The following is a 57671-nucleotide window of genomic DNA, read 5'->3' on the forward strand; positions in this document are numbered from 1 at the left end:
TGGGGATGGGCACCGGCCGGGTGGCGGCGGCACCGGGCTCCAGGAAGTCCACCTCGTAGGCGGTGGCCGATTCCAGGCCGGGCTCCACCATCCGCTCCTTGGGCGCTGGTGGGGGCGTGAGCGAGTTGTCGCGGTAGGCCACGAAGCTGCCCCGTGGGGTGCTCGTGGCACATGCGAACTGGAAGAGGATGAGGAGGGACCAGGCGCCAATACAGGGGACCCGTCTCTCGCCCGTGGGGCGCACGCCGGGAAAACGGTTGGACACGGCGCACCTCCAGAAACGATACACCCCAAAAACCGTTACCCTGGAATTAGACGGAAATGCGGGTGTGCTCGTCAAGCCACCGAGTCGGCCACGGGCGGGAGGACATAACAGGTGGGCTGCCGGGGAAGCAGTGACTCCACGCGGGGCGACCTGGCCTCACGGGCTGGATGGACGTGCCAGCCCGCCTCGGTTCAACACGCTCTGCGCGCTCTGGACGAGCCGCCGCTTTTGAATCACCTCGGCACTTCTACTGAGCCAGGTCATCCAGGACATCGGAGAGGGAGGTGGCGCGCAGGGCCCGATCGAACCAGCGGTCGAGGGTGTCCAGGTCCGAGCAGGAGAGGATGCGCCGCCGGGCCTCGTCGTCGACGTGCACGCCGCGCGCGGTGAGAATCCGGACAACGCCCTCGGCGTAAGCGCTCGGCGGACCACACCTTCCGAGAGAAGGGAGAGCCGAGCAGCGTCGCGTGCCAGGAGGAATGGACATGGGACGCAACACGGCAGAAGTGGAAGCAACGCTGGCGAGGGCAGCGGCGAGCAGCTACTGGTCGGAGTCCGAAGCGCGAGCGGTGCTCGAGGCGTATGAGACGAGCGGGTTGTCGGTGGCGGAGTTCGCCCGCCGGTATGGGCTTGGGCCGCAGCGGCTGAGGTGGTGGAAGAAGCGGAGGAGAGAGGAGGAGAGCTCGAAGCTCTCGTTCATCCCGGTGCACGTTGCCGCGCCGCCGCCGAGTGTTGCTGGAAGGGATTGATTTGAAGGCCAGCGTCCGTCGGCCGCGCTGGCAGCCCCCACCTCTGGAGTCACCTGTGTGAGAAAACCTCTTGCGTTGAGGGGCCGGGCCGTGGCTCATGTCGCGCGTCATGAGCGGCGAGGCCCCCGGCAAGAAGAGGACGGACGTGCACGGCGTGGCGGCGCTGCTGCGGGGGCTGCTGGCCGAGGGCCAGGAGGAGCAGGCCATTGAGCTGGTGGTGGGGCTGCTGACGCAACTGGTGGAGAAGAACGCCGAGTTGGAGCTACGCCTGCTCAAGGCGATGCGCCAGCGGTTTGGCCGCACCAGCGAGAAGCTGTCGGCCGAGCAACTCTCGCTGTTTCTGACACAGCTGGGGCAGGAGGACGCCAGTGCCCAGCAGGCGCAGGCGGCGACGCTTGGTGTCGGGGACGCTGGCATCGCGCAGGGCGCCCTACCCCCGTCCGAGCCGCCCAACAAGGAGTCACGAAAGAAGGAGCGCAAGGGACACGGGCGCCGCCCGCTGCCCTCCCACCTGCCGTGCGAGCAGCGCGTCCACCAGCCTCCGCCCGAGGCGCTGCGGTGCGAGGCGTGCGGGCGGGACAAGACGCGCTGTGGCGAGGAGAAGAGCGAGACGCTGGAGTGGGTGCCCGGCCACTTCAAGGTGATTGAGGAGGTGCGTCCCAAGTACGCCTGCCGGCCGTGTGGCGACGGGCTGGTGGTGGCACCTCCCGCCGACAGGGTGATTGAGGGGGGATTGCCAGGGCCGGGCCTGGTGGCGCACGTGCTGGTGTCCAAATACAAGGACCACCTGCCGCTGCACCGGCTGAGCGGCCTCTACGCGCGCCACGGCGTGCAGCTGCGCACCTCCACGCTCTCGGATTGGGTGGCCGCGGGAGCCGACCTCCTCCAGCCGCTGGCGCGGGAGGTGGGCCGCAGGGCGCTGGCCTCGCACGTGCTGCAGAGCGACGACACGCACCTCAAGGTGCTCGACAGGGAGCACCCCAACGGACTCAAGCGCGGGCACATGTGGGTATACCTGGGGGACAGCACCTGGGCGGCCTTCGTCTACACGCCGGACTGGAAGCAGGAGGGGCCGCTGTCCTTTCTGGAGGGGCGTGAGGGCTGGTTGCTGGTGGACGGGTACAAGGGCTACGACAAACTGTTTGCTCGTGAGGGTGCCACCGCGGTGGAGGTGGGGTGCTGGAGTCATGCCCGGCGCTACTTCGTGGAGGCCTTGGAAGCCGGGGACACACGCGCGGCGCTGCCGCTCTCGCTCATCGGCCGGCTCTTCGAGGTGGAGCGCGAAGCCGACGCGCGGCAAGTGGACGAGGCCGAGCGGCTGCGCAGGCGCGACACGCTCTCACGCGCTGTGACGGAGCAACTGGGGCGCTGGGTAGCCGAAACCTACGACCGGGAGCCGCCCAAGAGTCCGCTGGCCCAGGCGTGTCGCTACACCATCAATCAGTGGCAGGCGCTGACGCGCTTCATGCAGGACGCGCGCCTGCCGCTGCACAACAACGCCTCGGAACTGCGGCTACGGGAAATCGCCGTCGGCAGGAAGAACTATCTGTTCGCCGGCAGCGACGCGGGAGCCGAGCGCGCCGCGTGCGTGTACACGCTGGTGGCCACGTGCGTGCTGGCCGGAGTCGAGCCGTGGGCGGACCTGGCCGACGTGCTGGAGAAGCTCGCCCGCGGCTGGCCCCAGCGTCGGCTCGAGGAACCGCTCCCGCGGCGACCTGAGCGCGGCCCCTCCCGGTCAGGGTGGGTGGAGCGCCCGTTATCACATCCTCGCCGTCCCTCTGCACCGCTCCGCCGAGCGGATACTGCGCGGTGTTGAGGATGGACGCCGGTGAGGCGCTGGGCCTCGAATCCACGGGGACGGCGGCTTGGCTGAAGGAGTCCGCTCCCGCGGCCACAGAATCACCGCGAATGCTCCGACTGATGCGCACCCTGCGCCAGATGGACGACAAGAAACTGGCGGCCATGAGCGTGGTGGCGCGCACCCTGGCGTCGGCCGGGGACGAGTAGGCGCTCGGGTCGAAAAAGCTCCCGGAGCGCGGGCGTTCACTTGGAGAAGTGGGAGTGGGCCGTCTCCAGCAATTTGCGAGCGAGGAGCAGTCGTTCTGGGGGCCAGTCACGCAGGAGGTGGATGATGCGGCTCAGCTCCGGAGGCTCAGCCGCCTCGTAGGAGCGTTTGGCGGCCGACCCCTTCTCACCCCGAGGCGCCAGTGACAGGAGCAGGTCCGAAGAGAGGTCCAGGACCGTGCAGATGCGGCGCAAGGAGGGCACGCTGGGCGTCATCTTCCCGCGCTCAATCCGACCATAAACGGCGGGCTTGAGGCGGACCTGCTTGGCGACCTCGGCCTGCGTGAGTCCCAGCCGCAGGCGGGCAGCCCGGGCCGCCTCTCCCAGGTGGCGTTGCATCTTCTCATCCATGAACTGCGTCTACCGCAAAGAGATGGGGGACGTCCGACGCTTCTTTCTGGCGGTGGCTGCGCCTACCGGCTCCAGGGCCTCTTGCGGCTCTTGTCAGACCCAATGGGTATCAAACTGGGCTTGCTACCCATCAGGGGGGAGTACGCTCGGAAGGATTCCCATGAAGCAGTGCTGCATGGTGGTGATGCTGGTTCTCCTCGTCGGCTGTGGCACGTCCTCTCGCGTCGTGCGCCTGGAGACGGGTCCTACCGACTCCCTCGTCTTCACTCCTCGTTCCGGGGCCAAGCCCGTGGCGATCGGCCACGGCGAGTTCGCGCAGGCGGTGTCGGCGCTGGCTCGGGAGGTGAGGCCCCCCACTCGGCCTCAGGAAGCCGCCCGGCGGCTGTTCGACGTCGAGAAGCGGAGCGGCTCGTACGCGTACGAGCCACGCAGCCGCCGCCTCACGCCGCTCCAGTCGGGCGAGCACCTGGAGGGGCCGTCCACCACACCAGAGGTGGAGTTGACGCGCGATTACCTGCGCTGGTGCGAGCGCACGGGCCGGCCCGGGGACTGCCTGCGCCTGCTGATGGACAGCCCCACCATTGACGGGGATGGCCGTTTCGCCCTCGCCCTGGCCCTGGCAAAGGGGGTCGTGCTGGACGAGATGCTGGAGGCGTTCAAGGACATGGCCGACCCCCACGCCTTGGTGGCGGCGGCACTTTGAACCTGGACCACGTACCTGCTTCTCGTCTCTATTCCCGACGTGACCATCTCCAAGGGCCTCGCGGCGGTGATGACCGCCACGCTCATTTCCTACGTGGGCGTGGAGACCTTCTGGGGCCTCGTCGTCGGCTTCAAGCGCCTAATGAACGAGGCGGACCGGGCCCCCACGTTCAACGCGCTGCGCGCAGCGGGCGAGCGGTACGGCAAGCTCATGGGTCGTAACGCGGCCCAAGCATTCGGCATGCTGGCCCTGGCGGCCATTGGCAACACGGCGACGGGGCTGGCCGCGAAGGTGCCGAAGCTGCCCGGCTCCGCGCAGGCGGCATTACAAGCCGAGACGCAGGTGGGCTTCAGGCTCGCGGCGGTGGGAGAAGTGGAGACGGTCGCCGTAAGCGCCGAGACCGTCACCATCGCCCTCGCTCCAGGTGCGGTGGCCATGACCGCAAGAGGCACGAGCGGTGACGGTGCTCAGAAGACGGATGACCTCCCGGAGCTTGAACAATGGCATGAAGGGAGTTACGAATCTCCATTGGACTCACTCCAAGAACACTTCGCCAAGCATGGAGCAGAGGTTGGTGCCAAGGATGTCGCACAGTATTTACGGAAGGCCAGAGCCTTCGCACAGAACCTCAGGGGCGCACAAAAGTTTCCAGTTGAAGGTGCCACTGAGGGTGTGGCTCGCTATGTCAAAAAAGGCCAGTACATTGATCGCGCGCCGGACGGACGAATTGTATCTTTTGGTGCTCGCTAAGAAGGCTGATGACTAATGGACTGGAGAACAGTCAATCTGCGTGGAGCCGCAAGCATTTCGCGAGTAGTGGGCCTCTTCGAGGTCTGCGACATGCGAGGCATTCCATGGACTAAATACAAGATCAAGGTTCTTGAGCAAGGCTCCCAGGATTTCCTCGCGGTTCCCAATGTATGCGTGAAAGACGCCAATGGAACCCCTGATTGGATAGCAGGGCTCGGACGGACAGAAACCGAAGCCCTCCAAGATCTCATCACTCGACTGGGCGAAACATTGAGTTCTCGCACGGACTGGCAAGTGGAGGACTTTGAATGGAGCGACCCGCAGGATTTCTGAGAAACGGAGCAATAGCGAACCCCGTGCCCGAACATGGATGCTTAATCGGCTCCGGGTTCACCCCTTGAGGGTCCAGCTTTCCGACCTACGACGGGCGACAGATGCCCTGTTCGAGCATCTGGAGCGCACAGGCCGCACGGAGATCGACCTGACCGAGGACTTCTACTGGAGCATCCCGGAGAAGCGGTTGTACTCGGTGTACTCCCCCCTCCTCCCGAGGCAGAGCTGACCATGGGACAATTGTTGCGTGCACCGGACCATGTGGAACACCGATTCCGGGGCAAGTGGAACACTGATTCCGGCCATGTGGAACACCGCTTCCACGCCCAGGGGCACGCGCGGATTGACGAGGTGCGGCGGCAGCGGTGCTTGGTTCAGCACGGCCTCCATGTCCACGCCTGCGCGCTCGCCGAGCAGGAAGGGGTCTCTCCCCATCAGCAGTCGGTAGAAGACGACTCCCAGCGCGTACAGGTCATCGCCCACCCCGGCCCGGTAGTGCGCGCCCGGCACGTCCTTGTTCTCCCGGCCGAAGCGCCACGCCTCGGGGCTGCGGTACAGGAGCGTGCCCGGGGGAAACAGTCCCTCGGTGAGGGTGGGTGCCCCGGCGTAGTAACCCACCCCGAAGTCCACCAGCATCGCCTGCCCGTCACTGCGGCGCACCAGGATGTTGGCTTCCTTCACGTCGCGGTGCACCACCTTGGCCTCGTGCACCACTGCCAGGGCCCGGGCCACCTCCAGCACCCTGTCCACCACCTGGTGCGTGTCCACGGCGTGCTCTCGTGCCCAGACGTCCAGCGTCACCCCGTCCACCAGCTCCTGCTTCAGGTAGACAAAGCGGGGGTCCTCGGCGGGCCAGCTGCCCACGCCCAGCACCCGTGCCAGGTTGGGGTGCTGCAGGCTCAGGCGCGAGCCGATGAGGGCCTCGCGCCAGGCTCTGTCCTCGCCTCTCTCCACCGGCACCATCTTGAGGGCGGAGCGGCGTCCTTCGGGGCCACGCACCTGGTACACGATGCCGAAGCCGCCCGCGCCCAGCACGGCCTCCACCACGTCACCCGCGATGAGCGTGCCGGGCGGCAGTGGCGGCATGTCGAGTGCATTCATGGCGCCCTCGCGCCAGAGGTGTCTGGAACAGGGGAATGCAGATGTGAGGTCATGGGACTACCTCCCAGGACCTCCACTTAGAGCTCGTTTCAAAAATGGACCTGAGAGGTCAGGTAACATGCCCTGCCTATTCAGGGCCATTTCGTAAATGGCGCTCAAGCACGCGATAGAGAAGGAGGCAGTGGCCAAGGCGAAGGAGTGCCAGGTGCATCTGTGGGTTCCGCTCTTCGCGAATCCGCAGGCGTTTCATCTGGTGGAACCAGTCCAGGGAGCGCTCCACCACCCAGCGATGGCGTCCCAAACGCTCCTTCGACTCCACGCCTCGGCGGGCGATGCGGGGAACGATGTGGCGCTTCCGTAATCCCCGGCGGGTATCGGCATAATCGTACCCCTTGTCGCCGTGCCCTTTCGCCGGACGCCTGCGTGGCCTGCCTCGTGGCCCCTTGATGGGGAGGATGGCGTCGAGGAGCGGCAGCGCCTCGCGCTTGTCGTGCACGTTGGCGGCCGACAGCAAGGTGGCCAGCGGCAGGCCCCGGCGGTCTACGACCAGGTGGTGCTTGCTGCCCGCCTTTCCTCTGTCCGTTGGATTCGGGCCTGTTTGGGCCCCCCTTTTATCGCCCGTAGGCTGCTGGAGTCGAACGAGGCCCGGCTCCAGTCAATGAGCCCCTTGTGCCCCAACTCGTTCAGCAACACCCGCTGGAGCTTCTCGAAGACTCCTGCTCGGCTCCACTTTCGCAGCCTCCTCCAGCACGTCGCCCCGCTGCACCCGAACACCTCGGCTGGCAGGTCTCTCCAGGCGATGCCCGTCCTGAGCACGAAGATAATGCCCCGCAGGCACGCCCTATCGTCGCGCAATGGACGACCTCTTCTCCCTTTGCGGCGATGTCGTGGCAGCAGCGGCTCCACCCTCGCCCACAGCTCGTCCGGGACCAGTTCGCGCCTCATGCTTGCGAGGATGAGCACCAGGTACGTAGAGGGAAGTCTGGATACCTCTGCGGTTCATTTATGAAACAATCCCAGGGAGGCAGGTCAGATGACCTAGGCTCCCTGGTCCATTTTTGAAACGAGCTCTTAGCAGGTTCTGCGTCAGGAGTACCCCTCCTGAATCCGGGCATGCGGAACGCACCCTGGAGGTAGGCAACGGGATGAGCGACACAGTGGAGCGTTGACGGTGCTGGAAGTGACCCGGAGGCACATTCTCTTTCGAGTCACCTCGGCACTTCTACTGAGCCAGGTCATCCAGGACGTCGGAGAGGGAGGTGGCGCGCAGGGCGCGGTCGAACCAGCGGTCGAGGGTGTCCAGGTCCGAGCAGGTGAGAATGCGCCGCCGGGCCTCGTCGTCGACGTGCACGCCGCGCGCGGCGAGAATCCGGACAACATCCTCGGCTCGTCCCTCGGCTCGTCCCCGGGCCAGCCCTTGCTGGAGGCCCTGCTCGATGAGTTCCTCTCCAGAACTGCGCATCAATTCCTCCGCGCGTTGCGTACCCAAGACCGAATGTAGCACCTGCCCCGTGGAGCCACGCAGTGACGTCAGTCGAGGAAACGCCGGGCCCAACTCATGGCTTCTTCTCGAGTAAAACCTTCGATGCGAAACCTGGGAGCATTGAAGGGCTTGTCGAGCCAGGGCTCCAGCACGCGGCCCAGCTCCCGATAGGAGGAGAGCGCGTCGCCTCTGGTGAGATCGCCCGCTTCGGGCCAATCCCCTAGCGTGACGATGGCCCGTGCTCCGTCGATGGCTTGCACGGTTGTCTCAGGTGAGTGCAGGCGGGAACGAAGTGTGGACACGCCGCCCAACTCCTGAAGGGCGGGAGGGCCCAGGAAGTTGAGCCAGTGCACACCGTCCACGCGCGTGCTCATCCATGCCGGAGGGGAGCCGTGGTGGAGACTGATCCCCGGGTAGCGAAGGAGCTCAGTGCGGATCCTGCGCGTGAAGAACACGTCCCCGACGACGGAATCGAAGCTCAGCCCCGCGTGACCACTGGCGAAGTGAAGGCCCGACGCCAGGTCGAGCATCAGCTCCTTCACCGCGGCAGGTCCGCGTTCCTCGAGGTACTCGGTCGGCAACATGCCTTCGAGGTAGCTCACGTCGTAGTCGGAGGGACTCCGCTCTCGTGACGGGATACGGGCCGAGTAGGTGAGTTTGAAGCCCGTGAGCCTGTCGTGCTCGTTGCCCAGATGAATCCACGTCTCGTTGCCGCTCTTCTCCATCTCCCTGAGCCGGTACGGGTCAGTGCAATCCTCGGCGTAGCGGTAGGGCCGGTCGGCTTGCAGCAATTGGCGGATGCGTTTCCAACGCTCGTCGGAGAGAGGGCCGTGCGTGGAGGAGCCAAAGGCACAGGAGTTGATGGTATCGGGTCCTTCGCCAACGGCTTTCATGTAACAATCGAAGGCGTGGGACACTCCTGCTGCGATGTCTGGGTGATCATGCGGTATGTAGAAGGCGAAATGAATCACCTCTCTCGCGAGGAGGCGCTCGCCGGCCTCTTTCTCGGGAGGGTAGAGCCCATGGGGGCGAATCCGGGGGTAGTGCTGGGTCATGGGGAGGAGAGCCTGCTGATTCCGAGGGTGGGGGTAACGACGGCTGGCAGGCAGTCCTCGTTGCCGAGGTCCTTGTATTTGCGGAGCTGAGCCTCGGTACGCGAGTCGGCGAGGGGATTGCGACGGTCAGCGGTGTCGCAGGGAAACTTGAAATCGTAGATGCACTGAATCCGGGTCGCGTTCCGGGTGAAGTGGAGGACTACGTCCGGTCGTTGTGAGCCGAGCCACCTGTCGGTCAGTAGGAGCTCTTTCGTTATCTCATCCACGCGATAGCGCGGCTCGATAGCGAAATTGTTGGGAAACTCCGCGGCCAGGCGCTCCTGCACACAGATGAAGGCAGCTGCGTGCTTGAGATTGCCAAGGTGTTGCCTCCAGGTGTCGGCGGTCTTGTTCTTGACGTCGGGCTCTTTGTCACACTCGGATTCGGGCAGGGACTTCCCTTGGCCGAACAGTTCCTCGTTCACCTTGAAGTTGGCCTCGCTGGCGCACGAGCTGAGGATATCCTCGACCTTCGCCTTCTGGGCCTCGTCGAGGAACCGCGAGACGGTGAGGAGCCCGTGGAGGGTCTCGGCGGCTTGGACGACTTTTTCGAGCACCTGACCGGCCCGAGAGGCCGCTGGCGCGAGAATCTCCCCGGTGCTTGGAACGACGGGGGCTGCGCAGGCGGCTCCACACGACTGGTTGAAATGAGAGGGGATGCCGCCGTGGGGTCCGGCGAAGCCGGCGCCCGTGGTGGGTGAACCGGAATGCACACGGAGGACGGTGGAGCAGGACAGGCAAGAGAATGCGGCCACCAGGACGGCAAGGAGGCGCCGGGAAGGTGTCAAAGGTCCCAAGCGCGCCTGGGATTTGAGCGGATTCATGGGCGGGGGGTGTTGGGCTTATCGAGCAGGCCGATGGGAAGCAGCCCACCGTGCGCGAGGTTCGAGTCACCTCGGTACTTCTACTGTGCCAGGTCGTCCAGGACGTCGGAGAGGGAGGTGGAGCGCAGGGCCCGGTCGAACCAACGGTCGAGGGTGTCCAGGTCCGAGCAGGTGAGAATGCGCCGCCGCGCCTCGTCGTCGACGTGCACGCCGCGTGCGGCGAGAATCCGGACAACATCCTCCGCCCGTCCCTCCGCCCGTCCCTCCGCTCGTCCCTTCGCTAGTCCCCGGGCCAGCCCCTGCTGGAGGCCCTGCTCGATGAGTTCCTCGCCATAACTGCGCATCAGTTCCTCCGCGCGTTGCGTACCCAAGACCGAATGTAGCACCTGGCCCGTGGCGCCACGCACCGTCCTGTCTCCAACCAGGAGCAGATAGCGCACGACCATGAGCAATTCCTCCTGCCCGTTGGGGCTGGCCTGCACCTGGGCGAAGAGCGCCGTCCAGTCCGGCAATCTCTGGGCCAGCTCCTCGGTGCGCCCGTAGCGCAGCACGAGCAGGGCCAGCCGGGCCAGAGGCGGACCTGGACGCGCCATCAACGCCTCCGCTCGCTGGGTCGTCAGATCATCGAGCAGGTATTCGAAGCGCGGCACCAGCGAGCGCCACTGCTCCCGCCGTGTCGTGTCCTCTGGCAGCTCGAAGAGGTCCTCCACCCGGCGCGGCGCCGTCCAGACTCCCTCTGGCCCGTGGTACATGACGAGCGGGATGATGATGGGGAGCAGAGCGTTTTCCGGGTGCTCCTGGCGCCAGCGTTCCACCTGGCGCACCACGTAGCGCAGCATTCTGAGCGCCATCCACCTGTCCACCGACGATTGGTGCTCGAGCAGCACATAGAGGAGCAGGGGTTGACCTGTGCGAAGGCGGGCCGAGAAGAGCAGGTCGCTCTCGGTCTCCCGCAGCTCCGGGTCCACCACGCTGCCGGGCTCTCGCCTCAGGGACGTCCAGTCCACTTCGGAGACGACAGGCGGGGGCAGGACGGCACGCAATTCGGCCGCGGCCCGCTCGGGATGGCCGAAAGTATAGCGGGCGAAGAGGTCATGGGGTCCGGACATGCGGAGTGGCCCCAAGCACGTGGCGAGCCAATCCACCCGCCGGTCCGGCGCGCCCTTCGGGAGGGCTCTCTACGTGCGCTCCTGCCTGACGAGGAGGCTGGCCTCCGCGCCGGGATCATGCGGCACCGAGCGTCGCATCCAGCGTTTCCGGACTCATACCTTCCAGGGTGGACCGCTGTTCGAACGACGTGGCGGCGGCGTTGCTGGGAGAGCGGATGAGCATGCGCGAGGACGGCACGTGGGAGGAGGCACACGGGAGGGCGGCCTCCTCGGGTGCCTCGGACTTCGAGGACTCCTTCCTGAGGGCGCTGCGCGAGTCCGAGCCGTTGCACGGGCTCCCGCTCGCGGGGGCGCGGCTCGGGGGAGCGGATGGCCGCCGGTATCTCATCCTCGCCTGGATGGGCGGCGGGGGAATGGGCCAGGTCTTCCGCGCCCGGGATGAGACCCTGCAGCGGGAGGTGGCGCTCAAGTTCCTCCTGCCGCGCCCGGGCTTCGAGGCCGAGGCGCTCGCGGAAGCGCGGGCGGTGGCCCGGCTGGACCACGAGAACATCGTCCGCATCTTCGACGTGTCCGAGTGGCGGGGCAGTTCGGACGAGCCGGGCCTGCCCTTCCTGGTGATGGAGTGCCTGGAAGGGGAGTCGCTCGCCACGCTGCTGAAGCGGGGACGGCTGGAGCCGCGGCGCGCGCTGGAGGTGCTGGACGGCATCGCCGCGGGGCTGGCGCACGCGCACGGGCGCGGCATCGTCCACCGGGACCTCAAGCCGGGCAATGTCTTCCTCACCCCGCCAGGGACGGTGAAGCTGCTGGACTTCGGCCTGTCGCACCTGATGGCGTCCAGCGACCCGCGGGTGCCGCACCATGCGGGAGCGGGGACGCCGGCGTACATGGCGCCGGAGCAGTGGGGCGGCGGGCTCCAGGACGCACGCACGGATGTGTGGGCGGCCGGAGTCGTGCTCTACGAGATGCTCACCGGGGAGTTGCCCTTCCCACGCCTCCTACTCCCGGAGCTGCGCGAGCGGGTGGTGTCGGGGGCGCCGATGCCCCCGGTGCGCGCGCGCAACCCGGAGGTGCCACCGGAGGTGGAGTCGCTCCTGGCCACGGCGCTGGCCAGGGAGCCGGCCCGGCGTTTCCCCTCGGCGCGGGAGCTGCGGCACGAGCTGCGCGAGCTGCGGGCGCGCCTCGCCAGTCCCGGCTTCGAGGAGCCGGAGCCGGTGAGCAGTCAGCGCCGGCAACTGGTCCTGCTCTGCTGCCGGCTCACGGGTCTCTCCGGGCTCGTGGGGCGGCTGGATGCGGAAGACCTGGGAGAGCTGGAGGTGGCCTTCCAGCAGGGCTGTGCGGAGGTCATCCGGCAGCGCGGCGGCGGGAACCTGTCCATGGGGGGCGAGGTGTTCGCCTGTTTCGGTTGCCCGCGGGTGCGGGAGGACGACTCGGAACAGGCCGTGCGCGCGGCGCTGCACCTGGCCCACGCCGTGCCGGAGCTGCTCCAGCGGAGGCTGCCACACCTGCCCCTCTCGGGGCTGGGGGCGAAGGTAGGCCTGCACACGGGCCGGATGGTCCTGGACCTGCGCGCCATGCAGGGCGAGGCCCCCAGGGTGGTGTCCTGGCTCGCGGAGCAGGCCGGGCCCGGGGAGGTGCTCGCCAGCGAGGCGACGTGGAGGCAGGTGCGCGGGGCCTTCGAGACGGAGAGCCTCGGGGCTCGTGACTTCATGGGCCTGGCGGGGCCGGCACCCATGGAGGTCCACCGCGTGCTGCGTGAGCGGGAGGTGCGGGTCCGTTTCGACCGGACGCTGATGGCCGGTGGCCTCACGCCACTGGTGGGGAGGGAGCCCGAGCTGCGGCGGCTTTTAGAGCTCTGGGACGGGGCGAGGGACGGGCGGGGCGCCTTCGTCCTGGTGCGCGGCGAAGCGGGCATCGGCAAGTCCCGCCTCCTCCAGGAGCTGCGCGAGCGCGTGCCCCCGGAGACCGCCACGCGCTGGCGGTTCCAGTGCTGGTCGCGGCTCGGCGCCAGCGCTCTCCCTCCGGTCGCCGAGATACTCCAGCGCCTCCTGCGCTTCTCCCCGGAGAGCACTCCCCAGCGGCACCTGGAGGAGCTGGAGGCGCAGCTGGGCGAGAGGGGCCTGCCGGAGGAGGACATCCAATTGCTGGGACTGCTCCTCTCGCTGCCCGTGCCCGAGGGCTCTCCGGTCTACCGCTTCACCCCCGCACGGCGGCAGGAGAAGACGTACGAGGCCCTGGTGAACGTGCTGCTGTGCATGGCGCGCCAGCGCCCGGTGCTCCTCGCCGTCGAGGATCTGCACTGGGCGGACTCCTCCTGGCTCGAGTTCCTCGCAACCCTGCTCGAGCGCATCGAGAGTGCGCACCTGCTCGTCGTGCTCAGTGCCCGCCCCGAGTTCCAGCCCGCGTGGCCCTCCCGCGGCGGGTTCCATCGGCTCTTCCTGGAGCGCCTGCCGGCCGGGCTCGCGACGGAGCTGGTGAGGCAAGCGGCCGGGGAGCGTGAGCTGCCAGAGGAAACGGTGCGGGAGCTGGTGGGGAAGACGGATGGCATTCCGCTCTTCATCGAGGAGGTAACGCGCAGGGTGCTGGAGGGAGGGGAGGTGGCATCCATCCCGGTCACCCTGCACGAGCTGCTGCTGGCGCGGTTGGATCTGCTCCCCTCACGACAGAAGACGCTGGTCCAGCTCGGGGCGGTGGTGGGGAGGGACTTCTCACTGACCCTGCTGGCGGCCGTCACGGGGCGCGAGGACTCCGACCTGCGGCGTGAGCTCGGGGGGCTGGTGGAGGCGGGATTGCTGCGGGAGGAGCGGGAGGAGGCGGACGAGCTCCAGTACCAGTTCCGGCACGCGCTCTTCCAGGAGGCGGCGTACCAATCCCTGCCGCGCGGCGAGAGGAGACGGCATCACCAGCACATCGCGCGAGTGCTGGTGGCGCGCTTCCCCGCGGTGGTGGAGGCAAGGCCCGAGGTGCTCGCCTCCCACTACACGGAGGCGGGAGAGCCCGCGCTGGCCATCCCCTCCTGGTATCAGGCCGGGATGCTCGCCTACAAGCGTCTGGCCATGCCGGAAATGGTGAGGCACCTCTCGCGGGCGCGGGCACTGCTGCGCGGCCTGCCGGAGCCCTTCGGCCACCCCGTCCAGGAGCTGCAGCTGTTGACGGCTCTGGGCTACGCCCAGGCAGTGCTGCGAGGGTTCGTCTCGCCGGAAGTGACGCGGACGTATACGCGGGCCCGGGAGCTGGTGCGGCGGATGGACGAGCTCACGCCCCAGCTCGACTCCAGTCTCTGGATGATCTTCTTGTTTCACCATCACCGGGCGGAATTGCCTTTGTGCCACGAGCTGGCCGAGAAGGTGGTGCGCCAGGGAGAGCGCCAGCGGAGCCCGGAGCTGCTCGTGATGGGCCATGGGATGAGGGCGAGCGAGTTGTATTCCAGGGGCCGTGCGCGGTCCTCTCTGGAGGCCACCGAGCGCGCGATGATTTATGCGCGCTCCCTCCCCGAGGCGCACCGACGGCGATTGTTGGCGAGGTCGCTGGCCCAGGCTTCCATCATCCAATCCGTGACAGGCAGGCTGGAGCAGGCCCGGGAGTCCGCGCGGGAGGCGCTGTCCCTGGCCCGGAGCATCGGCGAACCCCTCTTTCTGTTGGTGGTGCTGACCTACACGGGCTGGGCCTGCGTGTGCCGCTGGGATGTCCAGGAAGCCTCGAGGTTGGTGGACGAGGCCCACGCCATCTCCAGCGAGCGCGGCGATTGGCTCTGGCCGATGTGGACGAATGCCACCCGGGGTGGGTTCCTGGCCGAGCTGGGGCAGCCGCGAGAGGGTCTGATGCTCGTGCAACAGCAAGTCACACGCTGCAGAGCCTGGGGGATCCAGGACCTGCTGCTCTACTGCCTTGTCGTGCTCGCGCATGTGTACCTGAAGCTGGGTCAGGCCGGCGAAGGGCTGAGGACGGTGGACGAGGCCTTGGGCGAGGTGCGGGAGAAGGGAATGCTCGGCTACGAGCCGGAACTGCACCGCCTGCGTGGAGAGTTGCTGCGCGTCGGGGGGCGGGAGCGCGAGGCGCGGAGTGCCTTCCTCCGTGCCCTCGCCGTGGCCCAGGAGCAGGGGGTGCTCCTCTACGAACTGCGCGCGACGGTGGGATTGGGGCGGTTGTTGAGAGACACGGGTCGGCCGGAGGTGGCTCGGAGGCTCCTGTCGCCCATCCTCGGCCGGTTCGAGGCGGGTGTGGAGTCGGCCGACCTCGCGGAGGCACGGATGCTGCTGGAGCAGCTCTCCGGTGGTGAGATGCCGGGAGTGGTGAGTCCTTAGGGAACATCTTGGCGACGAGGCCAGGTCACCACAGCACCTTGGCGACGGCGATGGTGGCGTCGAGACGGGGACCGGCCTCGTAGAACATGTACTCCACGCCGTTCTCGTTGCCGAACGACGGCGCCGCCGCCCGGCCATTGTCTGGCCAGCCGCCCAGCGGCGTGTGGAACACCCCGAGGTGGAGCTCCTTGTCGAAGTTCAGCCCGACCTCGGTGATGTACATCCTCCCGCTGCCTCCGTGGTAGATGACGTAGGCCGTGCCGTTGCGGAACACCACATGCGGCCCGGAGATGTCTGTCTCACCATCCGCGGCCGGCGAGATGAGGGGGCGCTGCTGGATTGACCAGCTCTGCGCGTCACCGGTCGCGGACCAGCCCCAGAAGATCCGGCGTCTACCGTTCTGGTTGCCCATGAACACCATGACGTAGTGGCTGCCCTTGGCGGGAATGTCGTGCTCGAACACGCGCGCGTAGGACGTCTCGGTGACGGAGCCATCCGTGAAGAATCGCGTCGAGACGCACCCGCCCTGGTAGGTGAAGTGGATGCCGTCGGTGGACGTCGCCACGCGGGTGACCGTGTTCTCGCCGTGGAAATACAGGTAGAACTGATTCACCCGCGAGTTCCAGAGCACGTGCGGTGACGAGACGTGGGTGATGTCGGGTGGGCCCCCCGGCCACGTTCGCGAGAAGATGGGGTTGTAGGGGTACTCGGTGAACTGACCATCGAGGTGGTCGCCGTAGGCCAGACAGATGCCACCGGGCGCATCGTGGGGCGCGTAATACAGGTAGTAGCGCGCCAACGGGTTGGCGACCCGGCCGATCGTGCCGCGGATGCAGGGGAAGATGAGCTCGCCCGTCGGGTTGTATCTCAAATTCACCTTGTTGAACGGCGTGCCGATGTAGGTGTAGTTCGGAAAGCCGGCGGGTGCCGCGTTGGCGAGACCTGACGCGAGCCCCGTTCCCCCTCCGAGGACGAGCCCTCCCGACGTTGCCAGCGACCCCTGGAGGAACGCTCGCCGGCTCACCTCAGTCCGAACCGCGTTCATGCGCTTGGAATCATCCCTGACAGTCATTTCGGCTCCTTTGTCAGGTCATGAGGAAGGGCTTGGTTTTTTCGGGTTTTCTGGATTGAACCCGGGACCCGGTTCGCGAGGCTGCGGAGCTGGCTCAGCCAGCCCAGACGAGCGCCAGCTCGAGCTCCACGGCTTCGAACGGCTCGGCACGGACCGGCTCCTCTCCGGCGAAGGCCTCGACCAGGAGCCAGTGGCCTCCCTCGAGCCGGAAGATCTCGAGCGTGCGCGCGAGCGGGTCCACGTGCCAGACGTGGCGTACCCCTTCCCGCGCGTAGATGCGCATTTTCTGGACCTTGTCGATGCGCCGTGTGCGCTCGGAGAGGACCTCGCACACCCAGTCCGGAGCGAGGTCGTAGTGCGCGGGGGCGTCGTCCCCTCCGACGGCATCCGGCAGGCGCTCGCGCCTCCATCCGGCGAGGTCTGGCACGAGCTTGTCCGGGCGGGGACCGAGGTGGAGCTCTGGCTCGTCGAGGATGACCCATCCACCCGGTCCCCCCTTACCGAACAGGAAAGGCATCGAGAGGAGTGCGCCCAGTCGCGACGCCGCGTTGGTGTGGGGGCGGGTTGGGCGGGGGCTGAGGTGCAGCTCCCCGTCGAGGAGCTCCGCCACCATCTCCGCCGGAGCCGCTTGGAAGGCCGCCTCGATGGATGGAGCGTTTCGCTCGGTGGACTCGGATTCGGGAGGGCGGCGGGTGGCCATGAGGGGAGATTTCCGCATGACCCTCGTCTTGTGCAATGCCGAGGCCGCTCGGAGAGGTGTCGTCAAGGGGCTGCTGCCGCGTCGGCGTCGGCGAGCGCGAAATCATCCATGGTGAGCGTGCCGACCTGGTCGATGGACAGTCCCACGCTGAGGGCCCGGGCCTCGGCCGGAGCGGGAGGCGTCGTCCATTCGGCGTGGGTGTAGTTGCTTTGCGCTGGGAGCAGCGGCCCCTGTGCCCAGAAGATCCACGCGCCCGAGCTGTTCCGATAGTACGCCTTGAACCGGACCGACGTGGTGGCTTTGTACCAGGCCGAGATGCGGTAGTGGTGCCCCGTCGTCGTGGGCGGCGCGCACGTGCCGGAGTCCTGCAGGGTGATGAGCTTGCGGTCGCCGCTGGTGATGCTGGTGATGCGCACCTGCTGAGCCCAGCTCCCGCCGTGGGCGTCCGACGTCCGCGTCCACGTGAAGGAGTTGGTACCGAAGCCGCCGCGCTGCCAGCAGTCCGGTGTCCCGTCTCCATTGCTGTCCGCCTCGAGCGACGGGTTCTTCAAGATCTGGACCCCGGGCGATGGAACGACCGCGTCCATGGTGGCGACGAACGTCCCGCGGGAGGCGCGGGGGACCAGCCAATCGAGGAACGCCGTCAGCGTGGCCGGCGCGACGGAGTAGGTCTGGGGCGGGTTGCACGGGGCGCAGATGTGGTGGAAGACAATCGGCACCCAGCCGCCGCCGGCCTGTTCCGCCCGCAGCACGTAGCCCTGGAGGTCCGCGAGCGTGGTGGTGGACTGCACGGAGCCGTGCGTGCGCACCGCGTACGGGTCCGAGGGAGGCACGGGTTCGGCCGCCGGGCAGCTGCTGCAACTGGGGGTGCGCAGGCCGCCGCTCTCCCGGGCCGAGTTGTAGTTGCAGTCGATGACGAGCTGCCGGGTGACGGAGTTCTTGTCGCCGAACGGGTAGGCGAACGAGGTGACCCGGAAGCCCGCGTTCAACAGGGCCGCCCGATCGTCGCAGATCTCCCGCCGCTGCTCGTCCGGCGAGAGGCTGGTCAGGTGCGGATGGGTCAGCGTGTGGCCGCCAATCTCGTGCCCGGCGTCCTGGAGTGCGCGCACTTGCGCGAGCGTGAGGAAGCCAGACATCCCCAGCCGCCCGCTGTTGATGAAAAAGGTGCCACGCATTCCGCGCGCCACGAGCATCGCCGCCGCCGACGACTGGGTGGCCAGTCCGTCATCGAAGTTCAGCGACACCGCCACCTGGCCAGGAGATAGGACGAGAGCTTGAGATGTGGTTGCCATGATGACGCCCCTCCAGATGCCGTCGAATGAGACGGACAGGGCACCGGGAGCTGGCGGGAGCACCGGCACGGTACCCGCACAGGGAAGCTATGCATGACAAGCGCCAGGGAAAGGTCACTGCCAAAGCACGGGTCGGATGCCCGGCCGAGCAGAGCCCAGACGAGCGCCAGCTCGAAATCCACGGCTTCGAACGACTCCTCTCCGTTCGTGCAATGCCGGGCCCCGGGGGATCGCTCCCGCGGGGCCCTCGCCAGCGCCGGGTGGCTCAGCAGCCGGTGTTGCCGCCGGGGTTCACGCCGAGCCTGCTCGTGAAGTCCAGGTAGTTGTTCACGCGGCTCTGCACCTGGGCGGGGTTGCGGCCATTGCACTCCAGGGCCCCGTTGATGGTGCGGATGGTCTCGCCGAAGCCGACGTTGTTGACCATGGCGTCATGCCCCGTCATGTAGCCCGCGCCCGTCTGCGTCATCCAGAACCAGAGGCCGGTCCGCCAGGCCACGACCGCATCCCGCGAGATCAGGTCCGGGTCGTTCTTGAGGTCCAGCCCGAGCGCGTTGCCAGCGGCGCAGTAGTTGCCGTTCCACGACAGCTGGATGGGACCCCGCCCGTAGTACCACTTGCCCGGCGCGCAGCCGCAGCCCGGCGGGCCCCAGCTGGTGTCGCACATCACGCTCTTGTTGATCTCCTCGATGTAGAAGAGGCCGCCCGTCTCGTGCGAGATGTTGGCGAGGAAGGCCGCCACCTCGCGCTTGCGGGTGTCGACGTCACCCGTGGTGGCGAACCCGGGGAAGGTCGACGCCGCGGTGAAGAACGCGCTGAACGAGTAGAACGGGTTGCGGTTGGGGAACATGCTGTTGAACATGGCCTCGCTGAGCACCCCTCCCACTCCCGGGTTGGTGCCACCGCCGCCGTTGCCGCCACCACCATTGCCACCGCCACCATCGCAGTTACCGCCCGTCGACCACAGCGACGGGGCCGCCACGGGATTCCAGCCGCAACCGACGCAGGCGGTATGAGAGATGAGCGCCGTGTAGTTCGCGCCGCTGTAACTCACGACATCGCCCGTGCTGTAAGCCGTTCCCTCGGCCCATGCGCCTCGACACGCCGCCGCCGCGATCTGCGGAACAAGTACCGTCGCGATGGAAGAGAACAGCAGCGCTGCGAACATGAACTTCTTCGAAATGTCACACAGTCCCTGTGGCCGCATCTCGAGCTTCTCCTCTGTTGTTGAGTGTGGGTCTGTCTACGTCCAGCAAGTGCAGACGCTGTTCATGGAGCGGCTCACTCATTTTTTCGGGTTTTATCGCGTCATCGAGCCCGACCCCCCGCGGTGTCATTCCCCTCTCCACGCGTGGTCCTTGTTTTCTTATGTTTTGACCGTTCACGCGTCTGGCTTTGGCTCGAGGGAGGCAGGAGGCTGTCTGGCAATCCCATGCACCGAGGATGCGAGGACGGGAGACGCTACCGGAGGTATCCGTCGAGGAGCGCGAACCCGGGCCCCTCGACGGGAACTCGTTTCCGGAGCGATGCGAGGAAGGACCACGCGTGGTCCGACAGGAGGACCACACCGACGTCCGCCTCCGCCGAGAAGCCGATGAAGCCCGCGTAGCCGCCCGTCACCGAGGAGCGCCACACCAGCGGCTTTCCACCCACGTCGGTGATGTTCCACCCGAGCCCCACGCGCATGCCGCGCGCCTCCACTCGCGGTTCGTGCGCGAGCCGCAGGGCCCGGCCGAGCCCGGCATCCCGGTGTCCGAGGTTCGCGTCGAGGAAGCGCAGCAGGTCGGGCACCGTCGAGCGGACCGCCCCCGCACCGGGCAACGCCGGGAAGGTCCAGCCCGGCACCGGCACGCCCCGGGCGGTGTGGCCGGGAATCAGCCTCCGCTCCTGTTCCTCGGAGAGGCGGACAGCGGTGGTGTCGCTCAATCCCAGCGGCGTGCAGAGGTGGTCCCTCAGGGCGTGGCCGTAGTTGAGTCTCAGGCGGCGTGAGAGGACGTGGCCGAGCACGCCCATGCCGATGACGGACTCGGCGTACTCGCGCGGCGGCGGGTGCTGGGGGTGGTAGCTCCTCAAGAAGGCCCCGAACAGCTCCGCGCCGAAGTGGCCGTAGGGGTCGGCCGGGTTCCGCTGGGGAGTCCGCAGGTTCGGCGGGTCGTACGGCATGCCGGACGTATGCGTCGCCAGCTGCTCGAGCGTGATGCGGCCGGCCACTTCATCCGGGAGGAGGGGCAGGGGGAGCACCTCCTTCAGCGGCGTATCGAGCTTCGCCTCACCCCGGTCCACCAACAACCCGAGCAGGGTGCCGGTGAAGACCTGGGTGAGGAAGCCCAGCTCGTACAGGGCCTCCGCGGCGGGCGGTGTCCCCTCGCGGCGAAGCGCCTGGACGTGGTGCTCTCCCCGGTGCGTGATGCCCACGCACAGCGCCGCCGAGGGGTAGGCGCGCAGGTAGCGCCGGGTCGCGCGGAAGATCGCCTCGGAGGGCGAGCCAGGGGAGGCTTGGTGGGTCATGGGGGGAGCCCTATCCGCGAGGCCGGCTCTCCTCTTCCGCCTGGGAGTCACGCGGCGCCTCCACGCGCAGCCCTCCGGGACGGATGTGCATCGTGTAGGAGTCCTCCGCGTGCGCCGAGCCCCGCATCTTCACCACGCTGATGGTGCGGGAGAGCTTCTGCTCCTTCCGCTCGTAATCGAGCGCGATGATGGCGTCGGGGATGGTGGAGAGGAACGGCGCCGTCGAGTCGTCTTGGTGGGTCGTGAGCGTCTGCGTGAGGAGCGCGCTGCGGCTGTGCTCCCGGACCAGGGACGCGAAACCGACCATGAACTGCCGGAAGCCCCTCGCGGACGTCGAGTGCGCGATGGACGAGATGCTGTCGAGCACGATGAGGGACGGATCGAACTCATCCAGGCTCCTGCGCAGCTCCACCAGCAGATCCTCGGGGCTGGTGGCCTCGGGGTAGCTGCAGTCCATGCGCAACTTCCCCTGCTGCACGAACTCGTCCATGGGCAGCCCGACGCTCGCGAAGTTGCGCAGCAGGATGTTCCGCGTCTCCTCGAAGCCGTAGTAGGCCACGCGCTCCCCACGCGTCGCCCCGGCCCTGGCGTACATGCCGGCCAGGGTCGTCTTCCCACTGCCCGAGGGGCCCCGCAGCAGCGTGATGGAGTCCCGGAGCCAGCCCCCGTTCATCATCGTGTCCAGCCCCGCGAAGCCGCTCGAGAACCGGCTCGTCGTGGGAGGCGCATCGTGGGCCCCCTGCACCCCGAACGGGAACACCATCAATCCCTTGCTGGTGATGGTGCAGGGGTACTCCCCCTTGTAGTGCGCGCTGCGCCGGTACTTGTGGACCTCGATGGTCCGCCGCCGCCGCTCGTCGTCCACCAGGTTGCGCAGGACGAGCACCACATCACACAGGAAGTCCTCGACGCCCAGCGTCGTCCGGGGGCCGTAGTCGTCCGGCGCTTCCGCCGTCACGAGCGCCGTCAGCTCGAGCCTCCGGAAGGTCCGCACCAGCTCGAAGAACTGGTGCCGGAGCCGCTCCTCGGACGGCTTCGGGCTGAACAGCGCGGTGGCGGAGTCCAGGACGATCGCCTGCGCGCCGAACTCGCTGACCGCGGCCTCGATGCGGTGCACCAGCGCGACGATGTCGTAGTCCCCCGTGACGACGGTGCTCGCGTCCATCGGGAGGGTGAGGTCCGTGAACCGGAGCTTGTCCGTCGCCAGCAGCTCCGAGGTGGCGAAGCCGAGCCCCTCTCCGGTGTCCTCGAGGTCCGCCGGGGTCTCCTCGATGGTGAACACCATCGTCTTGAGTCCCGAGCGGGCCAGGTGGCTGGCGATCTGCAGCGCGAGGATGCTCTTGGCCGCACCGCTCTTTCCCGTCAGGAGGGTGGTTCGTCCCCTCGGAAGGCCGCCGTTCGTGATGGTGTCGAGCCCGGGTACGCCTGTTGGCACCTTCTGCATCGTGGTCATCGTCTCCGTTCGACCTGTACGTCATGCAGCAGGTCGGTCACCGCCTGGAGCTGGTCCAGGGCTCCCAGGTAATAGGCTCGTGGCGTGGGAAAGCGCTTGACGAGCGTGGGGGTGAAGGCAATGCGGTCCTCGTCGAACGAGACGGGGCGCTCCTTCGAGAGGTCCACGACCGTGAGCCTCACCTGCGAGCGCTCGTAGCCCGCCAGCAGCGTCTCGAGCTTGCGGAGCGCGCGCAGCGAGGCGGGAGAGGCCTCGCTGATGTAGAGCGTGAGCTCGACCTTCACGCCTCGCTGGCCCTCTTCCTTCTGCTGGGTCCGCTGCAGGTGCTCCTTGGTCCTCACCAGCTCGCGGTCGCGTACCGGGGCGAGGATCTCGTGGATCCTGAAGAGGAACTTGTCCACGTCGATGGGCTTGCGGATGACGCGGTAGCCCGCCGTGCCTTCCAGGTGGGAGGCCCCCGTGAGCACGAGGGACTCGCAGTTGAGCAGGCCGTTCTCCGCGGCCTGGGCCAGCATGCGCGCTCCGTCGAAGTCCGGGAGGTTGTAGTCCGTGATGACGAGGTGGAATTGCTCGCGGCGAAGCGCCTCGAGCCCCTCGCCCGCCGTGGCCGCGACGGTGACGTGGTAGCCGGCCGCCTCGAGCACCTCTTGCAGTGCCTCGCGGATGTCCGGGTCATCCTCGACGTACATCACCCGCAGTCCTAAAGACGCCACGTTCTCTCCCAACGGGGTGCCATGACGGTGTCGCCAGCGCGGCGCTGGCATACCAGAATTCGGGGCGCTGTTCGCTTGGCGCTGGGCGGCGTTCCCCCACCGGACCGCTTCGGGAGGAGTGTGCGGATTTCAACAACTCCTGCCGTGTTGGAGGCCCCGGAGAACGGTGATGGTGTGATTCTCGCATGAGCCCGTACTCGCGAGGAACTCCGTGATTCCGGGTGCATGAAGAGAATCGCCACCGATGACGATGTTGTGCGCTGATTGGCGCCCCCCTGACGTGCGCGCCGTGTCCGCGTGCGGTCCATCGTGATCGGAGGTCAATGATGCGCCAGCCCCTGCGTTCCTGGGTGCCAACGCTTTGTCTGGTGGCCTTGCTCGGCTGTGCGCCTGGCAACGAGCCATCGGATGGGAACCCCCCCCAGGCCAGGGTGGGCCTGGAGCCAGCGACGGCAGCGCTCCTCACGGGCGGGACGCAGCGCTTCACCGCGACGGTGACGGGCTCGAGCGAGACGGCGGTGCGCTGGACCTCGACGGGTGGGGACATCACGGGCGAGGGCGTGTACACGGCGCCAGCGATCGCGGGCACGTACACGGTGCGGGCCACGAGCGTGGCGGACGCGAGCTCCTACGCGGAATCCTCGGTGACGGTGACCGCGCCGCCGGTGCGCTCGCCGCCGATGATCGGGCATCTCGTGGCGGCGCCCTCGACGATCGACCCGGGGCAGAGCACGACCCTGAACTGGGAAGTGGTGGGGGCCACGAGCCTGAGCCTCGAGCCGGAAGTGGGCACCGTGACGGGCTCGCGTGTGTCGGTGAGCCCGGCCAAGACGACGACCTACACGCTGCGGGCCACCAATGACGTGGGGAGCGTCACGGCGAGCGTGACGGTGACGGTCACCGTTCCCCCGGACACCTGGGCGTCCCTGGGTTGGGCCCACGAGCTGCCCGGGAACTACGACTCGGACGTCTATCGCTGGCTGGATTCCGGAAGGCAGCAACGGACGGCCGTGCTCACGCGCAACGACAGCAGGGATCCGGGCGGCAGCTACGGCGGCATGCTCCGGCAGTTCCGCTTCCGCGTGGGCACCCAGGAGCGCGTGTCCACGGGCACGGGCGCCAGTGGCTTGTGGAACGGCTGGGGCTACGTGGTGAGCCATTACGGCAACACGGTGGCCTACTCCGCGAACATCCCGGGCAACCACCGCCGGGTCTTCGTGGGCCGGCACCATGCCGTCCACGAGTTCTCCTGGTCCATTCCCATCAGTGGCATCCCCGTCAAGGTCACGGTGCACTGGTTCTTCTCCACGGGGAGGGATCATCCGGTCTACGCCGTCACCTTCGATACCAGCGCCGCCGGACCCGGTGGATTGCCCACCAACGCGGACTCGCGGACGCCCTATGGCGACATCGCCTGGGATGGTGATGGCACCAACGCGTGGGTGGATGGCGTGAAGTGGGGAGACAAGTACAGGTTCTTCTCCCGCGACGAACCCCTCACGGACCAGAGCCGCTGGGACTACCGCCAGCTCAACGCGGTTCCCTACACCCTGACGTACTCCCGGAGCGCCGACGCGGAGATGGGCATGGTGCAGACGCTCGACTGGCTCCAGCACAACACGGGCGGCACCTGGTTCCACGACAACTGGGGTCATGCCTCCGAGGACCGCGTGAATGCCAGTCAGTTCGGCTCCTGGCTCATGCCGCCCAACTGGAACTGGCCCTACCAGATGTGCCAGTACGAGATGGGTAACACCCAACCGACCCGGAGCAAGCGTCTGGCCTGGGGCTTGATGTACGGCGCCGTGGGCTCTCTCCTCTATGGGGCGTATGGCAACGGGGGACAGCTCTCGGGGCATCCCCACCAGAGCTACTCCGTCTTCATGGTCATGGGCCGGCAGAGCGCCGAGACGGTGCTGGCGCAGGCGACCCAGGTGGAGCGCATGCTCCGGGCGCAGCTCGTCGCCATTCGAGGCTCGCTGGTGAGCGAGGGTCCCCCCGGCGTGGCCCGCGCCGACACCGCGCGCTATCCGGTGGCTGGCTACAACAGCACCTACGCGGCCTACGAGCTCCAGCCGGACGTGACGGGCCAGTTCACCGTGACCCTGAATGCCGCCGGTGGAGACATCCAGAATCCCGTCTTCCTCGTTCACAAGGAGGGCGGAGTGCCCGGGCGCGTCTACCTGGATGGCGTGCCGCTGATCGCGGACCTGGACTACTTCGCGTCTTCCGATGCCAGCACCGGTGTGGTGTGGCTCACCCTCAACCGCGTGTGGAGCGGCAGCCATACCCTGTCCACCGGTCCGGGCAATGGCTTGAAGTGACCGGTAGTGGAACGCGGCTCCCAGGAAAGGCGGAACCCTCATGCTCGAACGGAGTGCGGTGGTGGTCGGCTGTCTATCGGCGTTGTTGGTGGTGCTCGCGGCTCCAGGAGCACTCGCCCAGAGCGCTCAGGCGCCGGGGGACACGGTGCCACGGCGGGAGGATGCGCCCTCGCGGGTGATTCCGCCCCTCCACACCTTCTACCGGGTGGGCGTCGCCGCGCGCGCGAACCCCACGGGCCTCTTCACCCAGCTCTCCTTCCAGGTGCGCTACCGCCTGTACGAGAGCCCGTCGCTCGCGCTGAAGGACAACTTCATCGGCGTGGGGCCGGTGGCCTTCGTGAGCCCGGCCTTCGTGCGTGGCGGCATCGGCGTGGAGCTCCAGCCGCTCTCCGTGCTGAACCTGTCCGCCTCCTACGAGGGCACCCGCTGGTTCGGCAACTTCAACTACCTGCAGTCCTTCCCTGGCCCCAACGCGGACGCGAGCGACCGGCGCCTGGCGGAGCTTGGCGGGGAAGGGGGGACGAGCTACACCTCCAGTGGCACCCTGCTCACCCTGGCCGCGATGCTGCAGTTCAAGGTGGGCCCCCTCGCGGTGCGCTCCAACCCGCGGTTGGTCCGCTTCGACCTGCGGCTGCGCGAGGGGGACCGCGTCTTCTACGAGCCGGTGCTGGACGTGGTCGTCCCCAATGGGGGCTGGGTGGCGAGCAACGACGCGGATCTGCTCTACGTGGCGGGCCGCCTGGCCGTGGGCCTGCGCTACACGGCCACGGGCAGCTTCTTCCGGCCCCGGGACTACCCGGCTGGAGAGATGGACCTCGGACTCAACCCCACCATCCACCGGGTGGGACCCTTCCTCGCCTACACGTTCCATGACGAGGTCGACCGGCGCTTCAACGCTCCCACCCTGGTGCTCGTCTCGCAGTGGTTCCTCAGCCACCGCTATCGGACGGGCATGGAGGTGAGCCAGGCCCTCCCGTGGATCGCGCTCGCCTTCCAGTTCAAGGGCATCCCCTGAGTAGGATGCCACCCCTTACCGTCGCCTGTTCCTCCAAGTAGGCTCGGTGGTCAAAGCCGCGAGAGGAGTGGGTATGGACAGCTCGGGTTCCGATGATGCGTTGCCGCTCGGTTCGGACGAGGAGATGCAGCAGCGGCTGGCGTTCACGACTCCGGAGGACACCATGCGGGGTGTCTTCTACAACGGGATATTGGATGCCGTGCGGCAACTGGGGAGCGAGGATGCGGTCCGGCGCTGTCTGGAGGCGTGCGGAGAGTCGGGGTTCCTGGACTTCTTCAACTACCCGTACAGCAGCTTCATCCGGCTGCTGTACACGGCGGCCCGGCTCCTGAGCGACAAGTATGGCGGCTTCGAGCAGGCGCTGGCGGCGATGGGCCACTACGCGGCCACGCGCTACTACACCTCTCCGGTGGGACGGGCGCTGCAGCTGATGTTCATGAACGACCCGAAGCGGCTCATCTCCAACCTGCCGATGGCCTCCAAGATGGCCGCGGCGGGCTCGCAGTGCGAGGTGCGGCTGACGGATCAGAAGAGCGGCGTCGTCATCTACCGGCACGACCTGCTGCCCCGCCCCTACATCGTGGGGGGGTTCCTCGGGACCTTCGAGTCCATTCATACGAAGGGCCTGAAGGTGGACGTGCGCGTCCTGGGACCGCTCGACACGGAGTACACCTTCTCCTGGGAGTGAGGGCCTCGCTTCCCCCCGTAAGTCAGGGTCTCCTGTAAAAGTCAGAGGAGACGGCTTGTGCCGTCCGCTCCATGCCGGTAGAGCGGCATGCGGATGAGTGCGTCCACCCGGCGGCGAGGTGGTCGCTTGCAGAGGGGGATGACCGAATGAGCAGGAATGGCAGATGGACCTTGGTCCTCGTCGCCGCGAGCACGTTGCTCGGCGCCGTGGGCTGTGGTGGAGCACGTGAGCCGGAGGCCGCACCCGAGGAGCCGCGGGCCCTGGCACAGGCATTGAGCGGGGGTCCGGACTTCTTCATCCAGCAGGTGAGCGCACCGCCGAGCGTGTTGGGCGGCGGCTCGCTGCGGGTGGGCGTCACGGTGTGCAACCGGGGCGGTGCGGTTGGCAACCCGGGGATGGTGGAGCTCGTCCTGTCGAAGGACGCGATCATCACCGCGGGGCAGGATATGCCCATCGGGACGGTCTCGTTGGCCACCCTGGTGCCGGGCGAGTGCGCCGCGCGCGAGGTGCTGGTCACCGCCAATGCGGCCACGGGCTCCTGGTTCGTGGGGGCGATCGCCGACCGGGCAAAGCAGACAGCGGAGCTCTCCGAGACCAACAACACGCTGGCCGGTGGTCAGGTGGGGGTTGGCTCCCTGCCGGACTTCGTCATCCAGGAGGTGCGTGGTGTGCGCGCCAGCGCGCAGCCCGGCCAGTCCATGCAGGTGAGTGTCGTGGTGTGCAACCAGGGCACCAAGCCCGACAGCACGACCTTGACCCTGATGCTGTCTCCGGACGAGGCCATCACGACGACCGACCAGTCCATCAGCGGCAGCGTGTCCATTCCGACGATGAATCCAGGGGTGTGCGGCGTGGTGAGCATCACTGGCACCGTCCCATCGGTTCCCCCGGGAGCCTGGTACCTGGGCGCCTACGCGGACCGGAGCAATGCGAGGCCGGAGCTCATCGAGACCAACAACGGGCGCGGCACGCTCCTGGGCGTGGGCCTCCGGCCCGACTTCGTCGTCACCGCGATGACGGAGGTTCCCCAGGTGGTGGCGCCGGATGCGTCCTTCACCACGTTCGTCACGGTGTGCAACCCAGGCACCGCCAGTGGCAGCGCCCTGGTGGAGCTGTTCCTCTCCAAGGACGCGGTCCTCTCCAGGGACCAGGATGTTCACGTGGGCTCGTTCCCCACGAGCACGCTGGCTCCCGGTGCGTGCACTTTCATGCCGGCCAAGGTCATCGCCACCGTGCCCGCGGCCTCGCAGGGAGAGCTCTACCTGGGGGCCCTCGTCGACCCCTCCAACTCCGTTCCGGAGCTCATCGAGAGCAACAACACCTTCACGGCCGGCACGCTGGCCGTGGGAGACAGGCCGGACTTCGTCGTCGCCGCGTTGACGGGGCCGGTCTCCGCGACACAGGGCGACCCCCTGGGGGCGACCGTGACGGTCTGCAACCAGGGCAGGGTGGGAGGCTCCACGGAGGTGGAGCTCTACCTGTCCAAGGACGCGGTCATCCTCCCTCCGGCCCCAGTGGCCGGTGATGGGGACGTCTTCGTCGCCCGGGCTTTCGTGGAGCCGCTGAATCCGGGCCAGTGCCGGACGCTCGCGGTGGCCGGCCCGGCGTCCTTCCCCTACTCGTTCCCGGATGGTGAGTACCGCCTGGAGGCCATCGTCGATCCGCGCAACACCGCGCCGGAGCTCTTTGACGGCAACAACTCCCGGGCCGGTGACCTCCTGGCGGTGGGGACGGGGCCGGACTTCGTCATCCGCGAGGTGAGCGCGCCCGCGAGCGTGAGCTCGGGGGCGCCCTTGTCCGTCTCCCTCACGGTGTGCAACCAGGGCACCGTGCCGGGCAGCTCTTCCGTGAGGCTGGTGCTGTCTCCCGACGCGCGGCTCTCCCCTCCCGGGTCCGCGATGGAGGCGGGGGACCAGTCCCCGCAGGCCCTGCCAACGGGCACCCTGCCGCCGGGCCAGTGCGTCCCGCTGGTGACATCGTTCCCCGCCAGTTTCCCCTCGGGACCGTGGTACCTCGGCGCCCTCATCGACCCGAACAACGACGCGTGGGAGCTCGTCGAGAGCAACAACGTGTCCATCGGTGGGCTCGTGGGCGTGGGGACCCGTCCGGACTTCGCCGTCACGAAGGTGGTGGGGCCGGCGAGCGCGCGGCCGGGTGAACCCCTCTCCGCGTCCGTCACGGTGTGCAACCAGGGCACCGCGAATGCCGAAACAGAGGTGAGGCTCCTGCTGTCGCCCGACGCGGTGCTCGACCCGCTGTCCTGGCAGCTGGTCACGGTGGTGGAGAGCGCCACGGGTGTGCTCGCGCCGGGGGCCTGCAAGGAATTCCCGATGAATGGCACCGCCCCCGCGCTCGAGGGCCCGTTCTACCTGGCGGCGATCGCGGATCCGCTCGGTCTCTGGCCGGAGTTCATCGAGAGCAACAACTCCCGCGTGGGAGGCCCGCTGGGGCTCGGCAATCAGCCGGACCTCGTCGTCACGGAGGTGACGGGGCCGGAGCGCGTGCGGCCGGACGAGACCTTCACCGCGTCCATCACCGTGTGCAACCAGGGGACGGTGGGGGTGAGCACGGACGTGGCGCTCCTCCTGTCCAGCAACGAGGCCGTCACCCAGCCGGGGACGCCGGGACAGGATGGGGACGTGGAGCTCGGGGGGGTCTCGGGGCCCCTGGTGATGCCAGGGGCGTGCATCAAGGTGCCAGTGCAGGGCACCTACCTCGCCAGCAGCGGCCTTCCGCCAGGGGAGTACCACCTGAGCGCCATCGTCGACCCGGGCCAGAAGCTGGTGGAGTTCCTCGAGAGCAACAACGCGTTCGCGGGGAACCGGGTGGGGGTGGGGGACGCACCGGACTTCATCGTCAAGACCGTGACGGGAACCCAGCAAGCGAGGCCGGGCGACTCCTTCCCGGCCTCCGTCACGGTGTGCAATCAGGGCACCCTGGCCGGTGACGCGGAGGTCGCGCTGGTGCTGTCGTCCGACCCGGTCATCACCGGACCCCGGTCTCCCGGTGGGTCGGATGTCTCCGTGGGCCGGGTGTCCCCTGGCTACCTCCCTCCCGGGCAGTGCACGACGCAGCGGCTGAATGCGTTCATCGAGTCCTCCCTGCCCGAGGGCTCCTGGTACCTGGGCGCCGTCGTGGATCCGCTCGACGTCCGGCGTGAGCTCTTCGAGCGCAACAACACGCGCGCGGGAGACGTGATGGGGATTGGCGACCGGCCGGACCTCGTCGTCACGAAGGTGGTGGGGCCCGCGAGCGCGCGGCCGTACACGACCTTCACGGTGTCCGCCACGGTGTGCAATCAGGGCACCCAGCCGGGTAGCGCCGACGTGGGCTTCCTCCTCTCGCAGGACGAGATCCTGACCGTGTCGAGCTCCTCGGCCGACCTGCCGATCAGCAGCGCCTCCGTGGACGTGCTCCTGCCGGGGGCGTGCGCCTCGGTGTCGGCGCAGGCCTACGCTCCGATCGCCGGTGTGGCCTGGCACCTGGGGGCCGTCGTGGATCCGAACAACTCCCTGCTGGAGCTGTCCGAGAACAACAACGCGCGCGTGGGGGACCTGATGGGGATCGGCGACGGGCCGGACTTCATCGTCACGAAGGTGACGGGCCCGGTGAACGCGAGGCCGGGGGAGACCGTCACGCTGTCCGCCACGGTGTGCAATCAGGGCACCACGAGCGGCAGCACGGACGTGATGCTGCTGCTGGACACCTCGCCGAACCCGCCGCAAGGGGGGGGCCTCCCGCTCGGGACCGTGTCCGTGGGGATGCTGGAGGCGGGGAAGTGCACCACGGTGTCCCTGCGGACCAGCTTCCCCGAGGGCTCCTGGTACCTGGGCGCGAAGAGCAATCCGTTTCTCTCCCAGGCGGAGCTCGTCGAGAGCAACAACGTCCACATGAGGGGCCCCCTGGGCGTGGGGACCGGGCCGGACTTCGTCATCCAGGAGGTGACCGCGCCGTCGAGCATGATACCGGGCCACTCCTTCTCCGTGTCCGCCACGGTGTGCAACCAGGGCTTCGCGGAGGGCCTCACGGACGTGGGCTTCTTGGTGTCGTCCGACACGGTGCTCACCGGCCCCGGGGAGACGAACGAGGGGGGAGACATCTTCCTCGGTTCGTCCTCCCAGGTCTTCCTGGCGGCGGGACAGTGCGCCCCGGTGTCGCTGTCCGGCTGGTTGCCCTACGCGCTCTACGACTTCCCGGGGACGTATTACCTGGGAGCCGTCGCGGACGTGTTCAAGCAGGAGCTCGAGCTCGTCGAGCTCAACAACGCCTCCGTCTCGGCCCCGATGGGCGTGGGCTTCGACCCGGACTTCGTCGTCCAGGAGGTGACGGGTCCGGCGACCGTGCGCTCGGGGGAGTCGTTCCGCGTGACCGCCACGGTGTGCAACCAGGGGACCTGGGACGGCTTCACGGACGTGATGTTCGTGCTGTCGTCCGATCCGGACATCTCCCTGCCCTCGGGGTCTCCGTCGCAGGGGGGAGACGTGTTCCTCGGGAATGTGTCGCTGGGCGTCCTGCAACCGGGACAGTGCGTTCCCGTGGAGTGGGCGGGCGGCAGCTCGCTCCAGGGGCCTTGGTACCTGGGCGCCATCGTCGACCCGGGCAACTTCCAGCGGGAGCTCATCGAGAGCAACAACGCACGAGCGGGCGTCCGGATGGGGTTCGGTGATGGGCCGGACTTCGTCGTCACCCGGGTGACGGGACCGGGGAACGTGAAGCCGGGTGACGCCTTCACCGCGTCCGCCACGGTGTGCAACCAGGGCAACACGAGCGGCGCCACGGACGTGGCCGTCCTCCTATCCCGTGACGAGGTCATCCTTCCGCCGGGCACGCCGCTCGCGGAGTGGGACGTGCTGCTCGGGAGCGCGGGCGTGGGCACGCTGGAGCCGGGGCAGTGCGCCACGGTGCCGGTGTCCGCGCAGGCTCCCTCCTCGGCCGAGGGGCTCTGGTATCTGGGAGCCATCGTCGACCCGGCCAATGGTCAGCAGGAAGTGCTCGAGCACAACAACACGTCCTCGGGCAGCCCGCTGGGCATCGGCGATCGGCCGGACTTCTTCGTCACGGCGGTGAAGGGGCCCGCGAGCCGAGTACCGGGAGTCCTCTTCACCGCGTCCGCCACGGTGTGCAACCAGGGCACCGTGAGTGGTTCCACGGACGTGGCCCTCCTGCTCTCCCCGGATGCGGTCATCACCCTGCCGGGGCAGCAGGGTGGGGGAGACACCCTCGTCGGGAGCGCGGTCGTGGGTCCGCTGGAGCCGGGGCAGTGCGCTCCGGTGCCGATGTCGGCCCAGGCCCCCTCCCTGCCCGATGGGGCGTACCACCTGGGCGCCATCGCGGACCCGGCCAACGGTGTGCAGGAGTTCGTCGAGAGCAACAACGCGCACGCGGGTGACCTGATGGGGGTGGGTCATGCGCCGGACCTCATCGTCACGGCGGTGACGGGGCCGGTGAGCGTGAGGACGAGTGATTCCTTCACCGCGTCCGTCACGGTGTGCAACCAGGGCACCGAGTGGGGTCATCCGCGCGTGGCTGTCTTCGTGTCTCCGGACCCGGTCATCACCGGACAGGGGCCGTCGTCCGATGACATCCCCGTGGGCACCTACTACGTCGGGAGCCTGGGACCCGAGCACTGCGACACGGTGCAGGTGCAGGCCATCCTCGACGCCATGCCCGAGGGCACGTACACGCTGGGCGCGGTGGTGGACCCGGACAACGAGGCGTTGGAGTTCATCGAGAGCAACAACGCGCACGCGGGCAGTCCGGTGAGGATCGGCAACGGGCCGGACCTCGTCATCCAATCGGTGACGGGACCGGCGAGCGTGGAGCTGGGGGCGTCCTTCCAGGCACTCGTCACGGTGTGCAACCAGGGGACCGAGGCATCCAGCACGACGGTTGTGCTGCTCGCGCTGTCAGCGGACGAGGTCATCGCCCCTCCGGGTCAGGGTGACTTCTGGCCTGGCAATACGTCCGTCGGTCCGTTGCCTGGAGGCCAGTGCGTCACGGTGCCGGTGTCCGCGCAGGCCTCCGTCGCCCACGGGCTGAGCGAGGGCGTGTATCACCTGGGGGCCTTCGTCGACCCGTATGAACAGCAACCGGAGCTCTCCGAGAGCAACAACGCGCGCGCGGGAGGACTGTTCGCCATCGGCGTCGGGACGGACTTCGTCGTCACGGCGGTGACGGCGCCGACGAGCGTGGCGCTGTGGTCGAACCTCGCCGCGTCCGTCACGGTGTGCAACCAGGGCACCCGGTACGGGAACGCGAGCGTGAACCTCGTCCTGTCGAAGGACACCTCCATCGACTGGCCGGGCTCGCCCGGAAGTGACGACCTCATCCTCGGCGGCGCGTCCGCCTATCTGTCTCCCGGCGCGTGCGACACGCTGTCGCTGACGTCCTATGTCTCGGTGCCCGAGGGCATGTACCACGTGGGGACCCTCCTCAGCGCTGGCGGCTGGGAGCAGGAGCTCATCACGAGCAACGACTCGTACCGGAGCGGCCGGGTGGGCGTTGGGTACCAGCCGGACCTCGTCATCGAGACCGTGTCCCTCCCGGCGCGCTTGCAGCCGGGTGAGTCGCTCAGCGGGTCCGCGACCGTGTGCAACCGGGGCGTCCAGGACACCTCCTCGGACGTGGTGCTCGTGCTCTTCAACGACGCGTCGCCCACCGCGCCCTATGCGCCGTACGGGGACGTGTGGCTCGCCAGCGGGTACACCGGGCTGCTGCCCGCGGGGCAGTGCGTCCCGGTGCAGGTGTCCGGGAGCGTGCCCTACCTGTCGGGGGCCTGGCGCATGGGTGCCTTCGTGGACCCGGACGGCGACACGCCGGAGTTCTTCGAAGACAACAACGTGTTCGTGGGCGGCGAGGTGAGCATGGGGACGGGAGTGGACTTCGCCGTCACCGCGGTGACGGGGCCGGCGAGCGTCCGGCCGGGGTTCTCCTTCGATGCGTCCATCACCGTGTGCAACCAGGGGGACGAGGCGGCCAGCACGAGCGTGGAGCTCGTCTTCTCCTCGGACACCTCCGTTCGTTCGTCGTCCCAGTACCCTGGGGATGTCTACGTCTCCAGTGCCACCACGGACCTGATGCTTCCGGGGCAGTGCAGGACGATTCCGCTCTCGGACCAGGCCCCCTCCCTGGCGAAGGGGAGCTGGTACCTGGGCGGCATCGTGGACCCGGCCGGGCAGCATGTGGAGCTCCTGGAGGGCAACAACGCGCTCGTGGGCGGTACCGTGTTGTTTCAGTAGTCCCGTAACGTGCTCGCGCGGTCGGGTGAAGAGACCTCATCGCGCGAGTCAAGAGGTGTGATGCACCCACCGCGCCGCACCGACGGCGCGGTGGTCCTTCCGCGTAAGTGCCTGTGACGACTTGGCACGGCAACGTCGCGCTACATGTTCGTAGCTGAGAACTTGCCAAAGATCGCGACTTGCTGAAGATGGTGTCTGCAGGGGCGCGCGCGGGCACGTGCGACCTGCGCTGAAAGAAGGAACAACATGGACCAGTTCGACCAGAACAAGCAGGCCGCAAAGATTCGTGTCGTCGGCGTCGGGGGCGCTGGCTGTAACGCGGTCAACACGATGATCATGGCGAAGCTTGAGCGGGTCGACTTCATCGCCGCGAATACCGACGTGCAGGCCCTGGCCGCCAACAAGGCGCCCGTGCGGTTGCAGCTCGGCCAGACCCTGACCAAGGGCCTCGGCGCGGGCGCCAACCCGGAGATGGGCCGCGAGGCCGCGCTCGAGTCGCGCGATCAGATTGCCTCCATGCTCGAGGGCGCGGACATGGTCTTCGTCACCGCCGGCATGGGCGGTGGCACCGGCACGGGCGCGGCGCCCATCATCGCCGACATCGCCAAGAGCCTCGGCTGCCTCACCGTGGGCGTGGTCACCAAGCCCTTCCTCTTCGAGGGCAACAAGCGCCGCAAGCAGGCCGAGCAGGGGCTGGTGGAGCTCAAGGCCGCGGTGGACACCCTCATCACCATCCCCAACCAGCGGCTGCTCACCCTGAGCAACGAGCCCATGCCGCTGCTGGAGACCTTCAAGCGCGCCGACGAGGTGCTCCTCAACGCCGTCCAGGGCATCTCGGACCTCATCCAGTACCACGGCTACATCAACGTGGACTTCGCCGACGTGAAGACCATCATGAGCGACAAGGGTCTGGCGCTCATGGGCACCGGTCATGCCTCCGGCGACAAGCGCGCCCTCAACGCCATGCAGCAGGCCATCTCCAGCCCGCTGCTGGAGGACGTCTCCATCGACGGCGCCACCGGTCTGCTCATCAACATCACCGGCGGCCGCGACATGACCCTCCAGGAGGTCAACGAGGCCCTCACGCTGGTGCACGACGCGGCCGACGGCGAGGCGGAGATCATCTTCGGCTCGCTCATCGACGACAACATCCGCGACGAGGTGAAGATCACCATCATCGCCACGGGCTTCGTGTCGCGCGATGCGAAGGTGCGTCAGGTGCCCCAGGTGGTGCAGGTGCCGGTGGTGTCCCGCCCCACGCCCGCCTCGCTGACCGCGGCGCGCGAGGAGGTCGCCAGCCTGGTGCCCGCCAAGGCCGGTGCTCGGACGATGGCCTCGGTGGATGGGCGCTCGCTGGCCAACCGCACCGCGGTGGTGAAGGACGCGGCGCTGCCCCTGGACGAGGACCAGTTCGACATCCCCACCTTCCTGCGCCGCCAGGGCCAGACGGAGATGCCGTGAGGCGAGGGCCCCGGTCCGCGAGGGCTGGGGTCTTCCCGAGCTAGCGCCCGGGCAGACGGGCCACGTTCGCCGCCCGGTGGTGGCGCCCGGAGAGGGCGTCACTGCGCGACAGCAGCGTGTCCAGCTCGCGGTAGAGCTCGTCGATGCGCTCGGGCAGCCGCGGCGCGGGCACCACTCCGTCGCCGGAGAGCTGCTCCAGCAGGGAGTCCGCGCGCTGCAGCAGTTGGTGGGCGCGCAGCAGCGCCCGGCCCGCCCGAGTCCCCTGGGGCGAGAAGAGCGTGCCCCCCTGGTAGAGGGCCTCGACGGCCGCGCGGTTGGTGCGAAGGCGCTCGGCCACTCGCGCCCGGTACATCTCCAGTCGCCGCTCTCGGCGCGCGCCCTGGAGATCCACCACTGTTCCTGTCGTGGAGGGCTTCACGGCCAGGGACGCTACGCCATTTACCTACATGCCCGCAACTTCCCGGCGGGAGGCACGTTGTCTCCTTGTCAGGTCGAGGGTGGGGGTTTAGGTTGCCCCGCCTCACACGGAGGGGTTGCCAGCCATGTTCAAGAAGCTGCTCATCGCCAACCGGGGTGAGATCTCCCGGCGCATCAACACCGTGGCCAAGGGGATGGGGTTGTCCACCGTGGCCGTCTATTCGGACGCGGACGCGGAGCTGCCCTTCGTGCGCGAAGCGGATCAGGCCGTGCGCCTGGGCCCCGCTCCGGCCAAGGACAGCTACCTGAACATCTCCGCCATCCTCGAGGCGGCGAAGTCCACGGGCGCCGACGCGGTGCACCCCGGCTACGGCTTCGTCTCGGAGAACGCCGAGTTCGCCAACGCGTGCAAGGACGCCGGCATCACCTTCGTGGGTCCGCCCCCCGAGGCGATGCTGCGGATGAAGGACAAGAGCCAGGCGCGCAAGCTGGTGGCCGCCGCCGGTGTGCCCATCGTCCCCGGTACCGAGGACGTGCTGCCGGACGTGGCCTCCGCGCTGGCCGCCGCCGAGAGCATCGGCTACCCGGTGCTGTGCAAGGCCGCGGGCGGTGGCGGTGGCATCGGCATGGCCGCGGCCAACAACCCCGCCGAGCTGGAGAAGGTCTTCCGCCAGTGCACGGACCGCGCGAAGGCCGCCTTCGGCCGCGAGGGCGTGTACATCGAGCGCTACTTCCCGGCCCCTCGTCACATCGAGGTGCAGATTCTGGGTGACCACCACGGCCACCTCATCCACTGCCTGGAGCGCGAGTGCTCCATCCAGCGCCGGCACCAGAAGGTGGTGGAGGAGGCCCCGTCGCCGCTCTTCGCGGACGGGCGCAACGCGGAGCTGGCCCAGAAGCTGTTCACCGCCGCCACCACCGCGGCCAAGGCGTTCGGCTACGCCAACGCCGGCACGGTGGAGTTCCTCTACTCGGACGGCAACATCTACTTCATCGAGATGAACGCCCGGCTCCAGGTGGAGCACCCGGTGACGGAGCTGACAACGGGGTTGGATCTCATCGGCTGGCAGCTGCGCATCGCCTCCGGCGAGAAGCTCACGGTGAGGCAGGAGGACGTGAAGCGGCGCGGGGCCGCGCTCGAGTTCCGCATCTACGCGGAGGACCCCGTGAAGTTCTTCCCCTCGCCGGGCCCGCTCAAGGTGTACCAGCCGCCCACGGGCGAGGGCGTGCGCTTGGACTCGGGCTACGCCGAGGGCAACACCGTCACCCCGAACTACGATCCGATGATCGCCAAGCTCATCGTCTCGGGCGCCACGCGCGACGAGGCCATCGAGCGCTCCATCCGGGCGCTGGAGGGCTTCCGCATCGAGGGCATCAAGACGAACATCCCCCTGCACCTGCGCATCCTGAAGGATCCGGTCTTCCGCGCGGGCGACCTGAACACGCGCTTCCTGGAGCAGCACGCGAAGCCGTAGCCAGGGGCGGTGGCACCCTTTCCACTCAACACGCAGAGCACACGCAGCACCCCTTCAGAGGAGCACAGCGTATGGCGGACGTGGCGGCGCACATCACCGGGACGGTGTGGAAGATCGAGGTGACGGTCGGGCAGCAGGTCAAGTCGGGCGACACGCTCGTCATCCTCGAGTCCATGAAGATGGAGATGCCGGTGGAGGCCACAGAGGACGGCACGGTGAAGGAGATCCGCTGCAAGGAGTCCCAGCCGGTCAACGAGGGCGATGTCCTCGTGGTGCTCGGCTAGCGGGACGCGCGGTGCAGCCGTCCGCCCTGCATGTGGAGGATCGGGACGACGGCGTCCGCGTCCTCACCCTGTCCAACCCGGCGCGGCGCAACGCGCTCGATGATGGGCAGGTGGCCCGCCTGGACGAGGCGCTGGCTTCGGCTCCCGGGAAGGTGCGCGCCGTGCTCATCCGGGGCGAGGGTGGGGCCTTCTGCTCGGGCTACGACCTGAACCTGCTGTCGGCGCCCACCGGGGACCGGCTGCCGGACGACGCGCTGATGGCGTGCCTCTCGCGGCTGGAGTCGCTGCCACTGCCCAGCGTCGCGCTGGTGCGGGGCGCGGCCTTCGGGGCGGGCTTCGACCTGGCGGCCTCGTGTGACTTCCGGGTGGGCGCGGAGGACGCGCTCTTCAGCATGCCCCCGGCGCGGCTGGGCATCGTCTACTCGCCGGACGGGCTGACGCGCGCGGCCCGGCTGGTGGGCGTGGCGCGCGCCAAGAACCTCTTCCTCACCGGACGGCGGCTGGACGCGAAGGAGGCGCTGGCCTGGGGGCTGCTGGACGAGTGCCTCCCGGCGGCCGACGCCGAGACGCGGGCCCTGGAGCTGTGCCGGACGCTCGCGGCGCAGGCTCCCCTGGCGGTGGCGGGAATGAAGGAGACCTTCCGGCTGCTCACGCGCCCGGCGCTGTCCGACGAGGAGCGGGCGCACCTTCGCGAGGTGCGGGCCCGCGCCTTCGCCAGCGAGGACGCGAAGGAGGGCAGGGCGGCGTTCCTCGAGAAGCGCACGCCCCGCTTCCGCGGCCAGTGAGGCTGGCCGCCCCCTGACGGCTCAGGTGTCGCCGAAGAGCTCGCCCATGCGCAGCTGCAGCGCGGAGGCGATCTTGTACAGCGACGAGATGGACGCCGAGGACTCGGCGCGCTCGATCTGCGACAGCAGCGACACGGACAGACCGGTGCGGCGCGCCAGCTGCTTGAGGGTGAGGTCCTGCGTCTTGCGCGCATCGCGGATGGTGCGGCCGATGGCGCGGTGCAGGTCCGCCTCGGGGTCCTGCGACAGACCCTTCTTGGCCAGCGCGTTGCGCACGGCACCGAGGAACTGGTCCGGCTCCATCGGCTTCTTCACGTAGTCACTCGCCTGGTTCTTCAGCGAGGCCACGGCCGTGTCGACGGTGGGGTACGCGGTGGCGACGATGACGGCCACGTCGGTGTCGTACTTGCGAATCTGCTCCAGCACCTCGGTGCCGGACATGACGGGCATCATCATGTCCAGGATGACGAGGTGGAAGTCCGCACTGCGGAGGATCTCCACCGTCTTGGTGGGGTCCGTCGTGGTGACGACGTCGTAGCCCTCACGCATCAGCACGAGCTTGAGGTAGTCGCAGTTGTCCTGCTCATCATCGACCACCAGGATACGAATCTGCACGAACCTTCTCCTCCCGTGTGGGGTGGAAGCGAGCGGCCCGGGGTCGTACGCCATGGGGGTGGCGCACGGAGGATTCCCTCGGGCTACTTGCCGCCGCCCTGTTGTTTTCGGCTCTTCTCGTATTCCTCGAGCATGTTCTTGACGGTAGGCGCCATCTGGTGATCCGGCGCGAGCCGCAGGAAGTCTCGGTAGTACTGGGCGCCTTCATCGAAGCGGCCGAGCTGGGCGGCCGTGGAGCCCTTCAGCATGTAGCAGGGTGCGTAGGTGGGGTCGGTGTCGATGCACTTCTTGAAGAGCCGATCCGCCTCCCGGTACTGCTGCTTGCGGTTGAGGACGCGACCATCCTCGAAGAACTTCTGGGCCTGCTCCCGGGCCGGGTTGGGTTTGGCCTCGTCCGGCGTCGTGGGGCGGCGCGCCGTGCCCGTGTCGGGCTTGTCGCTGGCGGGCTTGGTGGAGCCGAGCGCGGCGTCCACCTTGGCCTTCAGCTCGGCGTGCTCCGGGGCGAAGGCGAGCGTGCCCTCGGCGGCCTCGAGGTGCTTCTGGGCCTCCGCGTGGCGGCCCGCGTCGAACTCCTTCTGCGCCAGGTCCAGGCTCTGCTTGGACTGCTGCTCGGCACGAGCCTGGGTCAGCAGCTCCTCCGCCTCGGTGGGGCGCTGGCCGTTGGCGTCCTTGATGGTCTCGAGCGTGTCGACGGCCTTGTCGAAGTCACGCGCGTCGATGGCCTCGCGGGCGCTCTGGAGCTTCGCCGCCAGCTGCTGGGCGGGATCGGCCGGCTGAGTGCCCGTGCCGTTGGCCGGGTTCTGCGCCTGGGTGGGCTCGGTCGGCTCGGGCCGGGTGTCCACCACGGCGGGCTTGTTGGGCTGGGTCGTGTTGCCGTTGCCCGAGGACTGGCCGAGCACGAACCAGACCGCGCCACCGCCCCCGAGCAGGGTGACGGCCGCGACGGCCACCAGCAGCGACTTCTTGGAGCCCTTGGCGGCGGTCTCGTTCGCCAGTCCCTTGGCGTTCTGGCCGGGACCGATGAAGCGCAGCTTCACGTGGCCGAGCTCGATGAGATCGCCATGCGCGAGCGGGGCCTGCGCGTAGCTCTCGCCGTTGACGCTCATGCCGTTGGCCGACTGCATGTCGATGATGCGCCACTCGCCGGAGTCCTCGCGGACGATCTTGGCGTGCGTGCGCGACAGCGACCGGTGGTCGAGCACGATGTCGTTGTCATCGGTGCGGCCGATCCGCATCTCCGTGCGGATGCAGGCGAACTCCTGGCCCTTGAACTCGGCGCTCACCCCCAGCAGGCGCGGGGCATCGTCCGCCGCCACCGCCTGGACCTTGCGCGGCCGGTTCATCTCCACCTGATCCAACCGGATCACCGCGGTGGAGTGACGGCGCTGGTCCTCCGGGGAGGGCGTGGTGGAGGTGTCCTCCTCCTGCTCCTCCTCCTCGGCCGGCGCGGAATGCTCCGCTTCCTCCGGCTCGACGTCGGACATGGTGGGGGGCGGCTTCGCGCTTTGAGCCTCGGCCATGGCCGCCTGCAATGCCACGGCGGGCATGCGCACGGTGGGCGCACCGGCACCGGGAACGGCACCGGGCTGCGCGCCCTCCTGCTGCAGGGCCAGATCGTAGTCACCGATCTGGATGAGGTCTCCATCCGCGACCTGAACCTGGCCCTGGATGCGCTCTCCGTTGATGCGCACGCCGTTGTAACTGCCCAGGTCCTCCACCAGAACGTGGCCGTTCTGGCGTAGCAGGCGCGCATGACGACGCGACACGTTTCGTTCGGTCAGGCGGATGGTGTTTCCTTCCTGACGGCCGATCGTGATCTCGTCGCGTGCGAAGGGGACTACAGTCTTTCGCCCCTCGTCGTCTTCGATGATGAGCTTCAGCACGGGTTGGGTCCCCTTACAGCTATAGCAGAACGTCCCCCGGTACCTCAAGGAGGGCATCCACCCCAAATGACAGGGCTTTTCCCGCACGAAGCGGCCTCGCCCGGTCGGTTGTCTATCGGACAGATGGCCGAGGGGGTCGGATCAGGGCTCCCGCATATAAGGAGGGAAGAGGCGTCCGGGAACCCCCCGCGTGGAAGGGGCTGGCGGCCGGAGTGGGTGGGATAGAGTCCGCCCCCATGCGGAAGATCATCAGCTGCCTCCTGTGCGCCGTGGCCGTGGCGCTCCTGGTGGCTCCCCCGGCCCGGGCCGAGGAGTCCGCCGCGGACATCGCCCGCCGGAGCCGTGAGCGAGGCGCCCTCAACCTGCTCGGACTGAGAGCGGAGCTGAAGCTCACCTCGGTGACGAAGGACGGCCGGCGCAAGGAGCAGGTGCTCACCTCGACGGCGAAGCGGGTGGAGGGGCGGCTGTGCTCCCTGGCTCGCTTCTCCCAGCCGGCGGGCGTGGCCGGGGTGGCGGTGCTCTCCATCGAGGGCGCGAAGGGCGAGCCGTCCGACATCTCGCTCTACCTGCCCAAGCTGAAGCGCGTGCGGAAGGTGGCGAAGGGGCAGCGCGGCCAGTCCTTCATGGACACGGACTTCAACTACGCGGACCTGGGCGGTTCCGGCGGCGAGCGCGATGAGTCGCTGCGGCTGGCGGGCGAGGCGAAGGTGTTGGATCGCCCCGCCCATGTGCTGCGCGGCCAGGCGGGACCGGACTCGCCCTACGGAGAGGTGACGCTCTACGTGGACAAGGAGACGGACGTCCCGCTGAAGGCCGAGTACTCGGATCGCGAGGGCAAGCCCTTCAAGGTGTACCGCGCCGTGCAGCTCAAGAAGTTCAAGGACCGGGTCGTCGCCTCGCAGTCCGTGATGGAGAACCTCCAGACGGGCTCGAGCACGACGCTGGAGGTGCTGAAGCTGGAGGAGGTCCAGCTCGGCGACGAGGCCTTCACCGAGCGGGCCTTGGAGCGCGGGTGAGGCACGGCGCGACGACACTGCTGGCCCTGGTGCCCGCGCTGGCGCTCGCCTCCACGCAGGAGGCGGGTGCGCCGCTGGAGGAGCTCTCGTCGGGAACATCCGCCGTGCCCGAGGTGCGGGTGAGCGGCGATGTGCGGCTGCTGGCGGGCGTGGACACCGGCTTCGAGGCGCGCCGCGAGGACGGCCTGAGCGAGCACGTGGTGGACGGGTGGGGGAGGGCGTCGCTCGTCACGGACGTGAAGCTGAGCTCCACCCTGCGGGCGGTGGTCGAGGGGCGGGCCCTCTGGCGCGGCGGGGCCGAGAAGGGCCTCGAGCGGGCGAAGTCCTCCTTCGAGCCGTACCTGGGCGAGGCCTTCCTCGACGTGTACACGAAGTGGGTGGACGTGCGGGTGGGGCAGCAGACGCTGGCCTTCGGGGCCAACACGTTCTTCGCGCCCTCGGATCTCTTCAACCCGAGGGACCTGCGCCAGGGCTTCGTGGTGCAGGAGCCGGAGGACCTGAAGCTGCCCGTCTTCGCCGCGCGGGCGCTCGCCACGGTGGGGCCTCTCACCGTCACCGGCGTGTGGGCGCCCTTCTTCGCCCCGAATCGCTACGACGTGTTCGGCCAGGACATGGCGGCGCTGCAACCGTCGCTCGGGGTGGCGGTGCCCCTGTCGGTGAAGCCCTCGGTGGAGGACTGGTTGCAGCCGCGCCTGCTGGAGACGGAGCGGCCCGGCCTGCCGGGGGACCTGGGCCTGCGCGTCACCGGCGACGTGGGCCGGGTGAAGCTGGGCGGCTCCTGGGTCTGGGCCAACGAGAAGCTGCCCCAGGTAACGGTCGACCCGGAGCTGGACGCGCTGCTGCGAGCCCAGCAGCGCGGTGAGCCGGCGGACACGGCCCTGCTCCTGTCCCTTCAGGAGCGGGTGCGCTCGGGCGAGTCGCTCGTCACCGGCCGCTACGCGCGCCAGCATGTGGTGGCCGCCGAGGCGAGCACCCTGGTGGGGACCGCGCAGCTCGACGTGGACGTGGGCTTCAGCCCTTCTCGAACGTTCTACGGAGACCGGCTGCGCCCGCTGCGCAAGCCCGCGGCGACGTGGGTGGTGGGCGTGTCCCAGGCCGAGGAGTCGGACCTCGTCTACTCCGTCACCTATACCGGGCTCGCGGTGCCGCGCGTGGGCGAGCAGGAGCTGCTCTTCCTGCTGGAGCCGGGCACGGCGCGAGGACGGGAGCACACGGCCTTCCTCCACCTGCTGGTGGGCGACGTGGCGTACTCGCTCCTGGGAGGACGGCTGGAGGTGGGGCTGCGGGGGGCCTTCGAGCCCATCCAGCGCTCCTTCCTCGTGGCGCCGCGCGCGGCCTGGCGGGTGAGCGAGCGGGTGCACCTGGGGCTCTCGGCCGAGGTGTACGGTGGCCCGTCCTACAGCCCCTTCGGCTACTTCGGCCGCAACGACCAGGTGCTCGCCTCGCTGCGCGTGTTGCTGTAGCCCATGCCCCCGCCTGGAGACCGGCCCGGCGAGGGGAATGTGGCGAACGGATGTGCGTTCCCGGGCACGAGGCGCGGCAGACTGGGTCCCCCAGCTCCGGCCGAGGTCGACCGGAGCGGGAGGCAGGGATATAAGGCCGCGACCCGCGCCGGATGCGCGGGCCCGAGCAGACGGAGGCGTGTTTCCCCGTGGCGAGTGACGGACCCCAGCAGCAGGAACCGCGGACGTTCACCGAGGCCATCCTCGGTCAGGGCATCCACCAGGAGTCATGGGCGAAGCGCTGGATGGCGCTGGAGCCCTCGCTGCGCGTGGCGTTGGCGACGGCCATCTTCGCGGCGCTGCTCTTCATCCCCTACCTGGGCGCGGTGGGCCTGTGGGACCCGTGGGAGACGCACTACGGCGAGGTGGGGCGCGAGATGCTCCAGCGCCGCGACTACGTGTTCCCCTTCTGGGAGAACGCGTGGTTCTTCTCCAAGCCGCCGCTCACCATGTGGATGCAGGCGCTGGGCATGCAGGTGGTGGGCACGCTGCGCTCCGAGGGGGCGCTGGGCCTCTACACCGAGTGGGGCATGCGAATGCCCTTCGCCCTGCTGAGCATCGCCGCGGTGTCGCTGCTGTCGATGGCGGTGGCGCGCGTGGTGAGCCGGCGCGCGGGCCTGGCCACCGGCTTCGTGCTGGCCACCATGCCGCTCTACTTCCTGCTCACCCGGCAGACGGTGACGGACACGCCCTTCGTCACCACGCTGGTGTGCGCCATGGCGTGCGCGATCATCGGCCAGCTCGACGAGGACATCACGAAGCACCGCGCCGCCTGGTGGTACGCCTTCTACGTCTTCGCGGGCCTGTCCACCCTGGCCAAGGGCCTGCTGGGCGTGGGCCTGCCGGCCGTCATCCTCGTCCTCTACGCCCTCTTCGCCGTCATCCCCTATGACGGGCCGAGCCTCAACGCGCACCTGCGCTGGCTGCTGGAGCCGGCCTTCCGCGCCGAGGTGCGCGAGGGCAAGCGCGCCATGCCCGTGCTGTGGGCGCAGATGTACAAGATGAAGCTGGGCACGGGCATCCTCGTGTTCTGCGCGGTGGCCGTGCCCTGGTACCTGGTGCTGAGCCTCTTCCAGGGCGTGGACGACGAGGGCAAGCTCTTCTGGTACCGCTTCTTCATCCACGACCACCTCAACCGCCTGGGCGCGGGCGTGCACACCACGACGCCGGGCGGCACCTTCATCTACTTCATCGAGCAGGGCGGCTTCGCCATCTTCCCCTGGGTGGCGCTGGTGCCGGGCGCCTTCGCCGTGGTGTCGCGGCTGCAGGTGCGCTCGAAGAAGAAGTCGGACCACCTGGCCCTCATCGCCGCGCTGTGGGTGGCCTTCTCCTTCACCCTGCTGGCGTCCTCGGCCACCAAGTTCCACCACTACGTCTTCCCGGTGCTGCCGGGGATGGCCGTCCTCATCGCGCTCTTCGTGGACCGGTTGTGGGAGGAGGGCATCTCCACCCATGCGATGAGCCTCGTCTTCGGGCTCGTCCTCTTCATCCTCGTGGGCCACGATCTGGCCAACAACCCGAAGGACTTCACCGACCTCTTCGTCTACAACTACGACCGGCCGTACCCCTCCGAGCTCGTCACCAAGCCCATCGCGATGTTCGCCTCCCGCCCGCTGTGGATGGGCGACATGCTGGCGCTGGTGCTGGTCGGCGTGGGGGCCTGGCTCGCGGTGGGGGTGTTCCCGGCCAAGACGCGGGGCTCCTCGGTGGCGGCTCGCGCGGTGGCGCTGCTGTGCCTGCTGGTGGGCGGCGCCTTCCTGCTTCCCCTGGCCTCGCGCGGCACGGTGGGCGCCACGTGGCCGCTGGGCGTGGCCCTGTTCCTCCTGGGCGCCTGGCTGGCGTGGAATGCCTACCAGGCGGGTGAGGAGTCGCGCACCGGGTTGTGGGTCTCCGCCACCGCCTTCCTGATGGTGGGGGCGGTGCTCTTCGCGCGCTCGGTGCGGATGCCGGCGCCGAGCGACTCGCTCCTCAAGAGCCTGTCGGAGCCCGTCAACGTGAAGATGGTCATGGGCTTCACCTTCGCGGTGGCCGGGGCCCTGGCCGTGGTGGCGGCGGTGCAGCGCTCGCGGGTGCTGCTGTACGGCACCTTCTGGGGGCTCGCGGCCGGCTTCGCCCTCTGGTTCAACTGGGGCCACTGGGTGGACCTGTCCCACCACTGGACGCAGAGGGACCTCTTCTGGCGCTATTACGCCCAGCGCAAGCCGGACGAGCCCATCGCCGCCTTCCTGATGAACTGGCGCGGGGAGACGTTCTACTCGCGCAACCAGGTGAAGCAGGTGCGCGAGGTGGGCAAGCTCAAGCCCTTCGTGGAGCAGCCCGGCCGCGAGTGGGCGCTGGTGGAGCACAACCGGCTCGGGCTGCTGCGGCAGACCGTGGGTGCCAACAAGGTCGTCACCGTCATCGACCGCGACATCAACAACAAGTTCATCCTGGTGACCGTCGATTGAGTGGCATCTCCGTCCAGGGCCTCGCCAGGCGCTTCGGCGCGCGCACCGCCGTCGAGGGGCTGACCTTCGACATCCACCCGGGCGAGGTGTTCGGCCTGCTGGGGCCCAACGGGGCGGGGAAGACGACCACGGTGCGCATGCTCACCGGCCTCCTCCAACCCTCGGAGGGGGAGGCGCGCGTGTGGGGCCACTCGGTGCGCTCGGATGGGGAGGCCCTGCGCCGCGTGGTGGGGCTCCTCACCGAGCAGCCCGGCCTCTATGAGCGGCTCAGCGCGCGCGACAACCTGCGCTTCTTCATGAAGCTGCACGAGCTGGACGAGCGCGCGGCCTGGCCGCGGGCCCTGGCCTACCTGGAGCGCTTCGGGCTGGCGGGCCGCGAGAACGACCCCAGCGGGAGCTTCTCCAAGGGCATGCGGCAGAAGCTGGCCATCGTGCGCACGCTGGTGCACGACCCCCAGGTCATCTTCCTGGACGAGCCCACGAGTGGATTGGACCCCGAGTCCGCGCGCACGGTGCGTGACGCGGTGGCGGAGCTGGCGGCGGAGGGGCGGACCATCGTGCTGTGCTCGCACAACCTGGCCGAGGTGGAGCGGTTGTGCACGCGGGTGGCGGTGGTGAAGGGGCGGTTGCTGGCGATGGCGCCGGTGAGCGAGCTGCGGCGTACGGGCAGCGCGCTGGAGGTGAAGGTGGAGGGCGAGGCGGGGCGCTTCGTCCCCGCGCTCTCCGCGCTGCCCTTCGCGCCCAACGTGCTCGCCGAGGGCGGGAGGCTGCGGGTGATGCTGGCGGACGAGGAGCAGGCCCCGGACGTGGTGGCGTGCCTGGTGGGAGCGGGGGCTCGGGTGCGCAGCGCGGTGCCGGCCCAGCGTCCGCTCGAAGAGGTCTACCTGGAGCTCATCCGCGAGGGGAGGAGCTGAGCATGGCGTTCCATCCCCGGCGCGCGCTGGCCGTCTTCTGGAAGGACTTCCTGGACCTGCGCAGGAACCCGTCGCTGCTGCTGGCCATGGCGGCGCTGCCCATGGTGCTGGTGGTGGTGCCCATCGGGGTGGTGTGGACGTACGTGCACAACCCGGACGACCCCGGCCTGCGGGTGGTGGCGCTCTACTACAACCCGAACCTGCCCCTGGGGGCGAGCGCGGCGCGCTACCTGGTGGACCGCACGCTGCTGGACTGGTTCGGCATGTTCCTGGTGATGCCGGTGTTCGTGCCCATCCTCATCTCCTCGCAGAGCGTGGCGGGGGAGAAGGAGCGGCGCACGCTGGAGCCGCTGCTGGCCTCGCCAGTGACGGCGGCGGAGCTGGTGATGGGCAAGAGCCTGGCCTCGCTGGTGCCGGCGGTCATCATCACCTGGGTGGCCTTCGCGCTGCTGTGCGTGGGGGTGGACGTGGTGTCGTGGCCGCTGGGGCAGGGGCTGATGATGCCCAACGCGCTATGGCTCTTCGGGGTGATGGTGCTGGCGCCGCTGTTCGCCTTCTTCGGCAACGGGGTGGCGGTGCTCATCTCCGCGCGGGTGGCGGACGCCCGCACGGCGCAGCAACTCTCCGCACTGGTGGTGTTACCGCTGGTGGGACTGGTGGCGGGCCAGGTGGCGGGCTTCCTCACCGCGGGTGCGGCCTACTACGCGCTGCAGGGGGCGGTGGTGCTGCTGCTGGACGCGGGGCTGCTCTGGGCGAGCATCCGCCTGTTGGACCGGGAGCGCCTGCTGAGCCGGTGGGGGTAGACGAGCGGACGAACGTATGCCGGGTTGACTGGCCAAGGGTGCGGAACCTCTGGCATGTTCGAGCGGCAGGCCGGGGGAGGTGCGATCGGCGGGCATGCAATGGCCCGGGACGCTATCCGTTAGAGGGGTAGGTGGGCCCCCGGTAGGTCGACGCGTTCTCTGGAGGCGACGAAAGCACGATGGGATTCTTCGGTACGATCAAGGACGAGGCGAAGCGTAACTTCATCGCGCGCGCTGACGAGGCGAAGGGCGAGATTGTCTACAAGTATCCGGAGAAGAACATCCGGATGCTCACCCAGCTCACGGTCGATGCCGACGAGGTCGCGCTCTTCGTGAAGGACGGGCGGGTGGAGGGCAAGCTGGGACCGGGCCGGCACCAGCTCGACACGAGCAACATCCCGTTCCTGTCGCGGCTGGTGGAGGGCTTCACCGGCGGCAACCTGTTCATCTCCGAGGTGTTCTTCGTCTCCACGCGGGAGTTCACGGGCGTGAAGTTCGGAGGCCCCATCGGTGACGTGAGGGATCCGGAGACGGGGCTGGGCATCGGGACGATGGTGTACGGCGACTTCTCCCTGCGGGTGACGGAGCCGGAGAAGCTGGTGGTGGGCCTGGTGGGAATGGGCCGCACGAGCAACGCGGAGTTCCTGGGGTGGTTCAAGAACCAGGTGCTCAAGGTGACGCGGGACCGCATCGCCGAGCTGCTGGTGAAGAAGAAGTGGCCGCTGCTGGACGTGACGAGCGGCGCGTACACCGAGGAGATCGAGACCGAGGTGATCGCCGGCCTGAAGCCGCACGTGGACACCTACGGGATGACCGTGGTGCGGATGGGCAACTTCCACGTCAGCATCAAGGAGGAGGACGAGGCGACGCTGAAGAAGCTGTCGAAGGACGTGGCGTACTCGCGTCTGGCGGGCGGCTTCCAGCAGTACGCGCAGGGCCAGGCGATGCTGGGTGCATCCGAGGGCATGGCCAAGGGTGGTGGCGGTTCGGATGGAGCGCTGCAGGGGATGGGGATGGGGATGGGCTTCGGGATGGCCCAGATGTTCTCCAACCAGCAGCAGCAGAATCAGCAGCACCAGCAGCAGCAGCCTCCTGCGGCTGCGGCGGCGGCTCCGGCGGACACGAGGAGCCCGGCGCAGCGGCTGAAGGAGCTCAAGGAGCTGAAGGACGCGGGAGTGCTCACGGACGACGAGTACAACGCGAAGCGAGCCGAGCTGATGAAGCTGCTGTAGTCAGCCCCTCCCCCTCCCCCTACCACCCCTCTCCCTCTGGGAGAGGGACGGGGTGAGGGTATAGAAGTCAGTGGGTTCCACGCCGAGGCTTCCGTCCGTGTTCAGGGCGGGAGCCTTCGTGCTTCCTGGGGGCCTTGGATGCGGAGGCCTTGGAGCCGCGGGCGTGGCGTGTCTCCACCTTCCGGGACTTCGAGCCCCTCGAGGCGCGGGCCTTGGCGCTGACTGGCTTTCCTTCCGTCGTGGGAACCGGAGCGGGAGTGGGGGTCTCCGCGGGCGGAGTCGGAGGCGGCGCCGCCGGAGTGTTCTCGGGAGAGGCGGGAGCGGTGGGGGGCGCCACCTGGGCGGGAGCCTTGTCCTCGCCCCGGACGTCCAGCTTGATGGGCACCCCGAGGGTGGTACCGAGCCGCAGCAGGAGCACGTCCGGAGCGATGCCATTCTCGCCCATCTCCTGGGAGACCTCGCGCGCGGAGAGCGCATTGCCGTGGGCCCAGAGTCCCGAGAGGAACGTGCCGGCCTCGGGGCTGTGCCACCAGGACGGGCCGAAGCGGGCCTTCAGCTGACCCTGGAGCTGACCGGCGAGGAACCACGCGCGGAAGTTGTCGGCGGACTGGAAGAAGTCCTCCTGCTCCACCAAATAGCGCGCGACGTCGTCGTCGGTGGCCGGCATCTCGTCGACGCGCTCGATGAGGGCCTTGTACAGCTCGCGGGCGTCGGCGCCCTCCTGACGGTGCAGCGCGAGCTGGTACAGCAGCCGGCCCGCGGCGCGGCGGATGAGGAACAGCTTGTGGGCGCTGGTGGCCGCCAGGTACTCGGTGCGGTCATTGCCGGTCAGACCGGCGTGCTCCTCCAGCCAGACCGGGTCCTCCATCAAGTCCTCGAGGAGGGCGGCATAGGACTCGGTGACGGTGGGGTTGCCCAGCTTGGCCAGCTCGAAGCGTGTCTCCTTGGTGAAGGCGTAGTGCAGGGCGTGGCCGAGCTCGTGCAGCAGCCGCCCCTGCTCCAGCGCGCCCTCGACGGGCCGCACCGACAGACGCACATCCCCGGGCACGGCGACACCCAGCGTCAGCGGGCGCGAGTTCTTGCGCTTCACGTCGTCGCGGCCGTCGATGGTGACGTTCTTCATCGTCCAGAGGTCCAGGCCCATTCCCGCGAGGGTGGCGTGCGCGCGCGCCAGCTGCTTGTCCTTGGGGAAGAGCCCGTCCACGTCACGAGGGCGGAACAGCCGGGGCAGGTCCGCGCGGGTGAGGCTCGCGAAGGGGAGTCCCAGCTCGCGCTGGGAGAGCCGCTCCATCACTTGCTTGTAGGGAGCCTCGGTGGCCTGGAGCACCTCCTCGGCGAGCAGTCCCATCCGGCCCAGGTCGGTCTGCCGCAGCTCGCCGCCGAAGGCCTCGTACGAGGCATAACCCAGCTCGCGCACCAACTGCTCCGTGCGCTCCTCGCGGCGGCGGATGAGCTGGTTGAGCCGCTCGAGCGCGGGCGTGGCCGCGGTGTAGAGGGCCTTGCGCTTCACCGCGCTCTTCTCGTTGGCCAGGAGCCGCTCCAGCTCGCGCCAGCGCACCTCGCGCCCATCCACCTGGAAGCTCAGCGAGGCCTCCAGGTTGGCGATGGCGTCATTCACCTCGGCCAGCTGCTGGGACAGGTACTCGCCGGCGAAGTGGGACTGGAGCGCGGTGAGGGCGCGCAGCTCGACGGGTTGCGTGGTGCGCTGACGCAGCTGGTCGATCTTCCGGATGTTGTCGAGGCTGAAGAGCGCCTCCTTGCCCACGTACGTGGAGGCCACGTCCGCGCGGGCGCCCTCGGCCCAGTAACGCCACACCAGCTCGTCCTGGGCCTTGAGCAGGCTCTGCGCCTCGGAGGAGAGCCGGGCCACCTCGGCGGCCAGCTTCTGCTCCTCGGTGAGAGGAGCGGGTGGGGCGGGGGCCTTGGCGGTGACGCACCCGCCGAGGGCGCTGAGACCGAGAGTGAGGACGAGTGCGGGAAGCCTTGGGCGCATGGGACGCGCAATGTAACTTCCGCGCCGCTCATGCCCAATCCTGTCCAGTGGCGCTCGGCCGCCGGGAGGCAGGCGCTCTACGGAGCCCTCCGCCGGTTCTTCCTCCAGCTTGGCTACCTCGAGGTGGACACCCCGCTGCTCATCCCCGCGCCGGGGATGGAGCCCCACATCACCGCCTTCGAGGTGCCCTTCGTCCCCGAGACGGACGTGGGACAGCGGCGCACCCTCTACCTGCACACCAGCCCCGAGTACGCGATGAAGCGGCTGCTGGCGGACGGGTCCGGGCCGCTCTTCCAGATTTGCAAGGTATTCCGGAACGGGGAGGTGTCGAGGACGCACAACCCCGAGTTCACGATGCTGGAGTTCTACCGGCCCCAGGCGGACTACCACGCCATCATGGCGGACCTGGAGGGGGCGCTGGCGGAGGCGGACCGGGCGGTGGGCGGGGACGGCTTCTTCTCCCGGACGCCCTACGAGCGGCTGTCCGTACGAGACGCGGTGCTGAGGGCCACGGGGGTGGACCTGAGGGCGTGCCCGGATGGGGCCTCGCTGAAGCGGGCGGCGGAGGCGGCGGGGGTGCGCACGGGGGACGCGACCCTCTTCGATGACGTCTTCTTCCACCTCTTCCTGCAGAAGGTGGAGGGGACACTGGGTTGGGAGCGGCCCACCTACCTGACGGAGTACCCCGCCTCCATGGCCTCGCTGGCGCGGCTCAAGCCGGGGGACCCGTCGGTGGCCGAGCGCACGGAGCTGTACGCGCGGGGCCTGGAGCTGGCCAATGGCTTCTCCGAGCTGACGGATCCGGTGGAGCAGCGTGCCCGGCTGGTGGAAGAGCAGGAATTCCGGCGGAAGGCGGGCAGGGCCGTCTATCCACTGGACGAGCGCTTCCTCGACGCGGTAGGGCGCATGCCGCCCTCGGCGGGCATCGCCGTGGGGCTCGATCGTATCTTGATGCTGTTGCTGGGGGTGGAGTCCATTTCGGATGTCCTCCTCTTCCCGGCGCACGAATTCGTTTGAAGGACCCCGGACGCGCGAGCGCCCGAGAAGAAGCGATATGGCCACGAAGAATCAACCGCAGCTCCACACCTTGCAGGCCCACCCCTGGCATGGCGTTTCGCCTGGCGCGGAGGCGCCCGAGGTCGTCACCGCCTACATCGAGATCGTGCCCACCGACACGGTGAAGTACGAGCTGGACAAGGAGACGGGCATCCTCCGGTTGGACCGGCCGCAGCGCTTCTCCAGCCAGTGCCCCACGCTCTACGGGTTCATTCCCCAGACGTACTGCGGCGATCTCGTGGCGAAGCGTTGCGCGGAGCGCACCGGCATCAAGGACATCAAGGGCGATGGAGATCCGCTCGACATCTGCGTGCTGACGGAGAAGGTGATTCCGAGCGGGGCCCTGCTGGTGCACGCGATTCCGGTGGGCGGCTTCCGCATGGTCGATGGCAACGAGGCCGACGACAAGATCATCGCCGTGCTGGAGTCGGACCTCGTCTACGGGGCGCTGCAGCACGTGGCGCAGCTGCCGACCGCGCTCGTGGATCGCCTCAAGCACTACTTCCTCACCTACAAGCAGATTCCCAGTGAGGTGAAGCGCTCGGTGCAGATCGTCGAGATGTACGACCAGAGCGAGGCGCACGAGATCATCAAGCGCAGCATGAAGGACTACCAGAAGGACTACGGCGCGGCGCCCGCGCGCAAGCCGCGCGGCCGCAAGAGCTGAGACACCCTTCCCACGAAGGAGCGGAGACGAACCGTCGGCGTGTCCGCTCCTTCGTGCGTGCCGCGCCGAGGCGTCAGTGGCGCTCGCTGTCGAGGTGCTTCATCTGTTCCGCGCCGTAGCGGTCGCCGGAGATCTTCACGAGCGCCTCGAGTGCGGTGAGATCCTCCTTCGACAGCGGACGCTCCAGGGCCCCGAGCGAGTCCTCGAGCTGCGCGACGGTCGTGGCGCCGACCACGGGAACGAACGCCGGCTGGCGCGCGAGCACCCAGGCGACCGCGAGCTGACCCGGCGTCATGCGGCGCTCGTGGGCGAAGCGCTGGAGGGCGTCCACGGCGTCCTCGTTCTTCTCCCGATTGGCGCCGGAGAAGCGGGGGAGGTAGGCGCGGAAGTCTCCCGGTCCCTTCGGCTTGCTGCCGGTGAGGAGGCCTCGCGAGAAGACGCCGTAGAGCGTCGCGCTGATGCCCAGCTCGTTGAGCACGGGGAAGATCTCCGCCTCGGGGCCGCGGCTGGCGAGCGAGTACTCGATCTGCAGATCGACGATGGGGTGGACGCGGTGGGCGCGGCGGATGGTCTCGACGCCGACCTCGGACAGCCCGATGTGGCGCACGTAGCCCGCCTTCACGAGGTCGGCGATCGCGCCGATGGTGTCCTCGATGGGGACATTGGGGTCCAACCGCGCGGGGCGGTAGATGTCGATGTACTCCACCCCCAGCCGCTTCAGGCTGTAGGCGATGAAGTTCTTCACCGCGACCGGGCGCGTGTCGTTGCCGAGCCAGTTCCCATCCGGCCCTCGGAGCGCGCCGAACTTCACGGAGATCCGCACCCGGTCCCTCCGTCCTGCGATGGCCCGCCCCACGAGCATCTCGTTGTGGCCCATCCCGTAGAAGTCTCCCGTGTCGATCAGGGTGACGCCGCGCTCGATCGCCGTCTGGATCGTCCGGATGCTCTCGGCGTCATCGGTCGCGCCGTACATGCCCGACATTCCCATGCAGCCGAGTCCCAGGGGGAAGACCTCGGGACCCGTGGAACCCAGCTTCACCGTGCGCTGCGTCTTCTTCGCTTCGTGCGTGCTCATCGTTCGTTGCTCCTTCCACGCGAAGAGTCATGCTTCGACACTCTGAAATCCAATGAATAGGATGTATTCCAATCATGCACGGCATCTATGAGAAGGATCTCGATCTCAACCTGATTCGAGTCTTCGTCGTGGTGGCGGAGGCGGGAAGTGTCACGGAGGCCGCGAGTCGCCTCTACCTCACCCAGCCCGCGGTGAGCGCGGCACTCAGGCGCCTCACGTCGACGGTCGGAGCGCCGCTCTTCGTCCGCGCGGGACGCGGACTCGCGCTCACGACGCGCGGGCAGCGCCTGTTCGCCTCGGCGCGGCCGCACCTGCAGGCGCTCGTCGAGGCGGCCGTCTCTCCGACGACGTTCGACCCGAAGACGAGCGAGCGGACCGTGCGGATTGGCCTCTCGGACGCGAACGAGGCGTGGCTCCTTCCGCCCCTCCTTCGGCTGCTCGCCGAGGAGGCTCCACGCATGAAGCTCATCGTGATTCCGGTTCAGTTCCGCACCATCGCCGAGGCGCTGGGCTCCTCGGCGGTGGACCTGGCGGTGACGGTGGCCGACGAGCTGCCCGCCGACACGCGGCGCCGCACGCTGTTCACCGGGGGCTTCGTGTGCCTCTTCGATCCGCGGCATGCCCGGCTGGGGAAGCGCCTGACGCTGGAGCGCTACCTCGAGCACGAGCACGTCATCGTCTCGTACAACGGAGACCTTCGCGGCGTCGTGGAGGACATGTTCGGCATCCAGCGGCGCGTGCGGGTGTCGGTGCCGACGTTCCAGAGCATCGGTGCCCTCGTGGAGGGCAGCGCCCTGCTCGCCACGGTGCCCGAGCGGGTCGCACGTGAGATCATCTCGCTGCGTCCGAGCCTCCGCACGACGACGCTGCCGCCGGAGGTGGAGATGGGGGGCGCGCCGATGGAGCTCCTCTGGCGGAGCACGGTCGAGGACGATGAGGCCATCCGCTTCATGCGCGGCCTGGTGGTGCGCGTGAGCGAAACGGCGGCCTGACCCCGTGGACTGTGCGAACATCGCGGGTCCATGAGAAAGCTCTTCTTGCTCTCCTGTCTGCTCCTGGCGGTGGGTTGTGCCTCCTCCCAGACCGTGCCGGGAGCTGGCTCCGATTCACTGCACCAGGTGAAGCGCGTGAAGGTCGCCGAAGGTGTCGAGCTCGAGGTGCTCGACTTCGGCGGGCAGGGCCCTGCGCTCGTGTTCCTGGCGGGCCTGGGCAACACCGGCCACGTCTTCGACGGGCTCGCGCCCGAGTTCACCACGAACCATCACGTCTATGCCTTCACTCGCCGGGGGTTCGGCGCCTCGAGCTGGCCCGATACGGGCTATGACACCGCCACACTGGGCCAGGATGTCGTTCACGCACTGGATGGCCTGGGAATCGGGAAGGCATCGCTCGCGGGTCACTCCATGGCGGGGGACGAGATGACCTGGGTGGGGAGCCACCATCCGGAGCGCATCGACAAGCTGGTCTTCCTGGACGCGACGGATGACAGGGCGGAGATCTCCGAGTTCCTGAGGAGCTTCTCGAATCCGCCCATGCCCACCGTCTCCCTCGAGGGTCTGCCGTCACGCGATGCCGTCGCGGCCGCCCTCGAGCGAGACCTGGGCGGCCCCGTCCCCGACCACGAGATCGACCAGGGCCACGAGTTCGATCCCACCACGGGCCGCTACCTGCGCCCGCACCGGCGCCCGGATGCGGTGGAACAGATGCTCCGGGGAGTGGCGAAGCCGGACTTCTCCGCGCTGCGTGCGCCCGTGCTCTCCCTCTTCGACGGAGAGGGGTTCCCCCAGTGGCTGGAGTTCGTCGCGGGCCTTGAGAGCACGCCCGCGGACTTCCGGGAGCAGGCGAGGGCCTTCCTGCCCGTGCTGCGACAGCACACGGCCGAAGCGGATGCCGCGCTGCGGAAGCTGCCGGGCTGGAAGCTGGTGAAGCTGGAGAACGCGCGGCACTACATCTGGCTCACGAACCGGGCCGATGTCGTGCGGGAGATGTGCGCCTTCCTCGCGCCTTGAAGTCCCTGCTGCCCCGTCTCAGGGTGCATGCACGGTGGCGTCGAAGCTCCCTCCGAACACGGGAAGACACCGGGTGCGGCATATCACTGGCGACCCGTCCGTGAAGCAGTACTTGTTGCAGTTGAACGTGAAGGTGGCGATGTCGCAATCCGCGAAGGTATACAGGCTCACGCCGTTGATGAAGAGCTCGAGCTTCCCGCTGGCCGGGGCCAGCAGGATGCTTTCTTCCCCGACATGGAAGATCTGCTCTCCGATCCTTCCGTAAAGGGCATTGGGCCTTTCCGTGGGGAACGGGAAGGGTCCGTTCTCGGTCGAGCCACAGCAGCCGGCGGGACCATAGCTGCATGTCAGGTCGGAGTTGGGAAAGGTCCGTGAATACCAGAACAGCTTGCCTGTCGCCGATATGAGGAGGGGTGTGCCCTTTTCAATCTCGAAGGAGGTTTCGGCCGGAGCTCTAAAGTCGGGCGTTTTGGATATGGGCTGGTGTTGGGTGAAATCCTCGGGACGCAGGGAGCCGAGGCCACGGGCTGGCACGACACCGAGCCCGACCTCGACGTCGAATCCGCCATGGGTGTCGTCCGTCCGGTTGATGAGCAGCTCCAGCCTGTCATTGGCGGGCGACAAGAAGACGGTCTCTCGTCCCAGGTCGAGCACCTTCCCAGCGATCCGGCCATGGAGCCTGAAGGCCCGGCGGTGGGGCAGTACGGAGAGGGGCTTGACGTTCTTGCTACCGTTGGCGTCGAAGTTGACCCCGCCTGACTCGACGGTGCCCCGGGCGGTGATGAAGACCTTGCGGCCCTTGGTGAGCTGGATTTCCGTGGGCAGCCATTCCGATGTGTCGGCTTCGACCCGGACCGTGTGCGTCTCGAGCACGCTGTTGTCCGTGAGGGGGGGCGAGTCCGCGAGTACCTCGGGCTCGAGGAGCGTGTCATGGACTCGGACGGAGAACCTCCCCGTGATGCTGCTCTCGCAGTAGTTGATGAGCAGCTCCAGGGGGCCATCTTCGGGCGCCACCAGGGCGAGCTCCTCTCCCACGGGGAACACGCGCTGACCGATACGGGCGAGGAGGCGATACGCCGGGCCAGGGAACATGCAGGAGGTCGTCTGGGATCGCCGGACGGTGGAGCCCTCCGGCCCCACCTCGCCGATGTCTGTTTGGAGGGTCCCGGTGGCCTGGATGAGCAGGGCCTGCCCCTGGTGGATGGTGAGCCCCGTATCGACGGAACTCTGGTCCTGACCCACCTCGAAGGACGCATAGCCCGTGAAGTCCTTTTCCTCCAGCTCCAAGACGGATCTGGGCGGCGCGGGCTTCTCGTCGGACGTTTTGCAGCCGAGCAGGCAGAAGCCGCCAACGAGTAGCAGGCACACGAGGCGCATGGAGCTCTCGCCGTTGCGTGGAATGGGCAGGGGTGAGGCAATGGCTTCCTTCATGATTCTCTCTCGTCTCGAGAACCCGCCGGCCCAGGTACGGAGAGTCTGGCACGCGGGGCCGGGCGCGTACAACCGGAACGCCGCGAGCCGAAGGGCGAACTGTCCAAATGTGTGGCGAATGCAGATGCACTCCTGTTTCAGGGCACTGGCGCACCTCGAGCGGCCGCACGCGTTCGAGTGGCGATGAGCGCCTTCCTCGTGCATTGAAGCCGGGCGATGATGCACCGGAGAGGTGAAGTGAATGAAGGTTCGTAAAGGCTTGGCCCGCGTGGGTCTTGGAGTGGTGGCGTTGCTGGCCGTGGCCCTGGCCGCCATCGCCGCCGACGCGTGGACCGCGATGGGCAAGCGCGCGGACGGGGAGCGGCGCACGCGGATGGAGCGCTCGCCGCAGTGGAAGGACGGGCACTTCGAGAATCCCCAGCCGCTCTGGAACGATGTCTGGGGCTCCGTCACGAGCATGTTCGACTCGAGCCCCAATC

Annotated in this window: 45 protein-coding genes and 1 pseudogene (2 of these 46 running past the window's edge); 24 read left to right on the top strand and 22 right to left on the bottom strand. The window is 68.4% G+C overall.

What is annotated here, in order from left to right; genetic code table 11:
• Together sitA5 (JRI60_RS13160) and JRI60_RS54470 are read right to left on the bottom strand one after the other, a co-directional pair.
• A protein-coding gene (sitA5, locus tag JRI60_RS13160; RefSeq protein WP_204226197.1) for a SitA5 family polymorphic toxin crosses the window boundary here: on the bottom strand, positions 1-265 show its start. The gene continues 1409 nt to the left of window position 1, outside the view; 265 of the gene's 1674 nt are visible here — the first part of the coding sequence; the start codon lies at positions 263-265; the stop codon falls past the left edge of the window.
• Between the two features lie 247 nt (positions 266-512).
• Positions 513-641: a hypothetical protein gene (locus JRI60_RS54470; RefSeq protein WP_275439215.1), complete on the bottom strand. Its 129-nt coding sequence runs from the start codon at positions 639-641 to the stop codon at positions 513-515.
• Positions 642-750: 109 nt separating this feature from the next.
• Between JRI60_RS54470 and tnpA the strand changes: the two genes are divergently transcribed.
• The gene (tnpA, locus tag JRI60_RS13165; RefSeq protein ID WP_204226198.1) at positions 751-1014 is read left to right on the top strand and encodes an IS66 family insertion sequence element accessory protein TnpA; all 264 of its coding nucleotides are present in this window, start codon (positions 751-753) and stop codon (positions 1012-1014) included.
• A gap of 97 nt (positions 1015-1111) precedes the next feature.
• Complete coding sequence (gene tnpC, locus JRI60_RS13170; RefSeq protein ID WP_204226199.1) at positions 1112-2830, top strand: IS66 family transposase; 1719 nt, start codon at positions 1112-1114, stop codon at positions 2828-2830.
• Positions 2831-3057: 227 nt separating this feature from the next.
• Here tnpC and JRI60_RS13175 read toward each other — a convergent pair whose 3' ends face one another.
• A complete protein-coding gene (locus JRI60_RS13175; protein ID WP_204226200.1) occupies positions 3058-3429 on the bottom strand; it encodes a helix-turn-helix transcriptional regulator in 372 nt (123 codons plus the stop codon).
• A 160-nt stretch (positions 3430-3589) separates the two neighbouring features.
• On the opposite strand from JRI60_RS13175, the pseudogene sitA5 (JRI60_RS55095) reads away from it, so the two are divergent.
• Both sitA5 (JRI60_RS55095) and JRI60_RS13185 read left to right on the top strand, forming a co-directional pair.
• Positions 3590-4603 (top strand): annotated as a pseudogene (sitA5, locus tag JRI60_RS55095) (SitA5 family polymorphic toxin); the annotation flags it as partial.
• Positions 4604-4972: 369 nt separating this feature from the next.
• Positions 4973-5215, top strand: a complete 243-nt coding sequence (locus tag JRI60_RS13185) for a hypothetical protein (RefSeq protein ID WP_204226201.1) — start codon at positions 4973-4975, stop codon at positions 5213-5215.
• Between the two features lie 162 nt (positions 5216-5377).
• Here JRI60_RS13185 and JRI60_RS13190 read toward each other — a convergent pair whose 3' ends face one another.
• The 6 genes from JRI60_RS13190 to JRI60_RS13215 form a co-directional block, all read right to left on the bottom strand.
• Entirely contained in the window at positions 5378-6316 is a 939-nt protein-coding gene (locus tag JRI60_RS13190) for a serine/threonine-protein kinase (RefSeq protein WP_204226202.1), read from the bottom strand.
• 127 nt (positions 6317-6443) lie between these two features.
• Positions 6444-7261 (bottom strand): IS5 family transposase gene (locus JRI60_RS13195; protein WP_430384330.1). Its coding sequence is split into 2 segments (ribosomal slippage): positions 6444-6919 and positions 6919-7261, totalling 819 coding nucleotides; the frame shifts between segments, so codons are not numbered across the junction.
• Positions 7262-7538: 277 nt separating this feature from the next.
• A complete protein-coding gene (locus tag JRI60_RS13200) occupies positions 7539-7778 on the bottom strand; it encodes a hypothetical protein (protein WP_239470486.1) in 240 nt (79 codons plus the stop codon).
• A gap of 68 nt (positions 7779-7846) precedes the next feature.
• Positions 7847-8854, bottom strand: coding sequence for a type VI immunity family protein (locus JRI60_RS13205; protein WP_239470487.1), 1008 nt, complete (start codon positions 8852-8854; stop codon positions 7847-7849).
• Positions 8851-9450 carry a hypothetical protein gene (locus tag JRI60_RS13210; RefSeq protein ID WP_204226204.1) on the bottom strand — a complete coding sequence of 200 codons (600 nt, stop codon included), beginning with the start codon at positions 9448-9450 and terminating at the stop codon, positions 8851-8853. Before JRI60_RS13210 ends, JRI60_RS13205 begins: the two co-directional genes overlap by 4 nt.
• 347 nt (positions 9451-9797) lie before the next feature.
• Complete coding sequence (locus tag JRI60_RS13215) at positions 9798-10826, bottom strand: Rpn family recombination-promoting nuclease/putative transposase (RefSeq protein ID WP_204226205.1); 1029 nt, start codon at positions 10824-10826, stop codon at positions 9798-9800.
• A 215-nt stretch (positions 10827-11041) separates the two neighbouring features.
• Between JRI60_RS13215 and JRI60_RS13220 the strand changes: the two genes are divergently transcribed.
• Positions 11042-15127, top strand: a complete 4086-nt coding sequence (locus tag JRI60_RS13220) for a protein kinase domain-containing protein (protein ID WP_204226206.1) — start codon at positions 11042-11044, stop codon at positions 15125-15127.
• 25 nt (positions 15128-15152) lie between these two features.
• On the opposite strand, the gene JRI60_RS13225 is transcribed toward JRI60_RS13220, so the two are convergent.
• From JRI60_RS13225 to JRI60_RS13255, 7 genes are all read right to left on the bottom strand, one after another.
• Positions 15153-16172: a hypothetical protein gene (locus JRI60_RS13225; RefSeq protein ID WP_239470488.1), complete on the bottom strand. Its 1020-nt coding sequence runs from the start codon at positions 16170-16172 to the stop codon at positions 15153-15155.
• A 121-nt stretch (positions 16173-16293) separates the two neighbouring features.
• On the bottom strand, positions 16294-16899 hold the full coding sequence (locus tag JRI60_RS13230) for a Uma2 family endonuclease (protein ID WP_204226208.1): 606 nt from the start codon (positions 16897-16899) through the stop codon (positions 16294-16296).
• A 62-nt stretch (positions 16900-16961) separates the two neighbouring features.
• Positions 16962-18191: a polysaccharide deacetylase family protein gene (locus JRI60_RS13235; RefSeq protein ID WP_204226209.1), complete on the bottom strand. Its 1230-nt coding sequence runs from the start codon at positions 18189-18191 to the stop codon at positions 16962-16964.
• Between the two features lie 265 nt (positions 18192-18456).
• Entirely contained in the window at positions 18457-19395 is a 939-nt protein-coding gene (locus tag JRI60_RS13240) for a glycoside hydrolase family 19 protein (protein ID WP_204226210.1), read from the bottom strand.
• Between the two features lie 254 nt (positions 19396-19649).
• Positions 19650-20696 (bottom strand): serine hydrolase domain-containing protein, encoded by a 1047-nt coding sequence (locus JRI60_RS13245; protein ID WP_204226211.1) that lies wholly within the window; start codon positions 20694-20696, stop codon positions 19650-19652.
• A gap of 10 nt (positions 20697-20706) precedes the next feature.
• The gene (gene kaiC, locus JRI60_RS13250) at positions 20707-22149 is read right to left on the bottom strand and encodes a circadian clock protein KaiC (protein WP_204226212.1); all 1443 of its coding nucleotides are present in this window, start codon (positions 22147-22149) and stop codon (positions 20707-20709) included.
• Positions 22146-22862 carry a response regulator gene (locus tag JRI60_RS13255; RefSeq protein WP_204226213.1) on the bottom strand — a complete coding sequence of 239 codons (717 nt, stop codon included), beginning with the start codon at positions 22860-22862 and terminating at the stop codon, positions 22146-22148. The genes kaiC and JRI60_RS13255 overlap by 4 nt, the downstream gene beginning before the upstream one ends.
• Positions 22863-23188: 326 nt before the next feature.
• On the opposite strand from JRI60_RS13255, the gene JRI60_RS13260 reads away from it, so the two are divergent.
• The 5 genes from JRI60_RS13260 (at position 23189) to ftsZ (ending at position 35588) form a co-directional block, all read left to right on the top strand.
• Positions 23189-25186, top strand: coding sequence for an Ig-like domain-containing protein (locus JRI60_RS13260; protein WP_204226214.1), 1998 nt, complete (start codon positions 23189-23191; stop codon positions 25184-25186).
• Positions 25187-25226: 40 nt separating this feature from the next.
• Positions 25227-26201: a hypothetical protein gene (locus tag JRI60_RS13265; RefSeq protein ID WP_204226215.1), complete on the top strand. Its 975-nt coding sequence runs from the start codon at positions 25227-25229 to the stop codon at positions 26199-26201.
• A gap of 73 nt (positions 26202-26274) precedes the next feature.
• Positions 26275-26889 carry a TIGR02265 family protein gene (locus tag JRI60_RS13270; protein WP_204226216.1) on the top strand — a complete coding sequence of 205 codons (615 nt, stop codon included), beginning with the start codon at positions 26275-26277 and terminating at the stop codon, positions 26887-26889.
• 146 nt (positions 26890-27035) lie between these two features.
• Complete coding sequence (locus JRI60_RS13275; protein ID WP_204226217.1) at positions 27036-34127, top strand: CARDB domain-containing protein; 7092 nt, start codon at positions 27036-27038, stop codon at positions 34125-34127.
• A 246-nt stretch (positions 34128-34373) separates the two neighbouring features.
• Positions 34374-35588 carry a cell division protein FtsZ gene (gene ftsZ / locus JRI60_RS13280; RefSeq protein WP_204226218.1) on the top strand — a complete coding sequence of 405 codons (1215 nt, stop codon included), beginning with the start codon at positions 34374-34376 and terminating at the stop codon, positions 35586-35588.
• 40 nt (positions 35589-35628) lie between these two features.
• On the opposite strand, the gene JRI60_RS13285 is transcribed toward ftsZ, so the two are convergent.
• Positions 35629-36006 (bottom strand): hypothetical protein, encoded by a 378-nt coding sequence (locus tag JRI60_RS13285; protein ID WP_239470489.1) that lies wholly within the window; start codon positions 36004-36006, stop codon positions 35629-35631.
• A gap of 124 nt (positions 36007-36130) precedes the next feature.
• Between JRI60_RS13285 and JRI60_RS13290 the strand changes: the two genes are divergently transcribed.
• From JRI60_RS13290 to JRI60_RS13300, 3 genes are all read left to right on the top strand, one after another.
• Entirely contained in the window at positions 36131-37480 is a 1350-nt protein-coding gene (locus JRI60_RS13290) for an acetyl-CoA carboxylase biotin carboxylase subunit (RefSeq protein ID WP_204226219.1), read from the top strand.
• Between the two features lie 71 nt (positions 37481-37551).
• The gene (locus tag JRI60_RS13295; RefSeq protein WP_204226220.1) at positions 37552-37764 is read left to right on the top strand and encodes a biotin/lipoyl-binding carrier protein; all 213 of its coding nucleotides are present in this window, start codon (positions 37552-37554) and stop codon (positions 37762-37764) included.
• An 11-nt stretch (positions 37765-37775) separates the two neighbouring features.
• On the top strand, positions 37776-38549 hold the full coding sequence (locus JRI60_RS13300; RefSeq protein ID WP_204226221.1) for an enoyl-CoA hydratase/isomerase family protein: 774 nt from the start codon (positions 37776-37778) through the stop codon (positions 38547-38549).
• A 21-nt stretch (positions 38550-38570) separates the two neighbouring features.
• Here JRI60_RS13300 and JRI60_RS13305 read toward each other — a convergent pair whose 3' ends face one another.
• Positions 38571-39164, bottom strand: coding sequence for a response regulator (locus JRI60_RS13305; RefSeq protein WP_108074968.1), 594 nt, complete (start codon positions 39162-39164; stop codon positions 38571-38573).
• 83 nt (positions 39165-39247) lie between these two features.
• Complete coding sequence (locus JRI60_RS13310; protein ID WP_204226222.1) at positions 39248-41047, bottom strand: FHA domain-containing protein; 1800 nt, start codon at positions 41045-41047, stop codon at positions 39248-39250.
• Positions 41048-41283: 236 nt separating this feature from the next.
• Here JRI60_RS13310 and JRI60_RS13315 point away from each other — a divergent pair, with 236 nt between their 5' ends.
• The 6 genes from JRI60_RS13315 to JRI60_RS13340 all read left to right on the top strand — a co-directional run bounded on the left by JRI60_RS13315 (position 41284) and on the right by JRI60_RS13340 (position 48961).
• Positions 41284-42063 (top strand): outer membrane lipoprotein-sorting protein, encoded by a 780-nt coding sequence (locus JRI60_RS13315; RefSeq protein ID WP_204226223.1) that lies wholly within the window; start codon positions 41284-41286, stop codon positions 42061-42063.
• Positions 42060-43526, top strand: a complete 1467-nt coding sequence (locus tag JRI60_RS13320; protein ID WP_204226224.1) for a DUF1302 family protein — start codon at positions 42060-42062, stop codon at positions 43524-43526. The genes JRI60_RS13315 and JRI60_RS13320 overlap by 4 nt, the downstream gene beginning before the upstream one ends.
• Before the next feature lie 188 nt (positions 43527-43714).
• Positions 43715-46012: an ArnT family glycosyltransferase gene (locus tag JRI60_RS13325; RefSeq protein ID WP_204226225.1), complete on the top strand. Its 2298-nt coding sequence runs from the start codon at positions 43715-43717 to the stop codon at positions 46010-46012.
• Positions 46009-46926 carry an ABC transporter ATP-binding protein gene (locus tag JRI60_RS13330; RefSeq protein WP_204226226.1) on the top strand — a complete coding sequence of 306 codons (918 nt, stop codon included), beginning with the start codon at positions 46009-46011 and terminating at the stop codon, positions 46924-46926. Before JRI60_RS13325 ends, JRI60_RS13330 begins: the two co-directional genes overlap by 4 nt.
• A 2-nt stretch (positions 46927-46928) precedes the next feature.
• Positions 46929-47729: an ABC transporter permease subunit gene (locus tag JRI60_RS13335; protein ID WP_204226227.1), complete on the top strand. Its 801-nt coding sequence runs from the start codon at positions 46929-46931 to the stop codon at positions 47727-47729.
• 179 nt (positions 47730-47908) lie between these two features.
• The gene (locus tag JRI60_RS13340; RefSeq protein WP_204226228.1) at positions 47909-48961 is read left to right on the top strand and encodes an SPFH domain-containing protein; all 1053 of its coding nucleotides are present in this window, start codon (positions 47909-47911) and stop codon (positions 48959-48961) included.
• 67 nt (positions 48962-49028) lie between these two features.
• On the opposite strand, the gene JRI60_RS13345 is transcribed toward JRI60_RS13340, so the two are convergent.
• Positions 49029-50954 carry a chromosome segregation protein SMC gene (locus JRI60_RS13345; protein WP_239470490.1) on the bottom strand — a complete coding sequence of 642 codons (1926 nt, stop codon included), beginning with the start codon at positions 50952-50954 and terminating at the stop codon, positions 49029-49031.
• A 30-nt stretch (positions 50955-50984) separates the two neighbouring features.
• Between JRI60_RS13345 and epmA the strand changes: the two genes are divergently transcribed.
• Positions 50985-51971 carry an EF-P lysine aminoacylase EpmA gene (gene epmA / locus JRI60_RS13350; protein WP_204226229.1) on the top strand — a complete coding sequence of 329 codons (987 nt, stop codon included), beginning with the start codon at positions 50985-50987 and terminating at the stop codon, positions 51969-51971.
• Between the two features lie 37 nt (positions 51972-52008).
• Positions 52009-52677, top strand: a complete 669-nt coding sequence (locus JRI60_RS13355) for an inorganic pyrophosphatase (protein ID WP_204226230.1) — start codon at positions 52009-52011, stop codon at positions 52675-52677.
• A 73-nt stretch (positions 52678-52750) separates the two neighbouring features.
• Here the strand turns inward: JRI60_RS13355 and JRI60_RS13360 are convergent, their stop codons facing one another.
• Positions 52751-53752 carry an aldo/keto reductase gene (locus JRI60_RS13360; protein ID WP_204226231.1) on the bottom strand — a complete coding sequence of 334 codons (1002 nt, stop codon included), beginning with the start codon at positions 53750-53752 and terminating at the stop codon, positions 52751-52753.
• A 74-nt stretch (positions 53753-53826) separates the two neighbouring features.
• On the opposite strand from JRI60_RS13360, the gene JRI60_RS13365 reads away from it, so the two are divergent.
• Positions 53827-54744 (top strand): LysR family transcriptional regulator, encoded by a 918-nt coding sequence (locus JRI60_RS13365; RefSeq protein ID WP_204226232.1) that lies wholly within the window; start codon positions 53827-53829, stop codon positions 54742-54744.
• A 30-nt stretch (positions 54745-54774) separates the two neighbouring features.
• Positions 54775-55761, top strand: a complete 987-nt coding sequence (locus JRI60_RS13370) for an alpha/beta fold hydrolase (protein ID WP_204226233.1) — start codon at positions 54775-54777, stop codon at positions 55759-55761.
• Between the two features lie 18 nt (positions 55762-55779).
• Here JRI60_RS13370 and JRI60_RS13375 read toward each other — a convergent pair whose 3' ends face one another.
• Positions 55780-57192, bottom strand: coding sequence for a hypothetical protein (locus JRI60_RS13375; protein ID WP_204226234.1), 1413 nt, complete (start codon positions 57190-57192; stop codon positions 55780-55782).
• Between the two features lie 241 nt (positions 57193-57433).
• Here JRI60_RS13375 and JRI60_RS13380 point away from each other — a divergent pair, with 241 nt between their 5' ends.
• Positions 57434-57671, top strand: partial view of an MBL fold metallo-hydrolase gene (locus JRI60_RS13380; protein ID WP_204226235.1) — the 5' portion only. It continues 917 nt past the right edge of the window; only the first 238 of its 1155 coding nucleotides appear in the window; its start codon is at positions 57434-57436; the stop codon falls past the right edge of the window.

This window comes from Archangium violaceum, assembly GCF_016887565.1.
Lineage (GTDB): Bacteria > Myxococcota > Myxococcia > Myxococcales > Myxococcaceae > Archangium > Archangium violaceum_B.

What these genes read in the sequence shown, in the direction of transcription:
- tnpA (WP_204226198.1), top strand. Translation starts at nt 751, where the DNA reads ATGGGACGCAACACGGCAGAAGTGGAAGCAACGCTGGCGAGGGCAGCG.
- tnpC (WP_204226199.1), top strand. Translation starts at nt 1,112, where the DNA reads ATGTCGCGCGTCATGAGCGGCGAGGCCCCCGGCAAGAAGAGGACGGAC.
- JRI60_RS13175 (WP_204226200.1), bottom strand. Translation starts at nt 3,429, where the DNA reads ATGGATGAGAAGATGCAACGCCACCTGGGAGAGGCGGCCCGGGCTGCC.
- JRI60_RS13185 (WP_204226201.1), top strand. Translation starts at nt 4,973, where the DNA reads ATGCGAGGCATTCCATGGACTAAATACAAGATCAAGGTTCTTGAGCAA.
- JRI60_RS13190 (WP_204226202.1), bottom strand. Translation starts at nt 6,316, where the DNA reads ATGAATGCACTCGACATGCCGCCACTGCCGCCCGGCACGCTCATCGCG.
- JRI60_RS13200 (WP_239470486.1), bottom strand. Translation starts at nt 7,778, where the DNA reads ATGCGCAGTTCTGGAGAGGAACTCATCGAGCAGGGCCTCCAGCAAGGG.
- JRI60_RS13205 (WP_239470487.1), bottom strand. Translation starts at nt 8,854, where the DNA reads ATGACCCAGCACTACCCCCGGATTCGCCCCCATGGGCTCTACCCTCCC.
- JRI60_RS13215 (WP_204226205.1), bottom strand. Translation starts at nt 10,826, where the DNA reads ATGTCCGGACCCCATGACCTCTTCGCCCGCTATACTTTCGGCCATCCC.
- JRI60_RS13220 (WP_204226206.1), top strand. Translation starts at nt 11,042, where the DNA reads ATGAGCATGCGCGAGGACGGCACGTGGGAGGAGGCACACGGGAGGGCG.
- JRI60_RS13225 (WP_239470488.1), bottom strand. Translation starts at nt 16,172, where the DNA reads ATGAACGCGGTTCGGACTGAGGTGAGCCGGCGAGCGTTCCTCCAGGGG.
- JRI60_RS13230 (WP_204226208.1), bottom strand. Translation starts at nt 16,899, where the DNA reads ATGGCCACCCGCCGCCCTCCCGAATCCGAGTCCACCGAGCGAAACGCT.
- JRI60_RS13235 (WP_204226209.1), bottom strand. Translation starts at nt 18,191, where the DNA reads ATGGCAACCACATCTCAAGCTCTCGTCCTATCTCCTGGCCAGGTGGCG.
- JRI60_RS13240 (WP_204226210.1), bottom strand. Translation starts at nt 19,395, where the DNA reads ATGCGGCCACAGGGACTGTGTGACATTTCGAAGAAGTTCATGTTCGCA.
- JRI60_RS13245 (WP_204226211.1), bottom strand. Translation starts at nt 20,696, where the DNA reads ATGACCCACCAAGCCTCCCCTGGCTCGCCCTCCGAGGCGATCTTCCGC.
- kaiC (WP_204226212.1), bottom strand. Translation starts at nt 22,149, where the DNA reads ATGACCACGATGCAGAAGGTGCCAACAGGCGTACCCGGGCTCGACACC.
- JRI60_RS13260 (WP_204226214.1), top strand. Translation starts at nt 23,189, where the DNA reads ATGCGCCAGCCCCTGCGTTCCTGGGTGCCAACGCTTTGTCTGGTGGCC.
- JRI60_RS13265 (WP_204226215.1), top strand. Translation starts at nt 25,227, where the DNA reads ATGCTCGAACGGAGTGCGGTGGTGGTCGGCTGTCTATCGGCGTTGTTG.
- JRI60_RS13270 (WP_204226216.1), top strand. Translation starts at nt 26,275, where the DNA reads ATGGACAGCTCGGGTTCCGATGATGCGTTGCCGCTCGGTTCGGACGAG.
- JRI60_RS13275 (WP_204226217.1), top strand. Translation starts at nt 27,036, where the DNA reads ATGAGCAGGAATGGCAGATGGACCTTGGTCCTCGTCGCCGCGAGCACG.
- ftsZ (WP_204226218.1), top strand. Translation starts at nt 34,374, where the DNA reads ATGGACCAGTTCGACCAGAACAAGCAGGCCGCAAAGATTCGTGTCGTC.
- JRI60_RS13290 (WP_204226219.1), top strand. Translation starts at nt 36,131, where the DNA reads ATGTTCAAGAAGCTGCTCATCGCCAACCGGGGTGAGATCTCCCGGCGC.
- JRI60_RS13295 (WP_204226220.1), top strand. Translation starts at nt 37,552, where the DNA reads ATGGCGGACGTGGCGGCGCACATCACCGGGACGGTGTGGAAGATCGAG.
- JRI60_RS13315 (WP_204226223.1), top strand. Translation starts at nt 41,284, where the DNA reads ATGCGGAAGATCATCAGCTGCCTCCTGTGCGCCGTGGCCGTGGCGCTC.
- JRI60_RS13335 (WP_204226227.1), top strand. Translation starts at nt 46,929, where the DNA reads ATGGCGTTCCATCCCCGGCGCGCGCTGGCCGTCTTCTGGAAGGACTTC.
- JRI60_RS13340 (WP_204226228.1), top strand. Translation starts at nt 47,909, where the DNA reads ATGGGATTCTTCGGTACGATCAAGGACGAGGCGAAGCGTAACTTCATC.
- JRI60_RS13345 (WP_239470490.1), bottom strand. Translation starts at nt 50,954, where the DNA reads ATGCGCCCAAGGCTTCCCGCACTCGTCCTCACTCTCGGTCTCAGCGCC.
- epmA (WP_204226229.1), top strand. Translation starts at nt 50,985, where the DNA reads ATGCCCAATCCTGTCCAGTGGCGCTCGGCCGCCGGGAGGCAGGCGCTC.
- JRI60_RS13355 (WP_204226230.1), top strand. Translation starts at nt 52,009, where the DNA reads ATGGCCACGAAGAATCAACCGCAGCTCCACACCTTGCAGGCCCACCCC.
- JRI60_RS13360 (WP_204226231.1), bottom strand. Translation starts at nt 53,752, where the DNA reads ATGAGCACGCACGAAGCGAAGAAGACGCAGCGCACGGTGAAGCTGGGT.
- JRI60_RS13365 (WP_204226232.1), top strand. Translation starts at nt 53,827, where the DNA reads ATGCACGGCATCTATGAGAAGGATCTCGATCTCAACCTGATTCGAGTC.
- JRI60_RS13370 (WP_204226233.1), top strand. Translation starts at nt 54,775, where the DNA reads ATGAGAAAGCTCTTCTTGCTCTCCTGTCTGCTCCTGGCGGTGGGTTGT.
- JRI60_RS13375 (WP_204226234.1), bottom strand. Translation starts at nt 57,192, where the DNA reads ATGAAGGAAGCCATTGCCTCACCCCTGCCCATTCCACGCAACGGCGAG.